At 69.5% G+C, this 56,125-nt stretch carries 54 protein-coding genes and 1 pseudogene (2 of these 55 cut by a window edge); 28 read left to right on the forward strand and 27 right to left on the reverse strand.

Annotated elements, in window-relative coordinates; translation table 11 throughout:
• The 6 genes in view from folB to ACIBL3_RS36160 are tightly spaced (at most 37 nt apart) and all read left to right on the forward strand, a layout consistent with a single transcriptional unit that may run on beyond the window.
• Positions 1–351: the 3' portion of a dihydroneopterin aldolase gene (gene folB, locus ACIBL3_RS36135; RefSeq protein WP_396358381.1), read on the forward strand. It extends 63 nt beyond the left edge of the window; 351 of the gene's 414 nt are visible here — the last part of the coding sequence; its start codon lies beyond the left edge, outside the window; it ends in the stop codon at positions 349–351.
• Positions 348–905, forward strand: coding sequence for a 2-amino-4-hydroxy-6-hydroxymethyldihydropteridine diphosphokinase (folK, locus tag ACIBL3_RS36140; RefSeq protein ID WP_396358382.1), 558 nt, complete (start codon positions 348–350; stop codon positions 903–905). The genes folB and folK overlap by 4 nt, the downstream gene beginning before the upstream one ends.
• 2 nt (positions 906–907) lie before the next feature.
• Positions 908–1,426: a DUF3180 domain-containing protein gene (locus ACIBL3_RS36145; protein ID WP_396358383.1), complete on the forward strand. Its 519-nt coding sequence runs from the start codon at positions 908–910 to the stop codon at positions 1,424–1,426.
• A gap of 11 nt (positions 1,427–1,437) precedes the next feature.
• Complete coding sequence (locus tag ACIBL3_RS36150; protein WP_396358384.1) at positions 1,438–1,878, forward strand: hypothetical protein; 441 nt, start codon at positions 1,438–1,440, stop codon at positions 1,876–1,878.
• A gap of 37 nt (positions 1,879–1,915) precedes the next feature.
• Complete coding sequence (locus ACIBL3_RS36155) at positions 1,916–2,314, forward strand: hypothetical protein (protein ID WP_396358385.1); 399 nt, start codon at positions 1,916–1,918, stop codon at positions 2,312–2,314.
• Between the two features lie 23 nt (positions 2,315–2,337).
• Positions 2,338–3,120 carry an inositol monophosphatase family protein gene (locus tag ACIBL3_RS36160; protein WP_396358386.1) on the forward strand — a complete coding sequence of 261 codons (783 nt, stop codon included), beginning with the start codon at positions 2,338–2,340 and terminating at the stop codon, positions 3,118–3,120.
• On the opposite strand, the gene ACIBL3_RS36165 is transcribed toward ACIBL3_RS36160, so the two are convergent.
• Complete coding sequence (locus ACIBL3_RS36165; protein ID WP_396358387.1) at positions 3,121–4,326, reverse strand: NADH-quinone oxidoreductase subunit D; 1,206 nt, start codon at positions 4,324–4,326, stop codon at positions 3,121–3,123.
• 190 nt (positions 4,327–4,516) lie between these two features.
• On the opposite strand from ACIBL3_RS36165, the gene ACIBL3_RS36170 reads away from it, so the two are divergent.
• Both ACIBL3_RS36170 and ACIBL3_RS36175 read left to right on the forward strand, forming a co-directional pair.
• Positions 4,517–5,005: a PH domain-containing protein gene (locus ACIBL3_RS36170; protein ID WP_396358388.1), complete on the forward strand. Its 489-nt coding sequence runs from the start codon at positions 4,517–4,519 to the stop codon at positions 5,003–5,005.
• On the forward strand, positions 5,002–6,429 hold the full coding sequence (locus ACIBL3_RS36175; RefSeq protein WP_396358389.1) for a PH domain-containing protein: 1,428 nt from the start codon (positions 5,002–5,004) through the stop codon (positions 6,427–6,429). Before ACIBL3_RS36170 ends, ACIBL3_RS36175 begins: the two co-directional genes overlap by 4 nt.
• A 107-nt stretch (positions 6,430–6,536) precedes the next feature.
• On the opposite strand, the pseudogene ACIBL3_RS36180 reads toward ACIBL3_RS36175, so the two are convergent.
• Positions 6,537–7,175: pseudogene (locus ACIBL3_RS36180) on the reverse strand (SAM-dependent methyltransferase); the annotation flags it as partial.
• Entirely contained in the window at positions 7,172–7,723 is a 552-nt protein-coding gene (locus ACIBL3_RS36185) for a 2'-5' RNA ligase family protein (protein WP_396358390.1), read from the reverse strand. The gene ACIBL3_RS36185 and the pseudogene ACIBL3_RS36180, both read right to left, overlap by 4 nt.
• 79 nt (positions 7,724–7,802) lie before the next feature.
• Here ACIBL3_RS36185 and ACIBL3_RS36190 point away from each other — a divergent pair, with 79 nt between their 5' ends.
• The 7 genes from ACIBL3_RS36190 to ACIBL3_RS36220 all read left to right on the forward strand — a co-directional run bounded on the left by ACIBL3_RS36190 (position 7,803) and on the right by ACIBL3_RS36220 (position 14,907).
• Positions 7,803–8,660 (forward strand): Rossmann-like and DUF2520 domain-containing protein, encoded by an 858-nt coding sequence (locus ACIBL3_RS36190; RefSeq protein WP_396358391.1) that lies wholly within the window; start codon positions 7,803–7,805, stop codon positions 8,658–8,660.
• On the forward strand, positions 8,657–9,484 hold the full coding sequence (gene panC, locus ACIBL3_RS36195) for a pantoate--beta-alanine ligase (protein ID WP_396358392.1): 828 nt from the start codon (positions 8,657–8,659) through the stop codon (positions 9,482–9,484). Before ACIBL3_RS36190 ends, panC begins: the two co-directional genes overlap by 4 nt.
• Positions 9,485–9,625: 141 nt before the next feature.
• Positions 9,626–11,290: an L-aspartate oxidase gene (locus ACIBL3_RS36200; protein WP_396358393.1), complete on the forward strand. Its 1,665-nt coding sequence runs from the start codon at positions 9,626–9,628 to the stop codon at positions 11,288–11,290.
• Positions 11,283–12,137: a carboxylating nicotinate-nucleotide diphosphorylase gene (gene nadC / locus ACIBL3_RS36205; protein ID WP_396358394.1), complete on the forward strand. Its 855-nt coding sequence runs from the start codon at positions 11,283–11,285 to the stop codon at positions 12,135–12,137. The genes ACIBL3_RS36200 and nadC overlap by 8 nt, the downstream gene beginning before the upstream one ends.
• Positions 12,137–12,901, forward strand: coding sequence for a type III pantothenate kinase (locus tag ACIBL3_RS36210; RefSeq protein ID WP_396358395.1), 765 nt, complete (start codon positions 12,137–12,139; stop codon positions 12,899–12,901). Before nadC ends, ACIBL3_RS36210 begins: the two co-directional genes overlap by 1 nt.
• An 84-nt stretch (positions 12,902–12,985) precedes the next feature.
• Positions 12,986–13,435 (forward strand): hypothetical protein, encoded by a 450-nt coding sequence (locus tag ACIBL3_RS36215; RefSeq protein WP_396358397.1) that lies wholly within the window; start codon positions 12,986–12,988, stop codon positions 13,433–13,435.
• A 38-nt stretch (positions 13,436–13,473) separates the two neighbouring features.
• The gene (locus ACIBL3_RS36220; RefSeq protein WP_396358398.1) at positions 13,474–14,907 is read left to right on the forward strand and encodes a multicopper oxidase family protein; all 1,434 of its coding nucleotides are present in this window, start codon (positions 13,474–13,476) and stop codon (positions 14,905–14,907) included.
• Here ACIBL3_RS36220 and ACIBL3_RS36225 read toward each other — a convergent pair.
• Positions 14,895–15,464, reverse strand: coding sequence for a carboxymuconolactone decarboxylase family protein (locus ACIBL3_RS36225; RefSeq protein ID WP_396358399.1), 570 nt, complete (start codon positions 15,462–15,464; stop codon positions 14,895–14,897). The genes ACIBL3_RS36220 and ACIBL3_RS36225 overlap by 13 nt on opposite strands.
• Positions 15,465–15,788: 324 nt before the next feature.
• On the opposite strand from ACIBL3_RS36225, the gene ACIBL3_RS36230 reads away from it, so the two are divergent.
• Positions 15,789–17,063 (forward strand): hypothetical protein, encoded by a 1,275-nt coding sequence (locus ACIBL3_RS36230; RefSeq protein WP_396358400.1) that lies wholly within the window; start codon positions 15,789–15,791, stop codon positions 17,061–17,063.
• On the opposite strand, the gene ACIBL3_RS36235 is transcribed toward ACIBL3_RS36230, so the two are convergent.
• The 4 genes from ACIBL3_RS36235 to ACIBL3_RS36250 all read right to left on the reverse strand — a co-directional run bounded on the left by ACIBL3_RS36235 (position 17,043) and on the right by ACIBL3_RS36250 (position 19,701).
• The gene (locus tag ACIBL3_RS36235) at positions 17,043–17,696 is read right to left on the reverse strand and encodes a DedA family protein (RefSeq protein WP_396358401.1); all 654 of its coding nucleotides are present in this window, start codon (positions 17,694–17,696) and stop codon (positions 17,043–17,045) included. The two genes, ACIBL3_RS36230 and ACIBL3_RS36235, sit on opposite strands and share 21 nt — an antisense overlap.
• A 63-nt stretch (positions 17,697–17,759) precedes the next feature.
• A complete protein-coding gene (locus ACIBL3_RS36240; protein WP_396358402.1) occupies positions 17,760–18,626 on the reverse strand; it encodes an SPFH domain-containing protein in 867 nt (288 codons plus the stop codon).
• Positions 18,602–19,060 carry an NfeD family protein gene (locus ACIBL3_RS36245; RefSeq protein WP_396358404.1) on the reverse strand — a complete coding sequence of 153 codons (459 nt, stop codon included), beginning with the start codon at positions 19,058–19,060 and terminating at the stop codon, positions 18,602–18,604. Before ACIBL3_RS36245 ends, ACIBL3_RS36240 begins: the two co-directional genes overlap by 25 nt.
• A gap of 74 nt (positions 19,061–19,134) precedes the next feature.
• Positions 19,135–19,701, reverse strand: a complete 567-nt coding sequence (locus ACIBL3_RS36250) for an ArsR/SmtB family transcription factor (protein ID WP_396358405.1) — start codon at positions 19,699–19,701, stop codon at positions 19,135–19,137.
• Between the two features lie 58 nt (positions 19,702–19,759).
• On the opposite strand from ACIBL3_RS36250, the gene ACIBL3_RS36255 reads away from it, so the two are divergent.
• The 4 genes from ACIBL3_RS36255 to ACIBL3_RS36270 all read left to right on the forward strand — a co-directional run bounded on the left by ACIBL3_RS36255 (position 19,760) and on the right by ACIBL3_RS36270 (position 26,111).
• Positions 19,760–20,986 carry an MFS transporter gene (locus tag ACIBL3_RS36255; protein ID WP_396358407.1) on the forward strand — a complete coding sequence of 409 codons (1,227 nt, stop codon included), beginning with the start codon at positions 19,760–19,762 and terminating at the stop codon, positions 20,984–20,986.
• Positions 20,987–20,995: 9 nt separating this feature from the next.
• Positions 20,996–22,516 (forward strand): lysine--tRNA ligase, encoded by a 1,521-nt coding sequence (gene lysS / locus ACIBL3_RS36260; RefSeq protein ID WP_396358408.1) that lies wholly within the window; start codon positions 20,996–20,998, stop codon positions 22,514–22,516.
• Positions 22,517–22,803: 287 nt separating this feature from the next.
• Positions 22,804–23,133, forward strand: a complete 330-nt coding sequence (locus ACIBL3_RS36265) for an Lsr2 family protein (RefSeq protein WP_396358410.1) — start codon at positions 22,804–22,806, stop codon at positions 23,131–23,133.
• 428 nt (positions 23,134–23,561) lie between these two features.
• Complete coding sequence (locus tag ACIBL3_RS36270; protein ID WP_396358411.1) at positions 23,562–26,111, forward strand: ATP-dependent Clp protease ATP-binding subunit; 2,550 nt, start codon at positions 23,562–23,564, stop codon at positions 26,109–26,111.
• Positions 26,112–26,168: 57 nt separating this feature from the next.
• Here ACIBL3_RS36270 and ACIBL3_RS36275 read toward each other — a convergent pair whose 3' ends face one another.
• The 3 genes from ACIBL3_RS36275 to ACIBL3_RS36285 all read right to left on the reverse strand — a co-directional run bounded on the left by ACIBL3_RS36275 (position 26,169) and on the right by ACIBL3_RS36285 (position 30,656).
• Entirely contained in the window at positions 26,169–27,341 is a 1,173-nt protein-coding gene (locus ACIBL3_RS36275; protein ID WP_396358413.1) for a hypothetical protein, read from the reverse strand.
• Positions 27,342–27,435: 94 nt separating this feature from the next.
• Positions 27,436–27,951, reverse strand: coding sequence for a hypothetical protein (locus ACIBL3_RS36280; protein ID WP_396358414.1), 516 nt, complete (start codon positions 27,949–27,951; stop codon positions 27,436–27,438).
• Positions 27,948–30,656, reverse strand: coding sequence for a hypothetical protein (locus tag ACIBL3_RS36285; RefSeq protein ID WP_396358415.1), 2,709 nt, complete (start codon positions 30,654–30,656; stop codon positions 27,948–27,950). Before ACIBL3_RS36285 ends, ACIBL3_RS36280 begins: the two co-directional genes overlap by 4 nt.
• Positions 30,657–30,870: 214 nt before the next feature.
• Here ACIBL3_RS36285 and ACIBL3_RS36290 point away from each other — a divergent pair, with 214 nt between their 5' ends.
• Entirely contained in the window at positions 30,871–32,853 is a 1,983-nt protein-coding gene (locus ACIBL3_RS36290; RefSeq protein ID WP_396358416.1) for a kinetoplast-associated-like protein, read from the forward strand.
• A 72-nt stretch (positions 32,854–32,925) separates the two neighbouring features.
• Positions 32,926–33,876 carry a DivIVA domain-containing protein gene (locus ACIBL3_RS36295; protein ID WP_396358417.1) on the forward strand — a complete coding sequence of 317 codons (951 nt, stop codon included), beginning with the start codon at positions 32,926–32,928 and terminating at the stop codon, positions 33,874–33,876.
• Positions 33,877–33,970: 94 nt separating this feature from the next.
• Here the strand turns inward: ACIBL3_RS36295 and ACIBL3_RS36300 are convergent, their stop codons facing one another.
• The gene (locus ACIBL3_RS36300) at positions 33,971–34,852 is read right to left on the reverse strand and encodes an A/G-specific adenine glycosylase (RefSeq protein ID WP_396358418.1); all 882 of its coding nucleotides are present in this window, start codon (positions 34,850–34,852) and stop codon (positions 33,971–33,973) included.
• A gap of 167 nt (positions 34,853–35,019) precedes the next feature.
• Between ACIBL3_RS36300 and ACIBL3_RS36305 the strand changes: the two genes are divergently transcribed.
• Positions 35,020–35,670 carry a hypothetical protein gene (locus ACIBL3_RS36305; protein WP_396358419.1) on the forward strand — a complete coding sequence of 217 codons (651 nt, stop codon included), beginning with the start codon at positions 35,020–35,022 and terminating at the stop codon, positions 35,668–35,670.
• Here the strand turns inward: ACIBL3_RS36305 and ACIBL3_RS36310 are convergent.
• From ACIBL3_RS36310 to ACIBL3_RS36360, 11 genes are all read right to left on the reverse strand, one after another.
• The gene (locus tag ACIBL3_RS36310) at positions 35,641–37,161 is read right to left on the reverse strand and encodes a DHA2 family efflux MFS transporter permease subunit (RefSeq protein WP_396358420.1); all 1,521 of its coding nucleotides are present in this window, start codon (positions 37,159–37,161) and stop codon (positions 35,641–35,643) included. The two genes, ACIBL3_RS36305 and ACIBL3_RS36310, sit on opposite strands and share 30 nt — an antisense overlap.
• On the reverse strand, positions 37,140–37,709 hold the full coding sequence (locus ACIBL3_RS36315) for a PadR family transcriptional regulator (RefSeq protein ID WP_396358421.1): 570 nt from the start codon (positions 37,707–37,709) through the stop codon (positions 37,140–37,142). Before ACIBL3_RS36315 ends, ACIBL3_RS36310 begins: the two co-directional genes overlap by 22 nt.
• Before the next feature lie 142 nt (positions 37,710–37,851).
• Positions 37,852–38,946, reverse strand: coding sequence for a DNA integrity scanning diadenylate cyclase DisA (gene disA, locus ACIBL3_RS36320; RefSeq protein WP_396358422.1), 1,095 nt, complete (start codon positions 38,944–38,946; stop codon positions 37,852–37,854).
• Between the two features lie 178 nt (positions 38,947–39,124).
• The gene (locus ACIBL3_RS36325; RefSeq protein ID WP_396358423.1) at positions 39,125–40,063 is read right to left on the reverse strand and encodes a beta-ketoacyl-ACP synthase III; all 939 of its coding nucleotides are present in this window, start codon (positions 40,061–40,063) and stop codon (positions 39,125–39,127) included.
• Between the two features lie 155 nt (positions 40,064–40,218).
• Positions 40,219–41,619 (reverse strand): DNA repair protein RadA, encoded by a 1,401-nt coding sequence (gene radA, locus ACIBL3_RS36330; RefSeq protein ID WP_396358424.1) that lies wholly within the window; start codon positions 41,617–41,619, stop codon positions 40,219–40,221.
• Between the two features lie 52 nt (positions 41,620–41,671).
• Positions 41,672–42,982 carry a hypothetical protein gene (locus tag ACIBL3_RS36335; protein WP_396358425.1) on the reverse strand — a complete coding sequence of 437 codons (1,311 nt, stop codon included), beginning with the start codon at positions 42,980–42,982 and terminating at the stop codon, positions 41,672–41,674.
• Complete coding sequence (locus tag ACIBL3_RS36340) at positions 42,979–44,751, reverse strand: sugar ABC transporter permease (protein WP_396358426.1); 1,773 nt, start codon at positions 44,749–44,751, stop codon at positions 42,979–42,981. The genes ACIBL3_RS36335 and ACIBL3_RS36340 overlap by 4 nt, the downstream gene beginning before the upstream one ends.
• Positions 44,751–45,998, reverse strand: a complete 1,248-nt coding sequence (locus ACIBL3_RS36345) for an ABC transporter substrate-binding protein (protein WP_396358427.1) — start codon at positions 45,996–45,998, stop codon at positions 44,751–44,753. The genes ACIBL3_RS36340 and ACIBL3_RS36345 overlap by 1 nt, the downstream gene beginning before the upstream one ends.
• The gene (locus ACIBL3_RS36350) at positions 45,988–46,539 is read right to left on the reverse strand and encodes a hypothetical protein (protein WP_396358428.1); all 552 of its coding nucleotides are present in this window, start codon (positions 46,537–46,539) and stop codon (positions 45,988–45,990) included. The genes ACIBL3_RS36345 and ACIBL3_RS36350 overlap by 11 nt, the downstream gene beginning before the upstream one ends.
• A gap of 104 nt (positions 46,540–46,643) precedes the next feature.
• On the reverse strand, positions 46,644–47,339 hold the full coding sequence (locus tag ACIBL3_RS36355) for a class I SAM-dependent methyltransferase (RefSeq protein WP_396358429.1): 696 nt from the start codon (positions 47,337–47,339) through the stop codon (positions 46,644–46,646).
• A 53-nt stretch (positions 47,340–47,392) separates the two neighbouring features.
• The gene (locus ACIBL3_RS36360) at positions 47,393–48,625 is read right to left on the reverse strand and encodes an MFS transporter (RefSeq protein ID WP_396358430.1); all 1,233 of its coding nucleotides are present in this window, start codon (positions 48,623–48,625) and stop codon (positions 47,393–47,395) included.
• A 157-nt stretch (positions 48,626–48,782) separates the two neighbouring features.
• On the opposite strand from ACIBL3_RS36360, the gene ACIBL3_RS36365 reads away from it, so the two are divergent.
• Both ACIBL3_RS36365 and ACIBL3_RS36370 read left to right on the forward strand, forming a co-directional pair.
• Positions 48,783–50,207 carry a beta-N-acetylhexosaminidase gene (locus tag ACIBL3_RS36365; RefSeq protein ID WP_396358431.1) on the forward strand — a complete coding sequence of 475 codons (1,425 nt, stop codon included), beginning with the start codon at positions 48,783–48,785 and terminating at the stop codon, positions 50,205–50,207.
• Positions 50,208–50,332: 125 nt separating this feature from the next.
• The gene (locus ACIBL3_RS36370; RefSeq protein ID WP_396358432.1) at positions 50,333–51,721 is read left to right on the forward strand and encodes a wax ester/triacylglycerol synthase family O-acyltransferase; all 1,389 of its coding nucleotides are present in this window, start codon (positions 50,333–50,335) and stop codon (positions 51,719–51,721) included.
• Here ACIBL3_RS36370 and ACIBL3_RS36375 read toward each other — a convergent pair.
• Genes ACIBL3_RS36375 through ACIBL3_RS36385 form a run of 3 tightly spaced genes read right to left on the reverse strand, consistent with a single transcriptional unit; the run spans position 51,718 to position 53,217 of the window.
• Complete coding sequence (locus tag ACIBL3_RS36375; RefSeq protein ID WP_396358433.1) at positions 51,718–52,194, reverse strand: SRPBCC domain-containing protein; 477 nt, start codon at positions 52,192–52,194, stop codon at positions 51,718–51,720. The genes ACIBL3_RS36370 and ACIBL3_RS36375 overlap by 4 nt on opposite strands.
• Positions 52,181–52,537, reverse strand: coding sequence for an ArsR/SmtB family transcription factor (locus ACIBL3_RS36380; protein WP_396358434.1), 357 nt, complete (start codon positions 52,535–52,537; stop codon positions 52,181–52,183). Before ACIBL3_RS36380 ends, ACIBL3_RS36375 begins: the two co-directional genes overlap by 14 nt.
• A 50-nt stretch (positions 52,538–52,587) precedes the next feature.
• Positions 52,588–53,217: a VOC family protein gene (locus tag ACIBL3_RS36385; protein WP_396358435.1), complete on the reverse strand. Its 630-nt coding sequence runs from the start codon at positions 53,215–53,217 to the stop codon at positions 52,588–52,590.
• Between the two features lie 76 nt (positions 53,218–53,293).
• Between ACIBL3_RS36385 and ACIBL3_RS36390 the strand changes: the two genes are divergently transcribed.
• Positions 53,294–54,247: an NAD-dependent epimerase/dehydratase family protein gene (locus ACIBL3_RS36390; RefSeq protein ID WP_396358436.1), complete on the forward strand. Its 954-nt coding sequence runs from the start codon at positions 53,294–53,296 to the stop codon at positions 54,245–54,247.
• Here the strand turns inward: ACIBL3_RS36390 and ACIBL3_RS36395 are convergent.
• Entirely contained in the window at positions 54,240–54,977 is a 738-nt protein-coding gene (locus ACIBL3_RS36395) for a hypothetical protein (protein WP_396358437.1), read from the reverse strand. The genes ACIBL3_RS36390 and ACIBL3_RS36395 overlap by 8 nt on opposite strands.
• Before the next feature lie 143 nt (positions 54,978–55,120).
• Here ACIBL3_RS36395 and ACIBL3_RS36400 point away from each other — a divergent pair, with 143 nt between their 5' ends.
• On the forward strand, positions 55,121–56,053 hold the full coding sequence (locus ACIBL3_RS36400; RefSeq protein WP_396358439.1) for a Ppx/GppA family phosphatase: 933 nt from the start codon (positions 55,121–55,123) through the stop codon (positions 56,051–56,053).
• Between the two features lie 36 nt (positions 56,054–56,089).
• On the forward strand, positions 56,090–56,125 hold the 5' portion of the coding sequence (locus tag ACIBL3_RS36405; RefSeq protein ID WP_396358440.1) for a sugar phosphate isomerase/epimerase family protein. Its footprint extends 816 nt past the window's final position; only the first 36 of its 852 coding nucleotides appear in the window; its start codon is at positions 56,090–56,092; the stop codon falls past the right edge of the window.

A 56,125-nucleotide genomic window follows, 5' to 3' on the forward strand; every position in this document is an offset into this window, starting at 1 on the left:
CGTGGCATCCGGGGTTTCGGGCGCCACGGTGTGTTCGAGCATGAACGGGCCGATGGGCAGGAGTTCGTCGTGGACGTCCGGCTGGAGCTGGACACCAGGCCCGCGGCGGCCTCCGACGACCTGGCCGACACCGTGAACTACGGGGTGGTGGCCGAGCAGGTGCACAAGGCGATCGAGAGTGACCCGGTGGACCTGATCGAGACCCTCGCCCAGCGCATCGCGGACCTGTGCCTCGCCGACCGGCGGGTGACGGCGACCGCGGTGACGATCCACAAACCTTCGGCGCCGATCACGGTGCCGTTCGACGACGTTGTCCTGACCGTGCAGCGCAGAGCCGGAGAATCCTCGTGACTGAGACCCCTAGTCCCCACGTCATCGACGCGGACACCCTGAGCGGTGGCCTGAAGCCGATCCGCCAGGTGATCCTGTCGCTCGGCAGCAACCTCGGCGACCGGGAAGCGAACCTGCAGGGCGCGGTCGACGCGCTGCGGGACACCCCGGACGTCGTCGTGGTCGAGGTCTCCCCGGTCTACGAGACCCAGCCGATCGGCGGGCCGGAGGAGTCCGGGCCGTACCTCAACATCGTGCTGCTCGCCGACTCCACGCTGCCGGTCGAGATGCTGCTGGACCGCGCGCACGCGATCGAGCAGGCGTTCGGCCGGGAGCGCAGCGTGCCGGGCGCGCCGCGGACGCTGGACGTCGACCTGATCACCTACGGCCAGAAGACGATCGAGTCCGAGGAGCTGACGGTGCCGCACCCGCGGGCGCACGAGCGCGCGTTCGTGCTCGCGCCGTGGCTGGACATCGAGCCGGACGCGGTGCTGCCCGGCCGGGGCCCGGTGGCCGAGCTGCTCGCCAAGGTCGGCTCCGAAGGCGTGACCAAGCTCGACATCGAGCTGCAGTAGTGGTGTCCGGCGGTCCCGAGTCCGACCGGGCGCCCGGGCCTGAGAAGGAGCCGCCGCGCCCGGGCTCGGTCCGGCCGACCTCGCGCCGGCTGCTGGTCGCGATCGCCGTCCTCGGGGCGGCGATCGGGCTGACCATGGTCAAGGCGATCGAGTCCGGCGGCGGGGTGGCGCCGTCGGTGTCCTGGCTGACCCTGGTGGCCTGGGCCTTCCTGGCCGCGCTGCTGTTCGCCGCGGCCCGCAACACCCACCAGCGGGTCCAGGTACGGCGGGAGCGGGTCGAGCCGTCCCGCGCGGTGTTCCTGCTCCTGATCGGCAAGGCGAGCGCATTCGTCGGCGCGTTGTGCACCGGTGTTTACGCAGGGTTCGCGTTATCCTTCCTGGAAGCGGTGGGCTCCTCAGGGCCTCGTAACCGTGTGATCATGGCCGGTGCCGCGGCCGTGGTCTCAGTGCTGGTCGTCACGGCCGGATTGTTGCTCGAACGCGCGTGTCGCATTCCCGAGGACCCCGACGACACCCCCTAACATGGCGACCCATGGGCTCAAGGGGTAACCGCCGTCGAACCAGGGCCACTGTTCTCGCCGTCGCCAACTCATTGCTGGTCATCGTCTGCGTGGGCGTCTCGATCGCCCTGTTCTCGCAGAACCAGTGGATCCTGCGCGCGGCCGCCGTCGTCGCCGTCCTGGTCGCGATCGGCGCCTCTGTGCTGGTCCGCCACCAGCTCCTGGTCGAACGTTTGGCCCATGCCGACGAACGGGCCCAGGTGGCCCAGGAGTACTCCCGGATCACCAGCGCCCGGGTGGTCGAGAACGCCGAGTTCGTCGACCTGATGCAGCGCCGGCTGGACAAGATCGACGAGCGCCTCGACAAGATCGACCAGGAGGTCGCCACGGTCGTTGCCGCCGGCGACAAACACTCCCAGGCCGACGCCCCGACCGTCGTGGACCTCAAGCTGCGAGGTCTGGCCGCGTCCTGACTCCGCGCCCATACTGCGGTGTGTGGGGGTGATGTCCATGGGGTTGGACGCGAACTATCCGGCCGTGACGATGAACGACCCGAACGGGCACGTCACGGTGTACGACCAGGACCATTTTCCGATCGGCCGGCTCGGGCCCACGCCGTACGAGTCACCGTCGGTGAATGTGATCTGCCGGCGGAAGGCGTGGAACGACGCGCACTGGTACCGGTTGCTCAATCCGGACGGGTGGGACTACCCGGCGTCGGCGGCCTATGTGTCAGCCGACGAGACCCACGAGCTGAACCCGGGTCAGCCGTACCCGATCCCGGGGTGCCGCAACGTCGGCTGCCGCCGGAAGGCCGGCCAGGCGGCGGCGGTCGGGGTGCTGGCGGCCGGTGCCGTCACGGCGGTGCGGTCGTGGCGCCGCAGATCGGACTCACCCGACCCGGCTTGAGGCGGTCGCGTAGGTTCTGACCTGTGGATATCTCCGAACTGCTGAAGGTCGCCGAGGCTGCCGTCGACCAGGGCCGGAAGGTGACCGACACCCGGCCGCCGGGAGAGCTGACCTCCAAGGGCGACCGAGACATGGCCTCCGAGGTGGACTTCGCCGTGGAACGGGCGGTCCGGGCGTTCCTGGAGCGGGAGACGCCCGGGATCGGTGTGCTCGGCGAGGAGGAGGGCGGCGCGACCGGCGGCACGAGGTGGGTGCTCGACCCGATCGACGGGACGGTGAACTTCGTCCACGGGGCGCCGCTGTGGGGAATCTCGCTCGGCCTGATCCACGAGGGCCGGGCGATCGCCGGCGTCATCGACCACCCGGCGCTCCGAACCAGGTACGCCGCCGCCGAAGGACTCGGCGCGACCTGCAACGGGGCGCCGATCCGGGGCAGTGAGTGCACCCGGCTGACCGACGCGTTGGTTGCCGTGGGCGACTTTGCGGTCGGCCCGGACGCCGCCGCCCAGAACGCCGAGCGGCTGGCGCTGACCCAGCTGCTCTACCCGCGGGTGCAGCGGATCCGGATGATCGGTACGGCGGCCACCGCGCTCACCTGGGTCGCGGCCGGCCACTTCGACGCGATGGTGATGTTCTCCAACAAGCCCTGGGACACGATGGCCGGAGTGGCGATCGCCCGCGAGGCCGGTGTCGTCGTCCTCGACCTGGACGGCTCGGAGCACACCCCGGAGTCGCGCGGCACCTTCGCCGTGTCGGCCGGCATCCGCGAGCCGATCCTGGAGCTGATCACCCAGGCGACCAGCTAGCTACTTGTCGATGTCCCCGACGACGAAGAACATGCTGCCGAGGATGGCGATCATGTCGGGGATGACGGTGCCGGGCAGCAGCGCGGGCAGGGCGGAGATGTTGTTGAAGCTCGCCGACCGCAGCTTCAGCCGCCAGGGTGTCTTGTCGCCGCGGGAGACCAGGTAGTAGCCGTTGATGCCGAGCGGGTTCTCGGTCCAGGCGTAGGTGTGGCCCTCCGGGACCTTGAGGATCTTCGGCAGCCGCACGTTCACCGGCCCGGTGGGCAGTGCCGACAGTTTGTCGATGCAGGCGTCGACCAGGTCCAGCGACACCTTGACCTGCTCGAGCAGCACCGAGAACCGGGAGAAGCAGTCACCGTCCGAGCGGGTCACGACCCGGAGTACGCCGTCGCGCAGCAACTCGTCGTACCCGAGGTAGGGCTCGTCGCGGCGGAGGTCGGCGTCGACGCCCGAGGCGCGGGCGATCGGGCCGGAGACGCCGTACTGGGCGACGAGCTCGGGGGAGAGCCTGCCGACGCCGACGGTCCGGGCCCGGAAGATCTCGTTGCCGATGACAATGTCCTCGATGTCCGGCAGCCGCTTGCGGACCGCGGCCGAGGCAGCTGCGGCGCGGCCGAGCCAGCCGTACGGCAGGTCCTCCTTGAGGCCGCCGACGCGGTTGAACATGTAGTGCATCCGGCCGCCGGACAGCTCCTCCATCACCGCCTGGAGGGTCTCGCGCTCGCGGAACGCGTAGAAGACCGGAGTGATCGCGCCCAGCTCGAGCGGGTAGGACCCGAGGAACATCAGGTGGTTGAGGATCCGGTTCAGCTCGGCCAGCAGGGTGCGCAGCCAGACCGCGCGGACCGGGACCTCCAGGCCCATCATCCGCTCGACCGCGAGCACCACCCCGAGCTCGTTGCTGAATGCGGACAGCCAGTCGTGCCGGTTCGCCAGCACGATGATCTGGCGGTAGTCGCGGACCTCGAACAGCTTCTCCGCGCCGCGGTGCATGTAGCCGACGATCGGCTCGCAGCCCACGATCCGCTCACCGTCCAGGGTCAGCCGCAGTCGCAGCACGCCGTGCGTCGCCGGGTGCTGCGGACCGATGTTGAGCACCATGTCCGTGGTCGCCAGCTCCGAGCCGGTCCCGGTGCCGCCCCGCTCGTACGCAGGGTCGAATCCGGCCGCCCCCGCGCCGATACCCACCACTCGTTCAGTGCTCATGACCCTAGTGTGCCGTGGGTGGTGCAGCTTGGCGCTGCTGACGCCCAGGCACGCACCTCGCTGCGTTGGAGGAGCATCCACGATGAAACCCGCATCGAGGACGCTCCTCCGCCTTGCGATGCACGCACCTGGACGCCAGCAGCACTCAACCTGCACCACCCACGGCACACTTTCGTGACAGGCTTGGTGTGTGGATGACCTCTTCGCACCCTCGGATGTCAGCTGGACGCCGGTCTCGCCGAAGCTGGCGTCGGTCCGCCGGCTGAACGCGGCGATCACGTTCGGCGTGCTCGGGCTGGTGGCTCTGCTGGTCCTGGGGATGACGGTGGGCTGGTTGTACGGCGTCCTGGCGCTGGTCGTGTGCGCGGCCGGATTCGCGTGGTCGTGGGTGCTGGTCGGCCGGAACCAGCGGTCCTGGAAGTACGCCGAGCGCGAGGACGAGCTGCTGGTCAGCCACGGGATCATGTTCCGGGAGCTGGTGGTGGTGCCGTACGGGCGGATGCAGTTCGTGGACGTGACGGCCGGGCCGCTGGAGCGGGCGTTCGGGATCGCCACGGTGGAGTTGCACACCGCGACCCCGGCGACCGACGCGAAGATCCCCGGGCTGCACCCGGACGAGGCGAGCCGCCTGCGTGACCGCCTCTCCGCCCTCGGCCAGGCCCAGGCGTGGGGCCTGTGACCGAGCAGCCGCAGCCTCTGCAGGCACCACCCGTCCAGCCGCCGCCGGAGCAGTCCGGAGCGCGGCTGCACCCGCTGACGCCGTTCGTCAAGGGCTGGGGGTACTTCGTCGTCGCGGCGATCGCGATGGTGAACAACGAGAGCCTGCGCAGCAACCTGACGCTGGCCGGTATCGGGCTGGCCGTCGTGCTGGTCGGCGGCATCCTGCTCGGCGCGCTGTCGTGGTGGTTCACCAAGTGGCAGCTGACCGACGAGGCGATCCGGGTGGACAGCGGGTTCCTGGTCCGCCGGACCCGGATCATCCGGTTCGACCGGATCCAGGCGATCGACGTCGCCCAGCCGTTCGTGGCCCGCCTGTTCGGGATGGCCGAGCTGCGGATGGACGTGGCCGGCGGCGGCAAGAGCGACGGCAAGCTCAGCTATTTCACGTACGACGAAGCCGTCAAGCTGCGCAGGATCCTGCTGGTCCGGGCCAAGGGCGAACGGGCCGTCGAGCACTCGGCCGAGCAGCCGAAGCCGGAACCGATCCTGACCGTCCCGACGAACCGCCTGCTCGGTGCGACCCTGCTGTCCTCGACAGTCATCGCCAGTGCCGGCGGTCTGGTCTGGCTGATCATCGCCACCACCGTGCTGGAGTTCCACATCGGTCTGTTCGCCGGTCTGCCGCTGCTGCTCGGTGTCGTGCAGCCGATCTGGAAGCAGGTCGTCGGCAACCACGGCTTCACGCTGTCGGAGAGCCACGACGGGCTGCGCACCAAGCGTGGCCTGTTCGATGTGCAGCGGCAGACCGTGCCGCCCGGTCGAGTGCAGGGCCTGCTGATCACCGAGCCGATCATCTGGCGACTGCTCGGCTGGTCCCGCGTGGAGCTGGACATCGCCGGCGTCGCCGGCAACCCCGCCGAGGGGGAGGACGACCGCGAAGGCGCGCAGCTGCTGCCGGTCGGGGACCGGGGCGAGGTGGCGTTCGTGCTCGCCCGCATCCTGCCCGGCCTGGACCTGGCCCGCATCCCGATGCACCAGGCGCCGGAGCGGGCCAAGTGGCTGCGCCCGATCGGCTGGCGCTACCTGTCGTACGGCTTCGACGGGCAGGTGCTCGTGACCACGCGCGGCTGGGTGAGCCGCCGTACGTCGATCGTCCTGCACCACAAGACCCAGTCGGTCCGGCTCGAGCAGGGACCACTGCAGCGGCGGCTGGGCCTGGCCAACGTCCACGTGGACACACCACTCGGCCCGACCGACGCCATCGCTCTGCACCGGGACCAGTACGAGGCAGCGCAGGTCCTGGAGGCTCAGGCGGACAGGGCTCGCGAGGCCCGTCGTACGGCGCCTTCACCGTTTGCTGTCCAAACCCAGCCGAACCCGCCGAGCCCTGAAGGATCCAGCAGTTCCGCAGCCTCACCAGCCGACGACAGCTCGGCCACGTAGCGCAGCGGTTCCGCCTGAGCCAGCTCGAGGCTCGGGCGGGCCGCACTCACGCCGAGCGCCCGCAACGCGTCCCTTTGCAGCACAAGCGATCCGCCGAGCGAGTCCAGTGCGACATGCGCCGTAACGTCGCAGGAGCCGTCCAGCACCGGGTCGCACTCGCGCCCGTCCCGGAAGCCCGTGACCGTCCCGTACGGCGGCCGGCCGGCCCGCACATGCCCGTAGTCGATCGCGACCGCCATCCCGCCGTCAGCAAGCCGCTCGACCACCGAGGCCCAGGCCAGATCGCGAGTCCTTCCGATCTCCGCCCGGTCGCCTGGCTCCTGCAGCGGCCACCACTCCTCGAGCCACTGCAGATCGTTGCCCGAGACAACCGCACCCAGCGACAGGTCGGCCAGCAGGTACCGCGGTACGCCGTCCTCGTCCAGCTCGGCGAGCTCACAAGGCACGTTGTCCAGCCACTCATTGGCGACCGCCAGCCCGGTGATGGAGTCAGGCAGTTGGTCGTCCAGCTCGACGTCGACGACCGTCAGGCCCTCGGACCGCAACACCTGGCCCAGCTCACCCGACCCCGAGCCGATGTCGACGACCTCTGACGCGCCCACCGCACGAGCCAGCCGGGCCAGCGCCTGGCCGAACAACGCCGACGCGTGCACCGAGGTCCGGAAGTGCGCCGACGGCCGCTCCCGTCGGTAGAACCCGTCGGGGCCGTACAGCGCGGTCTCCCAGCCCTCCCGGAAGCTGATCACAACGGGACCGCGCCGAACTGCCGCCAGACGCTGTCATCGCCTTCTCGCCACAGTCCGACCTCGGTCAGCCGGACCGTGGGCGCAGGTGCGGCAGCCAGCGCTTCCGTCGCCTCGGCGACCACGCCCGGCCCGCCCTGGGCGGCCGACGAGATGGTGAGGTGCGGATGCGGGTCCGGGATCTCACCGCCGTACGGCGGACACTCCGGGAACGCCTCGAACACCGCCAGCAGCAGGGCGCGGACGGTGTCGAAGGGCTCGGGCCGCAGCCAGGCTGTGCCGTTCTCGAACAGTCCCGCTGCCGGGAAGCTGAGGTCGAACGGCTCGAACGACGACAGCGCGTCCTCGAGCCGGCGGATGGCGAGGTCGCCCGGCTTGTCGACCCACGGCACCAGCACGGTGACATGTGGTGGGATCAGCTCGGTCAGTCGGACGTGCGGACGCGCCGTCGAGTGCGATACGGATCGCCACCGGTCGGTGTAGTCCGCCAACTCGGGCACTGTGACCAGAATCGCGGTCAATCCGGTCCGTGCAGCCCATGCCTCGCTCACCACGGCATGCTCTCATCACCTAGGCTAAAAGCAGGATCGTCTGGTACCCCGCCGTGGGACTGGAACGAAGAGAGTGAGTATGGAACGGATCGGCTTGATCGGAGCCGGCCGGGCCGGAACCGCCCTGGGAGCAGCCTTGGCGGCAGCCGGGCATCCCCTGGTCGGTGTCACCGCCCGGTCGGGCGCGTCACGTGAACGCGCCGCCCGGCTTCTTCCCCATGTACCGGTGCTGACCGCCGACGAGGTCGCGACCCGCGCCGACGTCGTGCTGGTCGCCGTACCCGACGACCGGATCGAGGACGTCGTCGAGCGGCTGCCACTGACCAGCAGCCAGTACGTCGTCCATCTGTCCGGGGCACACGGGTTGAAACCACTGCGAGGGTCCGACGCGATCCCAGTGGCATTGCACCCGGCGATGACGTTCCCCGGTGGCGCCGTACGGCTGGAGAACGTCATGTTCACCGCGACCGCACCGGACCAGGCCAGAGAGATGGTCGAGCGGCTGGTGAAGGTCCTCGGGGCGCAGGTGCAGTGGGTGGCCGACGAGCAACGCGCGCACTACCACGCCGGTCTCGTGCACGGCGCGAATCACCTGACAACGCTGGTCACGCAGGCTCTCGCCGTACTGCGGGAAGCCGGTGTGGCGGATCCGGCCGCGACACTCCGGCCGCTGGTGACCGCAACCCTCGACAACACGCTGCGATCCGGTCATCATGCGCTCACCGGGCCGATCGCCCGGGGCGATGTCGACACGGTGGCGGCGCATCTGGCCGGGCTGCGCGACCGGACGGCGAGCACGTACGCCGAGCTGGCTCGGGCGACGGTGGAGCTGGCCGCGGCGGACGGGCGGTTGGATCCGGACACGGCGGCACGGTTCCGAAAGGTGCTGAACGGGGAACCAGGCGAGCGGTATCGGACAGGGGAGGCACCGCGATGAGACTCACCCAGACGAAGGCCGAGCTGCGGGCGGCGGCCGCGATCCGGCCCCGGGCGGTCGTGATGACGATGGGCGCCCTGCACGAAGGTCATGCGGCCCTGCTCGCCGAGGCCCGGGAACGGGTCGGTCCGGACGGCAGCGTCGTCCTGACCATCTTCGTGAACCCGTTGCAGTTCGGGCCGTCCGAGGACTTCGACCGCTATCCGCGCACCCTGGCCAGCGACCTGGCGATCGCCAAGAACGAGGGCGTCGACCTGGTCTTCAACCCGTCCCGGGACGAGCTGTACCCGAACGAGCCGTCCATCACCGTGCATCCGGGGCCGCTGGCCGACGAGCTCGAGGGCGTGTTCCGGCCCGGCCACTTCTCTGGCGTGCTCACCGTGGTGGCGAAGTTGCTGCACCTGACCGCGCCCGACCTGGCGTTGTTCGGCGAGAAGGACTACCAGCAGCTGACGCTGATCCGCGAGATGGCGTGCGACCTGGACTGGGACGTCGACATCGTGCCGGTGCCGACCGTCCGCGAGGCCGACGGTCTCGCGATGTCCTCACGCAACCGGTACCTGGACGAGACCGAGCGTGACGAGGCGCTGGTGCTGTACCGGGCGCTCACCGCCGGCGCCAAGGCGGGGATGAACGGCCCGGACGCCGTGATGGCCGCGGCACAGGCTGAGCTGGAGGCGGTCCCGTCGGTGAAGATCGACTACCTCGCCCTCCGGGCACCGGATCTCGGCCCGGTGATCGGCCCCGGCGAGGCCCGGATGCTGATCGCCGCCCGCGTGGGGATGACCCGTCTCATTGACAACATTTCCATCACGCTGCGATGAATTCGATTGATACCGTCGCGGGATGACTCAACTGATGCCACGCCTCCGGCGCGGCGGGTCACGGGGCTGTAACTCCCGGCCTTCCCTCGTCCCTCCAGTCGCTTCGCTCCCTCCGCTCCTCAGTCCAGGCCGGGAGGCCCCGTGACCGGCCCCGCTGTCCCGCAACGGTTGGCCGCGCCCGAACCTGGCTGGACCGACACCGTCGATGTGGTGGTGATCGGATCCGGTATCGCCGGGCTGACCGCCGCTCTCAAGGCTCGTGAGCTCGGCTCGGTGCTGGTGGTGACGAAGGACGTCGTCGCCTCCGGCTCGACCCAGTGGGCCCAGGGCGGGATCGCCGCCGCCCTCAGCCCGGAGGACTCGCCGGAGGAGCATCTGCAGGACACCCTGGTCGCCGGCGCGGGGCTCTGCGACGCGGACGCCGTACGGACGCTGGTCACCGAAGGGCCGGACGCCGTACGGGACCTGATCGACCTGGGCGCGCGGTTCGACACCGTCGACGGGGACCTGTCGTTGACGCGGGAAGGCGGGCACCACCGCAACCGGATCGCGCACGCCGGCGGAGACGCGACCGGCGCCGAGATCGAGCGGGCGCTGGTCGCCGCGGTGAAGCGCGCCGACGACATCCGGCTGATCGAGCACGCGCTCGTCATCGACCTGCTGACCGCTGAGGACGGCGCCGTCGCCGGGGTCACCCTGCATGTGATGGGCGAGGGGCAACTGGACGGCGTCGGCGCGATCCGCAGCCGGGTCGTGATCCTCGCCTCCGGCGGGATCGGTCAGCTGTACGCCGCGACCACCAACCCGAGCGTGTCGACTGGTGACGGCATGGCGCTGGCGTTGCGAGCCGGGGCGAAGGCGCGCGACCTGGAGTTCGTGCAGTTCCACCCGACCGTGCTGTGGCTGGGCAAGAGCGCGAAAGGCCAGCAGCCGTTGGTGTCCGAGGCGGTCCGCGGCGAGGGCGCGTTCCTGGTCGACCACGAGGGCAACCGGTTCATGCAGGGTCAGCACGAGCTCGCCGACCTGGCGCCACGGGACATTGTGGCGAAGGCGATCATGCGGCAGATGCTTGCCACCGGCAATGACCACGTGTACCTGGACGCCCGGCACTTCGGCGACGAGAAATGGCGGGTCCGGTTCCCCACCATCCTGGCCTCCTGCCGTTCGCACGGTATCGACCCGGTCCGTGAGCTGATCCCGGTCGCGCCCGCCTGCCACTACTCGTCCGGCGGCGTGTGGACCGACCTCAACGGCGAGACGTCCGTACCGGGCTTGTTCGCTTGCGGCGAGGTCGCCTGCACCGGCGTGCATGGCGCCAACCGCCTCGCGTCGAACTCACTGCTCGAAGGTCTCGTGTTCGCCCGCCGCATCGCCGCCCACCTCGCGGACGGCCTGCCCGAGCTCCGAGAGGCGGCCGCGGACACCCGCGTCCCCGGTCTGGTCGACGCGGACGTCGTACCCGAGGTGCAGCGGGTGATGACGGTCGGCGCCGGCGTGATCCGTAGCGCATCAGGACTGGCCGAGGCAGGTGCTGCGCTCGGCAAGCTGATCGAGCAGCCGGCCGGTGAGCCGGGTACGCCGGGCTGGGAGGCGACGAACCTGGTCACGGTCGCGTCCGCGCTGATCGCCGCCGCCACCGAACGCGAGGAGAGCCGCGGCTCGCACTGGCGGGAGGACCACCCGGATCGCGACGACCGGAACTGGTCGGGCAATCTGGACCTGACTTTGCCCACCGAGAACGGCCAAGCAGTTCCGCGTACGACGTTTGTACCGCACGAAACCGAGGAGAATGACCGGCATGGATGAGACTGTCGACCGGCAATGGGTCGGTGACCTCGTGCGGGCCACGATCGAGGAGGACCTGGCCGGTGGGGTGGACGTCACCACCACGGCCACGGTCGATGCGGACCAGGTCTCGGTTGCCGAGCTGATCGCCCGGACCGACGGGGTGGTCGCGGGCCTGGAGATCGCCGAACTGGTGGTCCGGCTGGTCGCCGCGCCGGACGAGGTGGAGCTCGAGTACTCCGTGACCGACGGCGCGCGCGTCACCAAGGGCGATGTCCTGATGACGATCCGCGGCAAGACCCGGCAGCTGCTGACCGCCGAGCGGACCATGCTGAACCTGCTGTGCCACCTCTCCGGCGTGGCCACGCTGACCCGCCGTTGGGTGGACGCGGTCGAGGGCACGGGCGCGGTCATCCGCGACACCCGCAAGACGATGCCGCTGCTGCGGTCGCTGGAGAAGTACGCCGTCCGCTGCGGCGGCGGCAAGAACCACCGGATGGGTCTGTCGGACGCGGCGCTGATCAAGGACAACCACGTGATCGCGGCCGGCGGGGTGGCGGAGGCGTTCCGCCTGGTCCGGAAGGCGTACCCGGACCTCGCGGTCGAGGTCGAGGTGGACTCGGTCGAGGACGCGCTGATCGCGGTCGAGTCCGGCGCCGAGCTGATCCTGCTGGACAACATGGACGTCCCGTCGCTCCGGGAGGCTGTCGAGAAGGTGGCCGGCCGGGCGAAGCTCGAGGCCTCCGGCGGCCTGACGCTCGACAGCGCCCGGGCCGTGGCCGAGACCGGCGTCGACTACCTCGCGGTCGGCGCGCTGACGCACTCCGCGCCGGTGCTCGACATCGCGCTGGACTTGCAGGAGGCCTGATGTTGCTTGCCGTCGCCGTCGAGAACACCCGGACCCTGGTGGGCCTGGTGTTCGAGGGCACGGTCAAGCGGCACTGGTGGGTCGGCACCGATCCCCGTCGTACGGCGGACGAGTGGGCCGTGCTGCTGCAGGGGCTGCTGACCGGCGAGTCGCCGGTGTCCGGGATCGCGGTGTGCTCCGCCGTACCGCACGTGCTGCACGAGCTACGCGACGTGGTCGGGCGGTACTACCACGACGTACCGAGTGTGGTCGTCGAGCCCGGCGTGAAGACCGGTCTGCCGGTGCTGGTCGACAACCCGCGTGAGGTCGGCACCGACCGGATCGCCAACGCCCTCGCGGCGGTGCACCTGTACGGCGCTCCGTGCCTCGTCGTCGACGTCGGTACGGCGATCACCATCGACGTGGTCAGTGAGTCCGGCGCCTTCGTCGGCGGGGTGATTGCCCCCGGCATCGAAACCGCGACCGATGCGCTCGGCAACGCGGCGGCGCAGCTGCGCCGGGTCGAGTTGCTCCGGCCGCGGTCGGTGGTCGCGAAGAACACCGTCGAGGCCCTGCAGTCCGGGGCGATCCACGGCTTCGCGGCGCTGGTCGACGGCCTGGTCACCAGGATCCGCGCCGAGCAGTCGCTGGCCGTGGAGACGCCGGTGGTGCTGACCGGCGCGCTCGCTCCGCTGATCGCCGAGCAGTTGGTGACACCGGTTCGCAACGAACCGCTGTTGACTCTGCACGGTCTGTACCGGGCCTTTGCTCGCAACAACCAGTAGTTGCCCCATCGGGCAGAACCCCCTTGTGTGAAGGTGTGGCCAGGATCACTATGAGGTGAACGACTTCCGGGGTGGGGGGAAAGCATGAGGTCCGTTTATCGCGTCTTGGCCGGTCTGATCGCGATCGGTGTGGTAGTCCAGGCGATGTCGGTCGCGCTCGGGTGGTTCATGGTCCTCAAGGACATGGACAGCGGCGCGGTGCTCGACGAGAACACCGATTTCAACTTCGGCCAGGTGACACACGGCATCGTCGGGATGATGGTGATCCCGGCGCTCGCGCTGCTGTTGCTGATCGTCTCCTTCTTCGCGCGGGTGCCGGGCGGGATCAAGTGGGCGCTGTTCGTGTTCGGACTGGTCGTGTTGCAGATCGCGCTCGCCTTCGGCGCCTGGGGGCTGCCGGCAATCGGAGCGCTGCACGGCCTGAACGCCTTCGCGCTGCTCGCGGTCGCGAGCATCGCCGCCCGGAGGGCGGCCGGCCCACCGGCAGCAGCCGTGACGGAGGCGCCGGCAACACCGACCGAGGCGACCAGATAGATGCGGTTGGCAACTGACTTGCGCGTGGCCGCAGGCTGATGGCCTGGCGGCCACGTCGCCGTACTGCGATCGCGGTGCTGGCGACGATCGTCGTGCTGGCGCCGATCGCGTGGTTCTGGCAGCGCAGCCTGGTGCCTGGGGACCTGTCCCCGATGGAGATGGGGTTCGCCGACTACGGCGGTGGGCCGGCGACGCACGCCCATCACGGCCAGGACGTCGGCACGCTCACCGGGCCGTCCGGTCCGGCCGACGTGGTCGTGGACCTCGTTGCCCGCCAGGAGCGGTTCGACATTCCCGGCCGTGGCCCGATGGACGGGATCACCCTGAACCACACCTCACCGGGACCCGAGATCGTCGCGAAACAGGGCGATCTGGTCCAGGTGACGCTGCAGAACGAGTCCGTTCCCGACGGAATCACGCTGCACTGGCACGGCGTCGACGTACCGGCGGCCGAGGACGGCGTCGCCGGGGTCACGCAGGACGCGGTGCAGCGCGGGCAGTCGCACGTGTACCGGTTCGTCGCCAAGGACGTCGGCACGTACTGGTACCACTCCCACCAGGTGTCTCACGAGCAGGTGAAGAAGGGCCTGTGGGGTGTCCTGATCGTCGAACCGACCGCCAACGACGTGGTCGCCGCGGTGCACACCTACGACAAGGTCCGCACAGTCAACGGCGGGTACGGCGAACGCCGCGTGGCTGCTCCTGGATCGACGGTCCGGGTCCGGCTGATCAACACCGACAACGGACCCTGGGCCGCCTGGGTCGACGGAGCGCCGTACCGGGTGGTGGCGGTGGACGGGACCGAGGTGAACGCGCCGCCGGAGGTGAGCAACAAGTCCGTGCTCGTCACCGCGGGTGGACGGGTCGACCTGCAGGTGACGATGCCGCAGGGGTCGGCGATCCGGATCGGGCTAGGCGGCGGGCCGACCACGCTGGTGATCGGCGAGGGCAACGCCCCGGCCGGTGCCGAGCCGCGGGAACGAGTTGATCTGCTGTCCTACGGGAAACCGGCCCAACTCGGCTTCGACCCGGCCAAGGCGACCCGGGTGTTCCGGTACGACATCGGCCGGCGGCCCGGGTTCCTCGACGGCCGCCCGGGGCTGTGGTGGACGATCAACGGGCATCAGTACCCGGACGTGCCGATGTTCATGGTGACCGAGGGTGACGTGGTCCGGATGACGATCAAGAACACGTCCGGCCAGGTCCACCCGATGCACCTGCACGGCCACCACGTCGTCGTACTGAGCCGGGACGGAGTCGCCGCGACCGGCAGCCCGTGGTGGACCGACTCGCTGAACGTCGAGGACGACGAGTCCTTCGAGGTCGCGTTCGTCGCGGACAACCCGGGGATCTGGATGGACCACTGCCACAACCTGCCGCACGCGGCCCAGGGGCTGGTCACGCACCTGATGTACAGCGGCGTGACCACCAAGTTCCACCTCGGTGGCTCGGCGAGCAATCAGCCCGAATGAGCCTGCTCGATCGGCCGGCCGACGGTGAGCGCCTTGCGCAGCGCCTCCGGCAGGGTGTTGTAGGCGGCGTCCGGTGGGGTGCCGGTAGCCTCCAGGGTCTTGGAGAAGAAGCACCGGGCGGCCGCGGCGACCGTGACGTCGAGTACGTCGGCATCGTTCAGGCCGGCCGATTTCAGCTCGTCCACGTCGTCCTGGGTGACGCTGTCGGCGGCCAGGGCGACCTTGCGGGCGAACGCCATCACGGCGCGGTCGACCGGGTCGACGGCCGGCTCGTCGACGAGCGCTGCGACCTCCTCGGACGTGTAGAACTTGTCGGCCAGGATCTGGCCGTGTGCGAGGCTGCAGTAGCTCGACTTCAGCGCGGTGGCCACGGCCAGGGTGACCAGCTCGTAGCGGCGCTGGTCCATGGAGGCCTTGATCGCCTCGGCGAGCCGCTTCCAGGCGTCGTACACCGCGGGCCGCGCGGCGAAGGTCTTGACGAAGTTCGGTACGTGTCCCGCCGGCGCCCGGTTACTGTCGAAGAATCGCTGGTCGGACGGCGAGTCGATGTAGGCCATGCCGGTTCCCCCTCCGTGGCATTCTCACGGTAGAGGCGGCATACCGATCCGGCAACGGGCGTACGGGCTGGGTACCTGGTTCTGGGTATGGTTCACCCGGGTCGGTCGGTTGTGAGGCAGCTGAGACGAGGTGGTCGGGGTGCGGCGGACGTACGGGCGCGTCTCCCCGCCCCACGCCTACTGCGCGGCACTCGGCGGGCCCCTCGGCGCACTGGAGGGAAGGGCACGATGATCCGCATCGAACCCTCCCCTCCAGCACACCGAGGAACTCCGCCGAGCACCTGCTCGCGACGGCGTGGGGCGGGGAGACGCGCCCTCGCCGTGATGCTGCTGGTGCTTTTCGGCACCACGGCGTTGACTGCCTGTCAGTCGGACCCGATGCCGACCGATGTCGCGGTTGCCTGGGCCGGTGACGGCAAGACCGCGGTCCAGGTGAGCTGGAAGGACAGCAACGCGCCGAACCGGATCACGATCGAGGGTGTGCTCAGCAGCAGCCCGTCGTGGGTGAAGTACATCCCGGCCGGCGATCCGAACACCTTCGACATCCCGACCTCGGCCTTCCCGCCGGACGGCAACTACCGGGTGGCGGTGGCCACCGGGACGTCGCAGGGCGGTGTGACCAGCAAGCTCGCGCGCTCGGAGGTGTTCGACACCGACGGCCCGGTCGGCCCGGCGGGGGCCAGCGCGACCCCGATCGGCCGGGGTGTGCTGATGAAGTGGACGGTGCCCGCGGCGCCGCAGGACTTCACCCCGAACGACCCGCTGGACGTGAAGGGCCCGAAGACCCAGCGGTATGTGCCGATGGTCGGGCGGCCGGGCGAGATGATGCGGCCGATCGGTCCGGGGACGACCTCGACGCGGCAGCTGATCAAGAGCATCAAGCCGCCGTACCTGTTCCAGCTCAGCGCGCAGAACGAGTGGAGCACCCGGCTCGGCGGCGAGGTGCTCGGCCTGACCAGCTCGGTCAACGGAGCGGTGCCGGCGCTGGCGCAGTACAGCGTGCAGGTCCACGTCCGCGGTCGCGTCGTCCTGCAGGAGACTGTCTGCCCGGCCGAGAACCCATGCGTCCAGCGCCGGGCCACACCGGCGGGTGTGCCCGTGGTCGTGCTGACGCAGGTCACTCCGGGCGCCCGCTGGACCCCCGCGGCCCGCGGCTCGACGACCGCCGGCGGGCACTACGACATCCCGATGGTCAACGGGCCGAGCCGGCCCTACAAGATCACCGTGCCGGGCTACAGCCGCGCCGGCGTGCTGACGGCGCCGTCGACCGACCGGCCGGTGTACACCAAGAGCGTGGTCCGAGTGGCGACGGCCGGCTTCGTCGGCGGCCCGGCGAAACGCCGCGGCGACAACGTGCTGGTCTACACGACGGTCACGCCGGCGATGAACACGACCGTGGTCCTGCAGGCCTGGAACCGGCAGACCCGCCGGTGGGTGAACCTGAAGGCGGTGGCGATGCGCAAGGGCCAGGCCTCGCTGCTGTTCAAGGCGTCTCAGGCGGGCTCGTTCTCGTACCGGTTCGTGATCCCCGGAGCGATGATGTTCGGCCGGCCGATGGGCGGGACCATCACGCCGCCGCTACCCCTGTACGTCCGCTGACTCCGGCTCGAGCTCGAGCTCGGGCGCCGGCTGCCGGCGGCGGATCTTGTAGTAGGTGTACGCCGCGACACCGGCCAGCACCAGCACGACCAGCGCCCAGATCGAGAGCTGGCCGAAGATCTTGTCCGCGTTGTCGCCGATGTTGTACGCGACGATCCCGATCGTGGTCGCCCAGGCGATCCCGCCGCCGGCGTTCGCGGCCAGGAACTGCGGGTAGGGCATCCGCAGCATGCCGGCCATCGGACCGGCGAAGATCCGCAGCAGCGCGACGAAGCGGCCGAAGAAGACGGTCCAGACGCCGTACCGCTGGAAGTACTTCTCGGCGCGGACCATCCGGTCGGAGGAGAAGTGGTGGAACCGCCGGCCCAGCCGCTCGAACAGGCCGCGGCCGGCCTTGCGGCCGATGTAGTAGCCGATCGAGTCGCCGATGATCGCCCCGGCGGCGGCCGCGGCGATCACGAACTCCAGCCGCAGGTGCCCCTGCGAGGCCAGCAGCGCCGCCGCGATCAGCGTGGTCTCACCCGGTAACGGCACCCCCATGCTCTCGACCCCGATGACCAGCCCGACGACCAGATAGGCAACGATCGCCATCCCACCCGCCGGGACGGCGATCGCCAGCGCGAGTTCCCCCATGTCTCCATGGTGGCACCCGCGAACAACCCATTTAGGTGCTCAGGGCACTAATCGGGGGAAATCTCAGGGTTCTTGCTTGCCGTTGCTGACCTCCGGCGTCGTGCCGTTGAACGCCTTGGTCACGTTCTGCAGGGCCGCGGTGACCTCGGACGGGATCACCCAGAAGGTGTTGCCGGGACCCTTGGCGAGCTCGGGCAGCATCTGCAGGTACTGGTAGGCGAGCAGCTTCGGGTCCGGGTCGTTGCGGTGGATCGCCTCGAACACGGTGTCGATCGCCTTCGCCTGGCCCTCGGCCCGCAGGATCGCCGCCTGCCGGTCGCCTTCCGCGGTCAGGATCCGGGCCTGCCGCTGGCCCTCGGCGGCCAGGATCGCGGCCCGCTTCTCCCGCTCGGCCCGCATCTGCTTCTCCATCGACTCCTTGATCGACGGCGGCGGCTCGATGCCCTTCAGCTCGACCCGGTTCACCCGGATCCCCCACTTGCCGGACGCCTCGTCCAGCACCCCGCGCAGGGTGGAGTTGATGTGCTCGCGCGAGGTCAGCACCTTCTCCAGGTCCAGGCTGCCGATCACGTTCCGCAGCGTGGTCACGGTCAGCTGCTCGATCGCCTGGATGTAGTTGGCGATCTCGTACGCCGCCGCCCGCGGGTCGGTGACCTGGAAGTACAGCACCGTGTCGATGTGGACGACCAGGTTGTCCTCGGTGATCACCGAGCGCGGCTCGAACGAGACCACCTGCTCGCGCAGGTCGATCAAATGCCGGGGCCGGTCGATGAACGGGATGACGATGTTCAGGCCGGGCTCGAGGGTGCGCAGGTACCGGCCGAGGCGCTCGACGTTGCTGGCTCGCGCCTGCGGCACGATCCGGATCGTCCGGAGTACCAGTACGACGGCGAGCAACGCGACGATCAGCCCGACGATGAGTTCGGCCATGGATCCTCCCGGGGATGGACGAGGGCGGTGGCACCCTCGATGGCGAAGACGTCCACCGTGGTGCCCTCGGGAATGACGACATCAGGGTCGTAGGACCGCGCGCTCCACTCCTCGCCGCCGATCCGGACCCGGCCCGGCTCCCGGCCGACCTCGCTCAGCACCACGGCTTCGCGCCCGACCAGCGCGGCCACCCCGGACCGCAGCTGGGGGTACGACATCAGGTGCCGGCGAGCCACCGGCCGGACCAGCGTGATCATCGCGGCGGCGGTGACGGCGAAGGCGAGCAGCTGCAACCCGATCCCGAGCCCCAGGCCGGCCACCCCGGCCGCGGCCAGCGCGGCGACGGCGAGCAGGAGCAGATCGAGGGTCGCCGTCATCAACTCGGCCGTGCCGAGGACGGCGGCGAGGATCAACCACAGGAACCAGGACTGCATGGCGACCACCCGGCGGCGGAAATGTACTTCTCTTTCGAAGGTACCTCCCGATCCGCAGATGTGTAGCTAACGGTTCAGGTATCTTGTGGCGGCTTTCCCATCGGCACGACGGCCAGCAACGTGCTGAGCTGGCGGGCGCCGGCCGGGTGCGTGGTCGCCGTACGGCCCTTCTTGTAGCGGTCGACCAGGTCGCTCAGCTCCTGGCCGAACCGCCTGGCCTCCTCGTGGGTGAGCCACAGCCGGGACCGCCGCAGCGAGCTGACGTCGTCCCAGGGGTCGTCGCCGGCCATCTCCTCGAACTGCTCGATCAGCCGGTCCACCGCCGACCGCACGATCGTCTGGCTGGCCACCCGGCCGGCTTCGGTCGACTGCGACTCGATCGACAGGCTGCCGGCCGCGGCCCGCCACGGCCGCTCCCGGCCGTCGGCCGACTCCTCGGCCCGCTCGACGATGCCCCACCGCTCCAGCGCGCGCAGGTGGTAGCTCATCGCGGACGGCGTCAGCCCGGCCAGCTCCGCGCACTCGGTCGCGGTCATCACCCGGCCGTTGAAGAGCTCGTCGATGACCCGCTGCCGGGCCGGGTGCGCCAGGGCGCGGATCGCCCGCGGGTCGGAGATCACCACGCGCTTCTTCTTGGCCACGGCGTCAGCGTAGCGAATCCCTTGACGGCCGGATATATGAAGCATTAACTTCACAGTTGTGAAGCAACCACTTCAGACTTCGATCTGGTCGTACCCCGACATCCGGCTGGTGCTGCCGGCTCGCGCGCTCTCCTACGCGGGCGACTCGGTCGCCCTCATCGCCCTGATGCTGCGGGTTTCCGAGTACGGCGGCCCGGGGGTGATGACCGCGTTGCTGCTGGCGTTCGCCGTACCGACGGTCGTGATGATCCCGTTCGCCGGGCGGATCGTGGACAGCTACGACTCCCGCACGGTCCTGGTCGCGGCCTCCTCGCTCCAGGCGGTCGCCGGGGTCGGGCTGGCCTTCAGTCACGGCCTGGCCGAGACCCTCGCGCTGGTCTGTGTCCTGCAGTTGGGTACGGCGGTCGCCGGGCCGGCCTGGGGCGCGCTGATCCCGCGGATCGTCGGCGAGGAGCTCGTCGGCCGCACGACCGGGACGAGCCAGGCCCTGATCGGGGTCGCGACGCTGGCGGGGTCAGCGGTGGGCGGCGTACTCGTGGCGTGGTCCGGCGATCGGGGCGCCCTGCTGGTGGACGCCATGACCTTCCTGGTGCTGGCAGTGGTCGCTCGTCTGGTCTCGACACGTCGCCGGCCCGAGCGGGGCGCCGTACCCGAGTCCGGTGCCCTGTCGGCCGGTCTCCGCAGCATCTTCGGGGACTCACTGCTGCGGATCCTGGTGCCGTGCCTGTGGGTGTTCATCCTCGCGGGCGAGGCAGTCAACGTGGTCGAGGTCTTCCTGGTGACCGACGAGCTGGAGCTGGACGCGGCCGGCTACGGCTGGGTGGTGGCTGTGCAGGGCGCCGGGGCGATCGCAGGTGCCTGGCTCACCGGACGGCTGGTCAGCACGGCGGCCAGATCCCGGGCGGTGCTGGGCGGAATGGCTGCCATCGGGCTCGGCTGCGCGCTGATGGGTTTGGCCGCCGGAGTGGTCACGCTGCTGATCGGATCGGTCACTGTCGGCTTCGGCAGCGGTGTGCTCAACGCTGCTGTCAGCACGCTCATGGTGACTCGCTCCGCGGAGCGAGTCCGGGGCCGTGTGGTCGCGGCGCTCAACGGGACGGTCCGGGCCTGCAGCCTGTTCGCGCTGCTGCTGGGCGGCTTCTTGGGCGCTTTGCTCGGCACCCGGATGACCTTCGTGGTCTGTGGCGCCGCGTGCGCGGTCACTGCGGTGCTGGCCGCCGTACTGGTGCTGCGTGTCAAGTCCCCGGAAACAATCGATTCGGCTGAAAAGGTGCTCACTCACTAGCCTTGAGCCATGACTGACGCACACGTGAACCCGGCGAACCCCGACAGCGGGCAGGACGACCTGCCCGAGCAGATGCGGGTCCGCCGGGAGAAGCGTGACCGCCTGCTGGCGGAGGGAGTGTCGCCGTACCCGATCTCGGTGCCGCGCACGCACCTGCTGAAGGACCTCCGGGCCAAGTACGACGCCCAGGAGCTGGAGCCGGACACCCGGACCGGGGAGCAGGTGTCCGTGGCCGGCCGGGTGATCTTCCTGCGCAACACCGGCAAGCTCTGCTTCGTCCGGCTCCGCGAGGGCGACGGGACCGAGCTCCAGGTGATGCTGTCGCTGGCCGACCTCGGCGAGGAGGAGCTGGCCCGGTTCAAGGCGCTGGTCGACATCGGCGACCTGCTCGCCGTCCAGGGTGAGGTGATCACCAGCCGGCGCGGCGAGCTGTCCGTGCAGGCGACCGGCTGGCAGATGGCCGCCAAGACGCTGCGCCCGCTCCCGAACGAGCACAAGCCGCTGAACGAGGAGGCCCGGGTCCGGCTCCGGTACGTCGACCTGATCGTCCGCGCCGAGGCCCGCGAGATGGTCCGGGCCAAGGCCGCCGTGCTGAAGTCGCTGCGGCAGACCTTCGACTCGCACGAGTTCCTCGAGGTCGAGACGCCGGTGCTGCAGCTGACCAACGGCGGCGCCGCGGCGCGGCCGTTCAGCACCCACCTGAACGCCTTCGACCAGGAGATGAAGCTCCGGATCGCGCTCGAGCTGGACCTGAAGCGGGCGATGATCGGCGGGGTCGACCGGGTCTTCGAGATCGGCCGCACGTTCCGCAACGAGGGCCTGGACTCGACGCACGCCGCGGAATTCTCGATGATCGAGGCCTATCAGGCGTACGGCGATTACGACTCGATGGCCGAACTCATCCAGGAGCTGATCCGGAACGCGGGTCGCGCGATCGGCCGGACCACGATCACTGCGCGCGACGGCTCGACCATCGATCTGGAGCAGCCGTTCCGGCGCGCGACGCTTTTCGGGCTGGTCTCCGAAGCGGTCGGCGAGACGGTCGAAGCGAGCACCGACGTGGCCACGCTGACCAAGCTGGCCGAGCAGCACGACGTCGAGCTGCAGCCGGGCTTGAATGCCGGTGAGATCGCCGTGGACTTGTTCGAGAAGCTGGTCGAGCACACGCTGATCGAGCCGACGTTTGTGTGCGACTATCCGGAGTCGGCCCGGCCGCTGGCGAAGCCACACCGGGAAATTCCGGGGCTGGTCGAGGCCTGGGACCTGATCGTCAACGGGGTCGAGCTCGGGGTGGCCTACTCCGAGCTGAACGACCCGGTGATCCAGCGGGAACGCCTGGTGGCACAGTCATTGCTGGCCGCCGCCGGCGACCCCGAGGCGATGGAGCTGGACGAGGACTTCCTCCGGGCGATGGAGTTCGGGATGCCGCCGGCCGGCGGGATGGGGATGGGCCTGGACCGGCTGGTGATGCTGTTCACCGGGGCCGGTATCCGGGAGACCATTCTGTTCCCGTTGCTGCGTCCGGAGTGATTCCACGATTCGGTCGCAGGATCGTTGCATAGCACAACGGACTGTCACTTTGAATCCTGGGGTGGATTTATTCTGGTCCAGCCGGTTTCGGACCCTGTGAATACTCAAGGTCACCACGGCTGCACAGCGTCGCTCGACCCCTCGAGATCCGGACGGTTTAGTCACATCTTTCCCGCATATTGTGGGAGGTGAATGACACGCACCCGGTTTGTGCGGTACAAATCAGGAGCATACAAAACGGCAGGGGGATTGCGGCCCGGTGACGGGCGCGGAAAGGACTGTCATCGATGGCGCAAAGGGTGCAGGTAGTTCTCGAGGACGATCTCGACGGCGGTAAGGCCGACGAGACCGTGACCTTTGGGCTCGACGGGACGACGTATGAGATCGACCTGTCCAAGAAGAACGCCGCCAAACTGCGTGACGCCCTCTCCGGCTACGTCGGCTCGGCCCGCCGGGTGTCCGGCCGCCGCGGCGGCGCGGGCCGGGGGCGCGGCCGTGGCCGGTCGGCGTCGGACTCCGCCGACATCCGGGCCTGGGCCAAGGAGAACGGCTACGACGTGAGCGAGCGGGGCCGGATCTCCGCCGAGGTGCGCGCGGCGTACAACGAAGCCAAGTAATTCCGCTCGGACTGCCGGTCCCGGCCCCGTCAGGGTGCCGGACGCGAGAGGCGGGGTGGTGTCCGCAGAAAGCGCGGACCCACCTCGCCTCCTCTGTGTCATGAGGAGCTTCGCTCCGTGGGACCGTCCGCATTCCGGTTGTTTCACAGTGTGGACAGTCCGGTGTGTGCGACTCGGCCGTGGGTGACTGACTCGGCAGGCAGCTCGAGGAATTCGCTGGTGGCGAACATGCTCGCCGATCCGGGCCGGGCGGGAACACCCTGGAGGTCTGTGCGGTTGTTCCCTTGTGATGCCTCCCCGACTGCCGGTCGAGCCGTGAGCATTTGTTCGCCGAGAGCGAGCCTGTCGGCACCGGGGACTAGCATGCATGTACGGGGGTCGGCCTACACGGCACGTCCGACTCCTCTGAGGCAAGGAGCGCTTTGGCGATGTTTGAACGATTTACGGACCGCGCCCGTCGGGTAGTCGTCCTGGCACAGGAAGAGGCCAGGATGCTCAGCCACAACTACATCGGGACCGAGCACATCCTGCTCGGCCTGATCCACGAGGGTGAGGGTGTCGCCGCCAAGGCTCTCGAGAGCCTGGGTATCTCGCTCGAGGCCGTCCGCTCCCAGGTCGAGGAGATCATCGGCCAGGGGCAGCAGGCACCGAGCGGGCACATCCCGTTCACCCCACGCGCCAAGAAGGTGCTGGAGCTCTCCCTGCGCGAGGCCCTGCAGTTGGGCCACAACTACATCGGCACCGAGCACATCCTGCTCGGCCTCATCCGCGAGGGTGAGGGTGTCGCCGCGCAGGTCCTGGTCAAGCTCGGCGCGGACCTGAACAAGGTCCGGCAGCAGGTCATCCAGCTGCTGAGCGGGTACCAGGGCAAGGAGACGGCGTCGGCCGGTGCCGGGGCCACCGAAGGTGCTCCCAGCAGCTCCCTGGTGCTCGACCAGTTCGGCCGGAACTACACCCAGTCCGCCCGCGAATCGAAGCTCGACCCGGTGATCGGGCGCGAGACCGAGATCGAGCGGGTCATGCAGGTGCTGTCCCGGCGTACCAAGAACAACCCTGTCCTGATCGGTGAGCCGGGCGTCGGCAAGACGGCGATCGTGGAGGGTCTGGCCCAGCAGATCGTCCGCGGTGACGTCCCGGAGACGCTGAAGGACAAGCAGATCTACTCCCTCGACCTGGGCGCCCTGGTGGCCGGCTCGCGCTACCGCGGTGACTTCGAGGAACGTCTGAAGAAGGTGCTCAAGGAGATCCGCACCCGCGGTGACATCGTGCTGTTCATCGACGAGATCCACACCCTCGTCGGGGCCGGCGCGGCCGAGGGCGCGATCGACGCCGCGAGCATCCTGAAGCCGATGCTGGCCCGCGGTGAGCTGCAGACCATCGGCGCGACCACCCTCGACGAGTACCGCAAGTACGTCGAGAAGGATGCCGCGCTGGAGCGCCGGTTCCAGCCGATCCAGGTGGCCGAGCCCTCGATCGCGCACACGATCGAGATCCTCAAGGGCCTCCGCGACCGGTACGAGGCGCATCACCGGGTCACGATCACCGACCCGGCCCTGGTGCAGGCCGCGCAGCTGGCCGACCGCTACATCTCCGACCGGTTCCTGCCGGACAAGGCGATCGACCTGATCGACGAGGCCGGCGCCCGGTTGCGGATCCGCCGGATGACGGCTCCGCCGGACCTGCGCGAGTTCGACGAGAAGATCGCGAACGTGCGCCGGGAGAAGGAGTCGGCGATCGACGCGCAGGACTTCGAGCGCGCCGCCAGCCTGCGTGACGACGAGAAGAAGCTGATCAACGCCAAGTCGGAGCGTGAGAAGCAGTGGAAGGCCGGCGACATGGACGTCGTCGCCGAGGTGGACGAGGAGCTGATCGCCGAGGTGCTGAGCACCGCCACCGGCATCCCCGTCTTCAAGCTGACCGAGGAGGAGTCGTCCCGGCTGCTCGACATGGAGAAGGAGCTGGCCAAGCGGTACATCGGCCAGGAGGACGCGGTCAAGGCGCTGTCCCGCTCGATCCGGCGCACCCGCGCCGGTCTGAAGGACCCGCGCCGCCCGAGCGGCTCGTTCATCTTCGCCGGCCCGTCCGGCGTCGGTAAGACCGAGCTGTCGAAGGCGCTGACCGAGTTCCTGTTCGGCGACGAGAGCGCGCTGATCAGCCTCGACATGTCGGAGTACTCCGAGAAGCACACCGCGTCCCGGCTGTTCGGTTCGCCGCCTGGTTACGTCGGCTACGAAGAGGGTGGCCAGCTGACCGAGAAGGTGCGCCGCAAGCCGTTCAGCGTGGTGCTGTTCGACGAGGTCGAGAAGGCCCACGCGGACATCTTCAACTCGCTGCTGCAGATCCTGGACGAGGGTCGTCTGACCGACGCCCAGGGCCGCGTGGTCGACTTCAAGAACACCGTGATCATCATGACCACGAACCTGGGCACCAAGGACATCGCCAAGGCGGTGACCCTGGGCTTCTCCCAGGCCAGCGACGTCGGCGGCTCGTACGAGAAGATGAAGGGGAAGGTCACCGAGGAGCTCAAGCAGCACTTCCGGCCGGAGTTCCTGAACCGCGTCGACGAGATCGTGGTCTTCCACCAGCACGGCATGGAGGAGATCGTCAAGATCGTCGACCTGATGGTCGCGCAGATCGAGGAGCGGCTGAAGGACAAGGACATGGGCATCGAGCTCACTCCGGCGGCGAAGAAGCTGGCCGCCGAGCGTGGCTTCGACCCGATCCTGGGTGCCCGCCCGCTGCGCCGCGCACTGCAGCGCGACGTGGAGGACGTGCTGGCCGAGAAGATCCTGTTCGGGGAGCTGCGGCCCGGCCAGATCGTCGTGGTCGACGTCGCACCCGAGGGCACGGTAAGCGAGGACGGCGTACCGGAGTACTTCACCTTCACCGGCAACCAGAAGTCCACCACGCCCGACCTGGAGCTGACCGACCTGACGGCCGGCGGCGCCTCCGGTTCCACGGGCCTGCAGGACACGTAACCCGCACCAACCCACAGAAGGCCCCCGCGCGACCGCGCGGGGGCCTTCTGGCGTTCGTCAGCCTTGGTGGCAGGTCGAGCAGGGGGTGCGGCGGCGGTAGTGGTAGGCGGCCGTGGCGACGGCCAGCGAGGCACCCCAGAGTGGGAACGGGAGGATGAGCAGGTAGAGCACGTTCTCGGCCGTCGAGGCGTCCGGGGTCCAGAGCAGGCCGATCAGCGAGGCGCTGGCGACCAGCAGCAAGGTGGCCGCCACCGCGCCCGGGACGACCGCCGCCTTGGGCGGCACCGGCCGGCCGGCGACGATCGGGATCCACCGCGGCCAGACCTCGCCCCACGGCCGGATCAGCCCGAGCGTGACGATCCCGGACGTCAGCGCGATCAGCCCGAGTCCCAGGCCGAACAGCTTGATCCCGGGCTCGGCGTTCAGCTCGTCGGCGTCGAAACCGATCGGGTTCGGCAGCAGCCAGGTCATCCGCAGCAGCGCGTACGGCATCGGGCAGAGCACCGCCACGATCGTCGCCCAGAACCCCCACCGCCGAGCCGCCTCAGGTCGTGTCCAGCTCGCGCCCGGCCGTCCACACCGCAGGCACCGACCCCGCGCACCCCGCAGCCCGCGCACGCCGAGCACGGCCCAGCCGCACCCCAGCAGGAAGGCGCCGGACACGAACAGCGGCGTGGTCCCGACCTTCGCCGGTACGCCGGCCACTCCCGCGCCCAGCTCGCGGAAGGCGGACCAGTCGAACAGCCCGGTGGTCAGCTCCACCATGACCACGGCCGCCGCCACCCCGAGAAGCAGCGGACGCGTCGCCGGCTGCTTCCACGCCCCGACGATCAACCAGACGATCCCCGCCGGCAGGCCGAGCAGCACGAGCAGGTACCCGGCCAGAATCACGACGGTGACACTCGGCGCCAGCAGCCCGAACACCACCACCTGCACCGCCGTGAAGACCAGCAGCGGCCGGTACGCCGACGCACTCCACTCGGTCCGAGCATGCGCGACCGCCGCCGGAATCCCGAGCACACCCAGTACGGCGATCAGCCCCGCGCCGACCTGGTCCGGCAAGTACGCCAGCAACGACAGCCGGTCATCCTCCGGAGGCACCGGCCCGAACGCGTACCCGCCGGCCTCCAGCAACCAGGCCACACCGGCGACCCCGTAGGCCAACGACAACACCGCCACCAGGACCGGGAGCACATTCTCGGTCCGGTCCCGCGTCTCCACCACACTCATCGCTTCCTCCAGCCGTCAGTGCACTCACTGTCCGGCCGGAGCGCCCGCAGCCGCCTCAGCCGCGAGAGGGTTCGCGCTCCCTCCCGCGGGTGAATCAGCGCGTCCGGCGCAGTCGGCTGATCGCCTCGGACACCGCCGCCTGGGCGGGCTGATCAGGATTGTTGTGCTGGGCAACCAGGTCGGCAGTGGCGGCGAGCAGCCACAGCAGCGAGGTGGTGAGGGTGAACGCGGGACCTGGTCCGGGCCAGCTGTCGGTCAGCGTGTCGAGGGTGGCTGCCTGCCAGGCCGTGGCGAGACCGACGATCGCGATGACGGCGGTGATGGCGGTGGCGGTCTGGGGCCAGATGCCTGGCTTCAGAGCCATCGCAACAGCTGACGTGACGAGGCCGGCGAGGCAGGTGAAGGCGAGGGTGGGCTGGACTTCGATGCCCAGCTGCCAGACCGAGAGCCCGTAGCGCCTGCTGTAGGTCCAGGGCAGGAACAGCGTCACGCCGGTGGCGATCGCGGCGAGCAGAGTCGCCCGAGCGAACCAGCGATGCTCGGACCGGGCCAACTCGGCTTCGGCCGCATCGAGCCGACGCGGAAGCTCCTCGTCAGGGAAGTCGCTCACCGGGCCGCCTCCAGGCGAATGAGGTCGTTGCCCAGTTGGAAGTAGAGCGCCTGGCCGATCACAGTCACCTGGTCCGCGGCCTGCGGCACACCCTGTCGAGGTCCTGCGACCACGGTGACCCGTTCTGGCGCGTCCACGCGCACCAGGTGGCATCCGTCGTACCCCCAGAGCTTGCCGTCCGGGCCGGTGAACCACGTGCCGTCCGCGGTCAACTGTGTGGCTGGTACGCCGGTCGCCGTGATCGGCCAGCCGGATGTCGACCCGCCGAGCAGGACGGTCGGCCGGCTGTCGACCAGGACGAGCTGTTCGCCCAGGACCATCGCTACCTCGCCGGATGCGAGCTGCACCAACCCGTTCGGACGGAGCTCTCCCTTGACCTGCACCCGACGCACCGCGTCGCCGGGTCCGTAGCGGTTGTAGAGACTCCCGCCGATCGCAGACACCACGCGATCCCCGGCGGCTGCGGCGTACTCGCCCTTCTGGCTGCCCGGCACCGGCTGCGGATCCCGCACCACGGTCGTGCGACCACGCACCAGGTGTACGGCGCTCTCCATAGAGCGCCGGTCGACAACAGTCCACCAGACGCCGCCCTGTCCGTCAGGAGCGAACGAGCGGGCCGCCAGTGGCACTCGCACTCGCACCAGGCGTCCAGTGGCGTCCAGCGCCAGCTGAGTACTCACACCGGCAGCACCCACCACCGGCACAGTCGGCACCGTGGTGGCCTTGAACGTGGTCGTGCCGTCCGCCGGCTTCCGGCGGTCGCAGCGCGGGTCCGGCGGCGGTGCGGCCGGGTACGAGGCGGCAGCGCCGGCCGCATCAGGGATCTCCAACACCTGGTCGCCGCCACCCGGGGACGTCCCCAGCAGGACTGACCCGTCCGGTCGAGCCTCGATGCTGTCCACCCCCTCGGCTCCACCCGGCAGCTTCCGCAGTACGCCGTCCAGCGTGATCACCGAGGTTGGAGCACCGCCACCCAGCCACAGGTTGCCTCGTACGTCGACAGCGAAGGCGTCGACCGTCATGGACGAGCTGGCGGTGTCACTGCTCAGCACACAACCGGCCGGCGCCACTCCGGTGAGCTGCTGCGGCACACCGCCCGGCCGGACCATCGCCAACCCGGTCTCGCTTGTCCGCCAGGCCGTCGTACCGTCCGGGCCGCTGGAGACTGCGTTGCCTGATGCGCCTGGTCCGGGGTCGACCACGAAGTCCGCGAGGCGGATGCCCTTGCGTAGTTGGTTCGCTGGGAACTGCCAGGTGGTCGTGGATCCCCACACGACGATCGATCGGTCGGCGTTGCGGTGGCTGAGTGCAGGGCCGACGCCGGTGGCGAGGGCGTCCACGCCGGGCGTCACGTAGTAGCTGCCGTCCTTGTTCTTGTGGCTCAGGCTGATGTCCGCGGTCGCCAGGTCGAGGGGCACCGAGAGGATCGCCCACGGCTGACCACGTGCCCCACCAGCGAGGACGACCAGGTGGTTGTCGGCCACGCCCCAGAGCGCGGGCGGCGTGGGGCCGTGGTTCAGCGTGACCTGGGGGAGCGCGACGTCATCGTCGTACGCGAAGACGGTCGAGCTCTCCGAACCAGTCCGACCCAGCAGCCACTGGCCCGGCGAACCGTCGAGGGTCCAGGCCAGCGAGTCCAGCGGGTCCGACGTACCGATGGAGACGCGCATGCCGAGGCGGTCGACCAGTTGGCCGCCGTGCAGATCCAGCGAGCGGTGGGGGACTCCGGCAACGGCTGAGGGCTGGTACGGCGCTTCAGTCGCCGACGGCACCAGTACACCGACCAGGACGCCGACCGCGGCCGCGCCAGCGAGCACAGGTAGCCGACGTGCACGCAGCAGCGCCGCCGCGCAGAGGCACAACCCCAAGCCGAGCGCGATCCAGGCACCGACAGCGGTGCGGTAGCCGACACCGTTCGGCAGCGACGGCGGCTGCCACAGCAGCTGCGTGAGCAGACCCACGACTACCACTGACCCGGTGCCGACGGCGGCTGCTCGTCGTACCAGTCCGGTGGACACCAGCGTTGCCACTGCCAGCCCGCAGACGATGAAGGCCCAGGGGCGGGCGGATGGGATCTCCCAGAGTTGAGAGCGGGCTAGACCGGCTTCGGCCGCGGTCGGCCCGAGGGCGACCGGGTCCACTAATTCGCGCCAGGGGAGCACGGTCGAGATCAGCAGGAGTACGGCGAGGGCGCCGGTGGCGAAGGGGAACAGTTGGAAGCGAAGAGACGTCCACGAGTCGACCTGATCGCCCAGCCGGACGAAGACTGCCCGCAATTCGGACTGGTTGAGCGGCTCAGCTGAGGCGGGCTCGGAGCTGTCGTCGGGCACTGTCCAGGGGGCCCTCGAACGGGTCGCCCAGTGCGCGGCGACGGCTGTGGCGAGCGTTCCGCAGACGATCGTGCCGATCACAGCCGGTGAGGTCGAACAGCTCGGCCGGCTCTGGGCGGCGAATCCGGTCCAGGCCGTCACGGTGACCAGTCCGATGGCCGCCGTACCGATGGAACGGACCTGCCTGCGGAGCCGGAATCTGTCGGCAGACAAGCGATCCACGAGCACCAGCAGCACAATGGCGACCGGCAGTGCGAGGGCCGCGCCACGGCCGCTGACCGGCTGGGTGGAGGGCCGCCAGAGGTAACAGCCTGTGCCTGCCGGGCCCGGAACGAGGACCGCGAACGCCACCCCGGCGGCAAGACACGCCAGCATGACACCGTGCGGTCCGGAACGTCGTATGGTCCTGCGATGGGTGATCACTTCGGTACGCAGAAGCGCCGCCGCGGCCTTCGATTCGGTGGGAAGATCGCGCAGCGGCATGAAAAAGAAGTTACCTGGCACCCAGGTACCGCGTTGTAACGCTGTGACCACGCTGATGGGACCCGGACTGTCGGAAAGGGGGCCGGGGATGGAATCATCTCGTCGCATGGACGCGCCGCGTCTGCCGCTGACCCAGGAACCGGTCGCCGACACCGGTTCCTTTGGCGTGCGGCAAGCCGGCGGCGTGCTGGAGCGCGCCCAGCGGATCGCCGACACGCTGCGGGAACAGGCGGAGTACGAGAACGACCTCGCTCACGAGGAGGCGGACCGGGTCCGCGCCGAGAGCGAGCGGCTGAAGGCGGAGGCCGAGGCGGCGGCGCGGAAGATGCGCGCCGACGCGACATCCGCCGCGCAACGACTGCTCAACGACGCCGAGCGCGCCGCCGAGCAGCTGCGCACCGAGGCCGAGACCGAAGCCGAGCAGGTCCGCACCGAGGCCGAGGCGACGGCCGAGCGACTCCGCTCCGAGTCGACCGCCGAAGCCGACCGGGTACGGCGTGATGCTGCCGCCGCAGCCGAGAAGCTGCAGCGCGAGTCGACCGCCGAGGCTGAGCGGGTCCGTTCCGAGGCGAGCGCGATCGCCGACCGCCTGCAGGCCGAGTCGGAGTCCGCGGCCGAGCAGCTCCGGGCCGCGGTCGCGGAGGAGGTGTCGAGGCGTCGGGCGGAATCCGAGGCCGCGGCGGAGAAGCTGCGGGACGAGACCCAAACGGCCGCCGACCGGCTGCGGGCCGAGTCGCACGCCGCGGCCGACCGGCGGATCGCGGCCGCCGAGGCCGAGGCAATCCGGCTGAAGGAAGAGTCCGAGGAGCTGCTCGAGGAAGCCCGGATGGCCCGGGAGTCCGCGCAGCACACCGTCGACCGGGCCGGTCGCGAGGCTCAGCAGTTGGTCAAGGACGCCGGCGAGCAGGCGGCGCTGGTCTCGCAGGCCGCGGTGCGCAACGAGGCCGACCTGATCGCCCGGGCCGAGACCGAGGCCAGTGAGCTGCGGGCCGCGGTGGAGCGCGAGGTCGAGGTGGCCCGGGAGAAGGCCCGCGTCGAGATCGGCGAGGCGCACGCCGAGATCGAGCGGCTGCGCGGCGAGAACCGGGCCGAGCTGGAGCGCCGCACCGCCGAGCTGGAGGAGACCGAGCGGGCCAAGCTGGCCGCCATCTCGCTCGAGATCGACAAGCTGCGGGCCGAGGCGGTCGCCGAGATCGCCGAGCGCAAGGCCGAGACCGAGACCGGCAACGAGCGGCTGATGGCCGATGCCCGGGCCCAGGCCAAACTGGTTGTCGACAGCATCGAAGCGGACCGCCGTACGGCGACCGCCGAAGCGCACCGGATCGTCGAGGACGCGAACCGGGCCGCCGAAGCCGCGCTCGCGGAGGCCGAGAAGCAGACCATCTGGAGCAAAAGGACGGTCGACGACCTGATCGGTGCGGCCGAGTCGGAAGCACATTCGATCCGGCAGCAGGCCGCCGCCGAAGCAGCCGAGCTGATGCGGCAGAAGCGGGCCCACCTGCGCCGGGTCGTCGGCCGGACGACCAGCCGGCTGAAGCTCACCAAGGACGCGATCGCCCGGGAGAACGCCGAGCTGACCACGCTCGCCGAGACCACGTTGACGACTGCGACCGAGCAGGCCGAGTCGACGCTGGCCGCGGCGAAGCAGGAAGCCGAGAAGGTGACTGCTCAGGCGCAGACCCGGGCCGGCCGGCTGACGACCTCGGCGCAGACCGAGGCCCGCGAGATCGTCGAGCGGGCGCGCCGCCGCGAGGCGGAGGCCGAGGCCAGCACCCAGGTGCTGCGCGAGCGCGCCGCCAACGACCTGGCCGACGCCCAGCGGCAGTCGCACGAGCTGATCCGCAAGTCCCGCGCCGAGGCCCAGCAGATCGAGGCGCAGGCCCGCGAGCACGCCGAGGACATGCGTGCCCAGTCCCGAAAACTTCTCGCCGACGCCGAGGCGAGGGTCGCGGCGCTGAACCAGCGCCGTGATGAGATCACCAAGGAGCTCACTCAGCTTTCGGGTGTGATCGAGGCACTCGCTGTACCGGGCTTCCTGTCAGGTGATGGAATGTCCCGCAGTGAGGGTTCCACGGGGGAATCAGGATGAGGACGTGACAGTCAGATCCTTGTCAGTGACAATGTGTGATCCACCCACCCACCGAAGTGAGCATCAGAAGACATGAGCAGTGAAAGCCCAACCCCGTTCCGCACCGTTCTGCGTGGCTACGAGCCTGCCCAGGTGGACCAGCACATCCGTGAGCTGACCACCTCGCTGACCGCACTGCAGCAGCAGTCCGAGCAGCTGCAGCGCCACGTCCAGGAGCTGCAGACCCGGACGGACGCCGCGGAGTCGGCCGTCATCTCCGCCCAGGAGGAGAACAAGGACCGCACCCCCACCTTCACCGAGTTCGGCGAGCGGGTCGCCAAGATCCTGTCGCTGGCCGACGACGAGGCCCGTGACCTGGTCACCCGGGCCCGCACCGACGCCGAGGCGATCGTCGCCGACGCCGAGGCGCACGCCAAGAAGGTCCGCAAGGAGGCCGAGCAGTACTCCCTGGACTGGAAGAGCGAGGTCGACGCCGAGGCCGCCCGCATCCTGGAGGAGGCGCGCACCCAGGCCGACGACATGCGCGACGAGGCCGAGCGGGACGCCACCGCCCGGCGCAGCGAGGCTCAGGCGCTGTACGAGCAGGAGCGAGCCAAGTCCGCCCAGGCCGCGGCCGCCTTCGAGACCACCCTGGCCGAGCGCCGGGGCAAGGTCGAGCAGGAGTTCGCCGCCCGGACCGCGCTGGCCGAGCAGCAGCTGGCCGCCGTCACCGACCGCGCCGCCCAGGTGCAGCGCGAGGCCGACCGCTCCCGCTCCGAGGCGGAGCGGCTGGCGCAGCAGCAGCTGGCCGACGCGAACCGGCAGGCTCAGGAGATCGTCGCCGCCGCGAAGGACAAGGCGGAGCGGATCCGGGCCGAGTCCGAGCGTGAGCTCGCCGCCGCGACCCAGCGTCGCGACAGCATCAACGCGCAGCTGACCAACGTCCGCCAGATGCTGGCGACGCTGTCCGGCAGCCCGGCGATGCCGCTCGACCTGCTGGCCGACGACGACCAACAAGCCACCACGGGCAGCAAGAAGAACTGAAGCACCAGATCCGGCCCGATCCCTGGCTCGGCCGTCTCTGAGCACCACCACGCACCGCCGACGTGCGCCTTCCGGGCGCACGTCAGCGGTGCGTTCACCTTGGCAAGCGGTAGCGGGCGCGGGGGAGTGGCTCGACCAGACCGTCGGCTACTAGACCGTCCAGGGCGCGTTCGCGTTGGGGCTGGTCCGGCCAGCAGGCGTCCAGGGTCTTCTTGGGTACGGCGTCCGTCGCGGCACGTAGTACGGCGAGCAGTCGGCCACGGACCTGTCGGTCGGTGCCTTCATACGTCTGCCCCCGCCGAGGCGGTCCGTCGTACGGCGGACTGCCGGCCAGCACCCATGCACACCGCGCACGGATCGGGCAGGCGCCGCACCTCGGCGTACGCGCGGTGCAGACCAGTGCCCCCAACTCCATCGACGCGACTGCCCAGCGCGCCGCGGTCGCCTCTTCAGCGGGCAATGCGCTCGCCGCAAGCCGCTGGTCAGCCGCAGTGGGGGAGATCGTCGGCTGCGCGACTCCAGTGAGAGCTCTCGCGAGCACCCGACGCACGTTGGTGTCCACGACCGCGTGCCGCTGTCCGAACGCAAACGACGCGATCGCGGCCGCCGTGTAGGTCCCCACCCCGGGCAGGGCGAGCAGTGCGTCGTGGTCGTCCGGTACTTCGCCACCGTGCCGCTCCACAATCGCCTGAGCGGCCGCATGCAGCCGCAAGGCACGCCTGGGGTACCCCAGCCGGTCCCAAGCCCGCACAGCCTCACCTGGCGGCTCTGCAGCCAGGTCCACCGGCTTCGGCCACCGCTCCAGCCAGCTCTGGTACGCCGGTAGCACCCGGCTGACCGGTGTCTGCTGCAGCATGAATTCGCTCACCATCACCGCCCACGCGCCGGCCCCCGGCTCGCGCCAGGGCAGCACCCGGGCGTTGGCGTCGTACCACCGCAGCACGGGCTCGTGCAAGGCGGCAGCTACAGCGGTCATGGGGCCTCCCGGCCTGGACTGAGGAGCGGAGGGAGCGAAGCGACTGGAGGGACGAGGGAAGGCCGGGAGTTCCAGCCCCATGACCCGCCGTGCCGGAGGCACGGCATGTGCACAGCGAGCGGCGAGCCTGACTGGTCCAGCACACAGCCGATCCTAAGATGCAGGCCATGAGCAGCCTGCTCCGTCCGGTCGGGCACCTGCCCGCCAGCGTGTACTGGTTCCGCCGGGGACTGGTGCTTGCTGTCCTGGCGCTGCTGCTCTTCCTGGTCCTCAGGCTGTTCGGAGGCGGTGGCGAGGAGCCACAGAACACGGCCGCGTCCGGCCCGCAGCAGGACCCGGCGACCGCCCCCGTGGTGACACCGTCCAGCACACCGGTCACGAAGAACACCGAGCAACCGGCCAAGACCACTACCGGTACGACGCCGCCGCGGGACACCAAGTGCGACGGCTCCGAAGTACGGATCGAGGCGGTGCCGGCGAACCGGAAGATCGTGTCCGGCTCCGTGCTGAACTTCGTGGTCCGCCTCCAGGCCGTCTCGGACGAGTGCAAGGCGTCGATCGACTCCGGTGCGCTGACCGTGACCGTTACCTCGGGCAACGACCTGATCTGGACCACGACGCACTGTGGACAAGTGATCCAGCGCACGACGCTGGTGGTTGCTGAGGGCAAACAGTCGGCCGTCACGGTGCCGTGGAACGGCCGTCGGTCCGGGCCTGGCTGTCTGCCTGGCCAGCCGGTCGCCAAGCCCGGAACCTATGTCGTCAAGGCCGTCTTCGACGACCGCGAGTCAGCTGCGCAGGCCTTCCAGGTCATCTGATTCGGTGGCCGGCGCCTGCTGCAGATGAGTCGGCTTGGCGAACATCAGTGCTGCTACCAGCCCGATCAGCAGCACCACGGCGGGCAGGATCAATGACTGCGCCATCGAGTCGCTGAAGCCCTGATGCATCATCTCCGGCAACGTGCCACCGGCCGCCATGCCCTCGCCGGCTGGTGCACCGCCAGGAGCCGCAGGAAGGTTGTGCGCCAGCCGCGACTCCATCAGTACGGCGATGCCAGCACTACCGAGGACGGCGCCGACCTGCCGGGTCGTGTTGTAGACGCCCGCGCCCGCTCCGGCCTGATGCAGGGGCAGGTTCCTGGTCGCCGTACTGCCGATCGGGGCCCACATGAAGCCGTTGGCCACGCCGAGCAGGGCGATCGGGAGCAGCAGTTGCCAGATCGGCACGTCGGGTTCGATGACCTGGCTGAGCCAGAACAGCGCGACCGAGCAGCACAGCAGTCCGAAGCTCGCCAGGTACCGCGGGTGCGCTCGGTCGGTGAGCTTGCCGACGAACGGCGACAGGGCGCCGGTGATGACGGCCATCGGGACCAGCAGCAGCGCGGACTTGGTCGGGCTCAGGCCGCGCACCGACTGCGCGTAGAGCATCAGCGGGAACGTCATCGCGGTGATCGCGAAGCCGACCGTGGTGATCGCGGTGTTCGCCAGCGAGAAGTTCCGGTCCTTGAACAGGCCGAGTGGCAGCAACGGCTCGCCGCGGTTGCGGGACTGCCAGATCACGAACGCCGCGAGCACCACCAGGCCGGCGATGATCAGCGACCAGACCGAGATCGGGCCCTTGATCGTGCCCCAGTCGTACTTCTGACCCTCCTGGATGCCGAACACCAGGAAGAACAGGCCGATCGAGCTCAGCGCGACGCCGATCAGGTCGAACTTGTGCGCGTGCGTCGGCAGGTCCGGCACCAGCCGCAGCGCCAGCACGAAGGCGATCACGCCGACCGGCGCATTCAGGAAGAAGATCCACTCCCAGCCGAGCCCGTCGACCAGCACGCCGCCGAGGATCGGGCCGACCAGGGTCGCCACTCCGGCGGTCGCGCCCCACAGGCTCATCGCGCGACCGCGCTGGTCCGGCGGGAAGATCCGGGTGATCACCGCCATCGTCTGCGGCGTCATCATCGAGGCGCCGAGACCCTGGAAGACCCGGGCCACGATCAGCATCTCGACCGACGTCGTCAGACCGCACCACACCGACGCGGCGGTGAACAGCGCCAGGCCGGTCAGGTAGACCTTCTTCGGTCCGATCCGGTCACCGAGTCGCCCGGTCACCAGCAGCGGTACGGCGTACGCCAGCAGGTAGGCACTGGTCACCCAGATCACGTTGCCGACGTCGGTCCGCAGCTCGGTCATGATCGCCGGGGTCGCGACCGACACGATGGTCGAGTCGACCAGGATCATGAAGAAGCCGATCACCAGCGCCCAGAGCGCCGGCCACGGCCGCACCTCCGGCCTCACGTGTTGCGGGGTACCCATGGCAAGTCCTTGCTCTCGATCCGTTCGATGGTGGTGGCCAGCCAGTCGCGCTCGGCGGCGAGCTGCGCCTGGAGGTAGGCGCCGCCCAACCAGTACGGCTCGCGCACCCCTTCGGCGCGGGCGGTCGCGATCGCCTCGTCCAGCTCGGCCAGCCAGTTGTCCAGGTCGGCGACCCGCCGGCGGAACCGCAGCAGCGCGTCCTCGACGTCGAGGTTGTGCGCTTCACTCAGTACCACCGGGAACAGCGGATATTCGTAGACGTACTTCTCCAGCCCGGTCTCGACCCGGCGTCTCAGCGCCTCGTCGCCGTCCGGGGTGATCTCGTACGTCGTTCGTTCGGGGCGGTTGCCGGCTCGTTCGGTGCCGGTCGCGCGGACGTAGCTCTGGCCGGCCAGCCGCTCGACCGTGTGGTAGAGCGAGCCCGGTCTGACCTTCACGATCCGGTCGTTCTGCCGGGCGATCAGCAGTTGGTACATCTCGTAGGCGTGCATCGGCCGCTCGTTGAGCAGCGCCAGCACCGAGATCGCCAGTGGGGTCAGCTCGGCCATGATCCTCCGTCTGGATTGTTCCGTGCGAAATGTTCCACTTGGAGTATTACTCGCGCCGGCCCCGGAACACAAGTCACCCCCGGCTCGGCGCTGCGAACCGGGGGTGCGAGGTGTTGGTGGAGGCCGGGCCAGGCTTCAGGGGTCAGACGTAGCGTTCGAGGATGCTCGACTCGGCCAGCCGGGACAGGCCCTCGCGGACCGTGCGGGCGCGGTTCTCGCCGACGCCCTCGACCGTCTGCAGGTCGTCGATGCTTGCCGCGAGCAACTTCTGCAGGTGGCCGAAGTGGTCGATCAGGCGATCGATCACGGCGCCCGGCAGCCGGGGCACCTTGGCCAGCAGGCGGTAACCGCGCGGTGTTACGGCCGCGTCCAGCTGCTCGGCTCCACCGAGCTGCAACGCCCGCGCGACCTGGCCGATGTCCAGCAGGTCGGTCGGGCTGACCGCGTCGAGCTCGAGCAGCACGTCGTCGGCCGTCTTCGGCTTGCGGCCGGTGGCCGGCGGCAGGTAGTCGCGGACCACCAGCTCGCGTTCGCCGGCGACGCCGGCGACGAGCTCGTTCAGCTGCAGGGTGAGCAGCCGGCCGTCGGTGCCGAGCTCGACGACGTACCCGTCGATCTCGGTGGCGATCCGCCGGACCATCTCCAGCCGCTGGGCGACCGCGGCGACGTCCCGGACGGTGACCAGGTCCTCGATCTCCAGCGCGGACAGCGTGCCGGACACCTCGTCGAGACGCAGCTTGTACCGCTCCAGGGTTGCGAGAGCCTGGTTGGCGCGGGACAGGATCGCGCCGGAGTCCTCCAGCACGTAGCGCTGGTCGTCGACGTACAGCGCGATGATGTGCATCGACTGCGACACCGAGATCACCGGGAACCCGGTCTGCCGGGCGACCCGGTCGGCGGTGCGGTGCCGGGTGCCGGTCTCCTCGGTGAAGATCGACGGGTCCGGCATCAGGTGCACGGCGGCCCGGATCATCCGCGCGGCGTCGCGGTCGACGATGATCGCGCCGTCCATCTTGCTCAGCTCGCGCAGCCCGGTCGCGGAGAACTCGACGTCGATCTCGAACCCGCCGGTGGAGATCGACTCGACGGTCTTGTCGTGGCCGAGCACGATCAGCGCGCCGGTACGCCCGCGCAGGATACGTTCCAGGCCTTCGCGCAGTTCGGTCCCGGGTGCGACTGCCGCGAGGGTCGCGCGCATCCGGGCGTCGGTGCTGTTCTTGTCGGAATTGGGGGCCACGAAAACTGAGTCTATGCGGTTCAGCGCACGTGGTGGGGCGGAAGTCCCCGGCTACCGGTCAGTCGCCGGACCACGAATCCGGCGCGTTTGCACGTGCGCGTGCAAACGCCCGTGCACCTGATCCGTGCACTCGGGTCTCCCGCGTGAATCGTCCGCCGGAGGTACGACGGTTACCCGGTCAGGGACAGCGGATGACCTGGCCGGCGTACGACAACCCGCCGCCGAATCCGAACAGCAACACCGGCGCGCCGCTCGGAATCTCGCGGCGTTCCACCAGTTTCGACAGCGCGATCGGGATGCTCGCGGCCGAGGTGTTGCCGGACTCGACCACGTCCTTGGCGACCACCGCGTTGACCGCGCCGAGCCGCTTCGCGAGCGGCTCGATGATCCGCAGGTTGGCCTGGTGCAGGACGACGCCGCCGAGGTCCTCGGGCGCGATCCCGCTCTTCTCGCAGACCTGCTTGGCGATCACCGGGAGCTGGGTCGTGGTCCACCGGAAGACGGCCTGGCCCTCCTGGGCGAACTTCGCGTCCTGGCCCTCGATCCGGACCGCGTCGGACATCTCCGGCACCGATCCCCAGACCACCGGGCCGATCTCCGGCTCCTCGCTCGCGACCAGTACCGCCGCGCCGGCGCCGTCGCCGATCAGCACGCAGGTGGTGCGGTCGGTCCAGTCGGTGAAGTCGCTCAGCTTCTCCACGCCGATGACGAGCGCCTTGGCGGCGGCGCCGGCCCGGATCGCGTGGTCCGCGGTCGCGATCGCGTGCGCGAAGCCGGAGCACGCGGTGTTCAGGTCGATGGCGGCCGGGGTGCCGAGGCCGAGCCGGGCGGCGACCCGGGCGGCGATGTTCGGTGACCGGTCGATCGCCGTACAGGTGGCGACCACGACGTAGTCGATCTCGGCCTTGTCGATGCCGGCGTTCGCGACGGCCTTCTCGGCGGCCCGCCAGGCCATCTCGTCGACCTGCTCGTCCGGCGCCGCGATCCGGCGCTCACGGATGCCCACCCGGCTCTGGATCCACTCGTCGTTGGTCTCCACCATGGTGGCCAGTTCGGCGTTGGTGAGCACTCGCTCCGGTTGGTAGTGGCCGAGCGCGACAACTCTGGATCCGGTCATCTGAGGGCTCCTGCGGTCATCCGGGCAGGCCGGCGGCTTCCCAGGTTCCACGCTGAACCCGGCGGGGGGGCCACCCCAGCGTACGTTCCCCGCTGCACCCCCGTGGATCCCGCATCTCACCGGCCGCCGTGGCGTGTGGCCGGGAACACAACCGATCAGGTGAGGCCGGCGGCCAGCAGGGCGGACGGAAGGTCGGGCGCCGCGAACACCCGCAGGCCGTACTTGGCCTGCATGTCCATGGGCTTGAGGTCTTTGCTGCGGTTGGGGATGTCGGCGGGCACGATCGCCTTGGTGAAGCCCAGCCGGGCGGCTTCGGCGAGGCGTTTCTCCAGGCCGCCGACGCGCCGGACCTCGCCGGCCAGGCCGACCTCGCCGATCGCGATCAGGCCGGGATGGATCGGCCGGTCCATCACCGAGGAGGCGACCGCGATCGCGACCGCGAGGTCCACGACCGGTTCGGCGATCTTCACGCCGCCGACGGTGGCGACGTACACCTCCTGGTCGGTCAGCTTCAGGCCGACCCGATTCCCTAGTACGGCGAGGACCATCGACACTCGGGACGACTCCAGGCCCGACGTGGTGCGGCGTGGCTGTGGGTTCGCCGAGGGCCCGACCAGCGCCTGCACCTCGGCCAGCAGCGGTCGTCGTCCTTCCATCATCACCGTCACGCACGTCCCGGCGACGGGCTCGGCGTGCTCGGAGACGAACAGGCCGGTCGGGTCCGTCACTTCGACGATCCCGGTGTCGACCATGTCGAAGCACCCGACCTCGTCCGACGGGCCGAACCGGTTCTTGGTCGCCCGCACCATCCGGAACCCGGAGTGCCGGTCGCCGTCGAACGCCAGCACCACGTCGACCAGGTGCTCGAGCATCCGCGGACCGGCGATCGCGCCATCCTTCGTCACGTGCCCGACCAGCACGACCGCGATGTGCCGCTCCTTCGCCAGCCGCACGAGCGCACCCGTGACCTCGCGAACCTGCGTCACCCCACCAGGCGCGCCGTCCACCTCGGGATGCGCCATCGTCTGCACCGAGTCGATCACCAGGAACGCCGGCTCGACCGCCTCCACCTGGCCGACCACCGCGGACAGGTCCGTCTCGGCCGCGAGGTAGAGCTCGTCGACCAACGCGTCCGTCCGCCCGGCCCGCAACCGCACCTGCGCAGCTGACTCCTCACCCGACACGTACAACGTCCGCTGCCCCTGCCGAGCCGACTGCGCGGCGACCTCCAGCAACAGCGTCGACTTCCCGACACCGGGCTCACCGGCGAGCAGGATCACCGCACCTGGTACGACGCCGCCGCCGAGCACCCGGTCGAGCTCGCCGATCCCGGTCGGGCGGGACTCGGCCTCGATCGCGGATACCTTGGCGATCGGCATCGCGGGTGACGACACCGGGCCGGCGGTGATCCGGGCGGCCTTGGGCGCACCGACCTCGGCGACCGTGCCCCACGCCTGGCACTCGCCACACCGGCCGATCCAGCGCGCCGAAGTCCACCCGCACTCCGAGCACGCGAATGCCGGCTTCCCCTTCGTGCTCCCCGCTGCCTTCGCCATGCCGACAACCTAGGCGACGCTGCCGACAAATCCCGAACGACTGTCCACAGGCTCAGCCGAAGTGCTCGCGCAGCCTCTCGATGCGGCGCCGGATCCACCCGCCGGTGAAGCGTGGAACGGGATCGGGTTCGACCTCCGGCAGCTTCCTGGTCTCCCGCGCGGCCTCGAGGTAGGTCGTGAGCAGCTCACTCTCGGACTGGCGCAGTAGCGCACTCTGCTCGAGCAACGTCCGCCCTTCCTCGAGCTGACCTTCTACGACGGCCGCTGACCCCAGATGCTGCAGGCAGCGTGCCTGCCCGTCGGGTTCGTCGATCTCCGCGTACAGGTGCTCGGCGTGCTTCCACCACCGCTTGGCCTCGTGCGGACTGCGCTGCATCCAGGCCGCGACGCCATGCAGTTCAAGCGCATGTGCATGCCCGCTGATGTCTCCGGCAGCAGTGGCACGCGCAGCCGCAGTGCCGAGATGGTCGAGCGCGTTCTCCGGGTCCTGCTGGTACAGGTGCACGATCGCGAGGTTGATGGAGATCGCCACCTCCGCAGCGAGGTCAGGTCCCGGTCGGTTCATCCGCGCGTCGTCCAAGCGGTCTCGTGCGTTCAGCACGGCCTCGTCCCTGTCGTTCCCTGCCGGTGACTGCTCGGCTCGTTCCAGATGCAGCAGCGCCCGCTCTACCTGGCGGCGAGTAGTCAGCGCAGCCGCCGTACGGCTGTGGGTCGCCACGTTGTCCGAGATGCCGAGCCGGGTCGTCGCACTGTCCAGGTCACCCATCAGCCGGTACGCCGTCGCCGCACGAGCGGCAGCGAGCTCCGCCAGGTCACGGCGCCCAACTGCGTCCGCAACGGCTGCCAGGAACTCACTGAGCAGCAACAGTTGACCAGGCTCGCACCGGCGCAGGTACCAGACCTCCAATGCGTCGCAGATCCGGGCGAGGTCGTCGGCGGTCTCGTCTCGTGCCTTCTCCGTGTCCAGCAGGTCGCGCAGCCGCGGCTCGTTCAGGTCGAACCACTCAGCCGCCGCCATCCCGGCAGCACCCGAGCCGAGCTGGAACATCCACGATTCTGCCTGCTCCGCGGCCGCGTGAAGCTCCGGAGCTTGTACGGCGACCACACCGCCGCGGCGCCAGTTCCGGTAAGCACGCAAGGCGATAGGGATGTCGTAGTACGCCCAGATCACCGCGCAGGCGATGGCCACGGTGTATCCCACGACCCGGATCCAGCCGCCACTGTTCAGGCTCTCCGACAGCCTGTCGCCGAGCAGGCCGGTGAGCAGTCCCGACGCGAGGGCACTGCGGCTGAAGAACCCGCCCCGGCGCCGGCTCTGCTGTTCCTCGACCTTGGGCGGAGCACTCGGCGCCTCTGTCGTCACGGTCGACCCCCAACCGTCAGTCCACGCACGACCCGCTGCCAGTTCGACAGCATCAACACCACCGGCACGACGGAAGCCACCACTCCGGCGGCGGCCACAGTCCCTGCGGACGCGGAGAACTGCCGAGCCTCACCCCACAACACCAGCGACAACGGCGTAGTGCCCGGCCCACTGATCAGGAAGCCCACGATGAAGTCGTTCCACACCAGTGCGAACTCCAGCACCGCCACAGCGACCAGTGCGGGTCGATACGTCCGCTGCACAGTCGCCAGTACAGAGCTCTGCCGCGCAGGCCCTTGCAACGCCTCGGACACCAGCGCTGGTGGAGCCGATGCGAAAGCAGACCGCAGCAGCAGTACGGCGAACGGCAGACCAGCAGCCGCATGCACCAAGGCCAACGCGACTCGCGAGCCGGCCAACCCCGCAGTACCGATCGCGTCGCGCAATGGAGCGGCGTACATCTGCACCGGCGTGACCGCAAGTACGACGAACATCGACGTCACCACTCGCCCCAACCACTGCGGCAGCCCACCCCACGCGACCAGATAGGCAGTCGGCACGGCGATCACCAGCAGTACGGCGGTTGCCGCGCCGGCGATCAGCAACGTTGACAGCAACGCCCGGAACAGCCCGATGTTCGCAGCAGCCGCGAACGACGACAACCCGAGCCCCGACGGCGACCACCAGCCCCGCAGACCTGCCTCGCGTGGCGAGTGCAGCGCAGTGGCAACCAGCACCACCGCCGGCAGGATCCACACCAGGCTCACTGCGAAGCCGGCTGTCCACCCGATCCGCCGTACTCGCTTGCTGGGCTTCGGTCGACCCACTGTGGGATCGGGCGGCACCACCTGCACCGGCATGGCCCATCTGCGCCGCCGCAGCCCACGTACGCCGACCACACCGACCGCGGCCACGATCGCGAACAACACCACGCCGAGCGCCGCCGTACGACCGGGGTCGTCGCCGGTGGTCGTCGCACGCCACCAGTTGAGGCCGAGCACGTCGGCAGACCGCTGCATCGGCCCGGGTACGACGATCAGCACCAGGTCGAACACGCGCACAGCCGCAATGACCAGAGTCAGCGTGACCACACCGGTGATAGGCCGAAGCAGCGGGATCTCCAACGCGAACAGCCGCCGCCAACCGGTGACACCTTCGGCGGCGATCGTCCGGCTGACGTCGTCCGGGATGGCGTCCAGACCGGCGCGGAACAACGAGACGACGTACCCGAGCCATGTCCAGCCGAAGGCGGAGATCAGGACGAGCCAGACCAGGCCCGGGCCGAGCCAGACCGGGCTCGGCCCGAACAGTCGCGTCCAGACCGCGGTCACCGTGCCTCGCTCGGGCGCCGGATCGAAGATCAGCCGGAACGTCGCTCCCGACACCAGCACCGACACCGCGAAGGGGATCACCAGCGCGGGTTGCAGGAACGACGTCAGCCCGGGCAGCCGGTAGCTCACCAGCGCGAGGAGGAACCCGACCACCACCAGCCCGAGCGCGACCAGGACCCAGGCAAGACTGTTGCCCACGGCACGCAAAGCGTCCGGATCACCCATCACCGCGAAGTTGCCGAACCCGAAACCGCTCGGTGTCCGGAAGGCTGCGACCACCGTGACCCCGATCGGGATCAGCAGCAGACAGCTCAGCAGCAAGGCAGGTAGGCCCAGCAAGTACGGCGCGGCCGGACGCCGCGGCTTGCCAGGCACCGGACGCCCGCTCACCTCGCGGCCGACCACTTCGAGCGACAGGCCGTTGCTCTGCAAGGCCATCAGCCCTCCACCTTCCGCAGTTCCGCCATCGCCGCGTCCACTGCGGCCGGCACTGCCTCACCGTCGCTGTCGCCGACCCGCACGAGGAAGTCGGTGAGAACTCGCCACAGCCCGTTGATGTCGCCGAGTCGTCCCAGCCGGTCGGACAGGTCGAACTGCAGTTGCCCACCGGACTCCGACAGCTGCTCTGCCAACCGGGTGAGCTCTGGCGAGTAGCCGGAGGCCCGACCGTCGACCAGGAACCCGCCCTCCTTGATCCACGGGTCCGCAGCGGTCGGTGCGGCCAGTCGCCGTACCAGATCGAGGGCGGCGTCGGACGTGGGCTTCGGCAGCACCATCACGTCACCGCCGACGACGACAGGTGGCGCGCTGCCGGGTGACAGGGCCGGGAAGGTGAAGATGCCGACGTCGTCGGGGTCTGCGGCGAAGGAGCGTACGACGGGCTCGGCGAAGTCGGATGCGAGCACCATGGCGGCCCGGCGGTGCCCGAACACCTCGACCACTGCGTCCGGGAACTGCTGCACGAGTGACCGCTCCACACCACCGGCCAAGGTGCCGCGCGCCGACCACATCGTGCCCAGCAGCCGAAGCGCGGCAGCGATCTGCGGCTCGTGTGACGGCTGTGGACGCTCGGCGGTCGCGAGTGCTGCGTAGACGCTGGGCGCTATGCCTAGCAGGACGTTTTCGAAGAAGTCGGTGAGCACCCAGCCGTCACCGGCAGCCAACGACAGTGGGCGCACTCCGGCAAGCGACAGTGACCTGTTGACGGCCAGCCAGTCGGACCAGAGTCGCGGCGGCTCCAGACCGAACCTCCGGAAGACCGACGGGCGGTACCAAATCGCCGACTTGTGCGCTGTCTTGAACGGCACGCCGTACGTCGTCCCGTCGTGCACCAGCAACTCGGCCCACAGCCGGGCCCGTCCGCGGTCGGCGACGTCATCCGGGATCGGCTCTAGGTCGCGTAGGTGACGCGGGACCAGTCCGGGCTGCGGCAGCATCACGATGTCCGGTCGACGAGTCGAGCGGGCACCGAAGGCGGTCGAGATGTCGTCGCCCAGCGGTACGACCTCCACCGGGTAGTCCAGCTTGCCGAGGCCGTCGAGGACGTCATGGAACGCTCGCAGTTCCTGTCCGCTCCAGCTCACCGCGACCCGCACACTGCGACGCAGTCCGAGGACGTCACTGGAGCACCCCGCGACCAACAGCGTCGCCGCCGTACCCAGAAACGCCCGACGACTACGCTGCATCGCCGAATCCCGTCGCACGCTCGGGGTCGGTCGTGATCAGCAGCATGGCGGCGCGGCCGAGTTCGGGGTTCGGTCTGAGCCCCAGCAGCGATCCCCAGGTCGGGAGACCGCCGGCGTCCTCCAGCACGATCACCCGCGGCTCTGCCCGGAGCGCTCGGGCTACGCCGGCCAATCGACGACGGCCAGGGGTGATCTCGTGCGGGTAGCGGTCCAGTACGTCTTCCAGGCCGCACCACTCAGCTGTGAGTCGACTGTGTTCCTCGGCAGCCTGACGGGTCACCCGGTGCGTGACGGTGTGGCCGTGGACGACGTTGCCGAGCACAGTCAGGTGGGGGAGCAGCCCGCCTTCGGCAGGCACCAGCCGGACCGCACCGCCGGTCTTGACGACCGCGCCGTCGGGCAGGTCCTCCAAGCCGATCACCAGGTCGGCCAGACGACGGGCAGCGGCAGCAGTGGGCATCACCAGGGCTCGCTGCTCACCGACCTCGATCAGGACTCGTTCCGGCAGATCGGGTAGTTGTTCGAGCAGCAGTCCGTCCATCCGTGGCTGGCGCCTCCCCAGAAGACCCCGTCGATTGGTCCGTCAACCCTATTGGGGGTCAGGGTTCCTCCGCAGCGGTCGCCGCGCGCCGTTTCAGAAGAATTTCAGAAGGTCCGGGTCCACAGGTTGATCGCGTAGTCGACCTCGGCGCCGGTGTGCTCGGCGATGATCTTGTCCGCGTCGGCGGGGGTGAACTCGATCCGGACCACCGCCTCGAAGTCGGCCCGGCTCTCGAACCGCCAGCCCATGTCCAGCTGCATCCGCTGCCAGCCACGCGCGGCCCAGAACCGTTCCACCACAGGCGGTTTGATCATCGGGTACGCGGCGCTGAACCAGCGCCCGAACGTCGAGCGGCTACCGTCGTTGTCGATCACGAACGCGGTCCCGCCGCGCCGCATCACCCGGTCCAGCTCCGCCAGACCCGGCTCGCAGCCCGGTCCGAAGAAGTACGCCCAACGCGCGTGCACGACGTCGATCGACGAGTCCGGGACCGGCAGGCGCTGCGCCGTACCCTGCCTGACCTCGACGTTGGTCAGCGCCCGCGTCCGGCGCCGGGCTGCCTTTACCAGCGCGCCGTGTGGCTCCACGCCGATCACCCGGGTCGCGGTCGCGGCGAACATCGGCAGGTGGAACCCGGTCCCACACCCGATGTCGAGCACGGTCGCGCCGGCCCAGTCCCGGATCGCCCGCATCGCCGGCTCGATCACCCCGTCCGGGTCGACCGCGTGGTTCTCGACCTCGTACACCTTCGGGTGGTGCCAGATGTTCGGGCTGGGGATCCCGCCGTCCGCGATGCTCACACCACAAGACCATAGCCGCGTGCCGTCAGCACCCGGTACGGCGACCCGAGGCGTCAGGAGCTGATTGTTGCTGTGGGCATCGGCTTGGTAGTGGCGGCCATTACGGCGGCGGGGATGAGTAGGAGGCCGCAGAGTATGGCGAGCCAGTGGAAGCCGAAGTAGGCGAGGATCGGTCCGGAGGCGGTGCCGGCGATCGAGGCGAGGACGCCCATGGTGAGGTCGGACATGCCTTGTGCCGAGGTGCGGATGTCCTCGGGGACCGAGCGGGACAGCAGCGTGGAGCCGGCCACCAGACAGGCCGACCACCCGAGACCGAGCAGGAACAGGGCCACTCCGGTCAGACCGTGCGCGTCGTCCGGCGCCAAGGCCGCGAGCGTCATCGCAATCGCCAGAACGCCCAGTCCGATACCGATAGTCGGGATCCGGCCCAGCCGGTCGGCCAGCCAGCCCGTCAGCGGGGACAGGGCGAACATTCCGGCCACATGGCCGCTCAGCACGAAGCCGACGATGGTCAGGGAAGCGCCGTGATGCGTGAGGTGGACCGACGTCATCGACATCACCCCGACCATCACCGCGTGCGCAGTCGCAATGGACAGCAGGCCGAGGCGTGCATGCGGGATCGCGACGACCTGACGGAAGGTGCTCACGAGTGGCTGGCGTTCGAGCTTCTGCCGCGGTGTGAGTTGCTGCAGTCGGCGCATGCCGAACCACACCGTCAGCGTGCTGGTGCCGAACGCGATCACCGAGAAGACGTACGGACCGGCCAGCGCCAGCAGCCCGAGTGACGTGCCGACCGAGCCGCCGACGCCAGTCAGGTTGGGCCCGATGACCACACCGATCGTGGTGGCCCAGACGACCAGAGCCAGCGAACGTGCGATGTGATCCGGGTCCGCTGAGTCCGTGGCGGCGTACCGGGACTGCAGGTTGGAGGCCGTGCCGCTGCCGAACATGCACCCGGCGAAAAGGAGCAGAGCCAGCGAGTCCAGCTGGGCGGCGACGATGGTGAGTGCGGCGCCGGAGAAGGCGATGAAGTAGCCGGTCGTCAGTGACACCCGCCGCCCGCGCGACCGAGCCAACCGAGCCAGCGGTACGGCGAGGAGCGCAGCACCCAGTGTGGTCGACGTGGCGACCAGTCCGGCCAGCGAGGTGGAGCCGGAGACGTTCTCCGCCAGCAGACCGGCTACGGCGAAGCCACTGGCCGTCGCCACCCCGCCGAGTGCGTTGCTGGCCACCAGCACCCGCAGAGTCGTTCGCTGGAGTTCGGCGGGCCGCTGGTCGGTGGTCACGAGGTCACCTTCTCATCAACCTGACCCGGAAGGCAGCCGGATTCTGACTGTTCGCCAGCGTTCTCAGTATCTGAGTTGCACGCACTTCCGAACATAGACTGGGACGGAAGCCCGACTATAGGATCCTCTTGACGTAATTCCACCCCTTGGAGTCCGGATGCCCGACATCGCGATCGTCCCTGCCCCGCGCGAGCTCACCGTCACCGAAGGCCAGTGGGTCTCCGACGACCCGGTCGCCGAGGCTGTGCGGACGGTGGTGGAGAACCTTGGTGAGACCGAGTACCGGATCGACGTGACCGCGGAGGGCGCGCGGTTGTCGGCGGGTTCGGAGGACGCGCTGCGGCATGCGGAGACGACGTACCTGCAGTTGCTGGAGGCCGCCGTACCGGTCGAGGACGGGAAGGTCGCGGTGCCGGCGGTGCGGGTCGCGGATGCGCCGCGGTTCGGCTGGCGGGGCACGATGCTGGACGTAGCGCGGCACTTCATGCCGAAGGAGTTCGTGCTGAAGGTCATCGACGTGCTGGCGCTGCACCGGCTGAACGTGCTGCACCTGCACCTGACCGACGACCAGGGCTGGCGGGTCGAGATCGAGGCGTACCCGAAGCTGACCGAGGTCGGTGCGTGGCGTTCGGAGACGATGGTCGGGAAGATGTCGCACGGCCAGACCGAGTTCAGCTACGACGGGACGCGGCACGGCGGCTTCTACACCAAGGACGAGTTGCGCGAGATCGTCGCGTACGCCGCCGACCGTGGGATCACGGTGGTGCCGGAGATCGATCTGCCGGGACACATGCAGGCCGCGATCGCGGCGTACCCGGAGCTCGGGAACTTCCCGGAGAACCAGATCGGCGTGCGGCAGGTCTGGGGGATCAGCGACGACGTGCTGAACGTGAACGACGAGACGGTCGACTTCGTCCGGACCGTGTTGCGGGAGGTGCTGGACATCTTCCCGGGGCCGTTCATCCACCTGGGTGGCGACGAGTGCCCGGCGGTGCAGTGGCGGGAGTCGGAGGCGGCGCAGAAGCGTCAGGCCGAGCTCGGGCTGTCCGAGGCGAGCCAGTTGCAGGGCTGGTTCACCGCGCAGGTCGCGTCGGTGCTGGCCGAGGAGGGGCGGCGGCTGGTCGGCTGGGACGAGATGGTCGAGACCGACTGCCCGCAGGACGCGGTGATCATGGCGTGGCGCAGCGCCGAGCGTGGCGAGGTCGCGGCGAAGGCGGGTCACGACGTGGTGATGACGCCGTGCGAGTCGGTGTACTTCGACTACTACCAGGGCGACGCGGCGTCGGAGCCGTTGGCGATCGGTGGATTCATCCCGCTGGAGAAGGTGTATGACTTCGAGGTCATCCCCACGGGGCTGAGCGCCGAGGAGCAGGCCCGGATCGTGGGCGCGCAGTGCAACGTGTGGACCGAGTACATGGAAGGCCCTGACCAGGTCGGCTACATGCTGCTGCCGCGGCTGTCCGCCTTCGCCGAACGCGCCTGGGGCTCCCCGAAGACGTCGTACGACGACTTCCTCACGCGCCTGCGCCCGCACCTTGCTCGCATCGAGGGCCTTGGGGTGAACTACCGCCCGCTGGATTGAAACCTGCTGCTTCAGTAGCTGAGGGGATCACCAAATCTCCGTAAGCGCTGTGAGCACGGGTAGACGACCTGGGGACTTCCTGACAACGATGAGTTGTCAGGAACCAGGTTGGGAGCGGAGGGTCAATGACCGCGGTGGGGCCGCTGGATGCGATGTTCCTGCTTGGGGAGAGTCGCGAGCAGCCCATGCATGTCGGCGGGCTGATGCTGTTCGAGCTGCCGGAGGGCGCCGGGCGGGACCACGTGTTCCCGGAGGGGTCGCGGGACTACGTGTCGCGGCTGTACCACGAGATGGTCGCGGCGCAGGCGGTCAACCCGTTGTTCGCCCGCCGGGTGCGGAACCGGCCGCTCGACCTCGGCTACTGGTCGTGGCAGCAGGACGACGAGATCGATCTCGAGTACCACGTGCGGTTGTCGGCGTTGCCGCGTCCAGGCCGGTACCGGGAGTTGTTCGAGCTCACCAGCCGGCTGCACGGCACGCTCCTCGACCGGCACCGCCCGCTGTGGGAGATGCACCTGATCGATAACGTCGAGGGCCGCCGCTTCGCCCTCTACAGCAAGATCCACCACTCGATGATCGACGGCGTCACCGCGCTCCGCTGGATGCAGAACACCCTCACCACCGACCCAACCCGCACCAACATGCCCGCCACCTACGCGCTCCCCGAGTCGACCGAGCCGGCCAAGAGCACACCTGGCTTGGTGACGACGGTCGGACGAGTCCCGGGCAATGCGGGCAGATTCTTGCTCGATCTCGCCGGCCTCACCCCGGTCGGCCTCAAGAGCTTGGTGCAGGCGACCCTGCCGTTCCAGGCGCCGCGGACGGTGTTCAACCAGGGGATTACCGGGGCTCGGCGGTTTGCGGCGCAGTCTTGGGCGGTCGAGCGGTTGGAGAAGGTGCGGGCGATCACCGGGGCGACGCTCAACGACGTGATGCTCGCGATGTGTTCAGGTGCCTTGCGCAACTATCTGCTCGAGCTGAACGCGCTGCCGGACAAGGCGCTGACCGCGATGGTCCCGGTCTCGCTGCGGGGCAGTTCCGACGCGCCCGGTGGCGGCAACTCGCTGAGCACGCTGATCGCCGACCTCGCCACCGACGAGGCGGACCCGGAGGCCCGGATCCGCCGCATCATGGCGTCGACCAGCTACGGCAAGGGCGTGCTGTCCGGCCTCACCCCGTTGCAGAACCTGATGATCGGCGCCCTCGGTTTCAGCGTCGCGGGTCCGGCCGCCGTGCTCCCGGGAGTGGCCGGCCGTACGACGCCGCCGTACAACCTGGTCATCTCCAACGTGCCCGGTCCGGCCGAGAGTCCGCTGTACTGGAACCGGTCGCGCCTGCTCGGCATGTATCCGGCCTCGATCGTGCTGAACGGCCAGGCGCTCAACATCAGTGTCACCAGCTACGACCACCACCTGCACTTCGGCCTGATCGGCTGCCGCCGGACCGTTCCGCACCTCCAGCGGCTGCTCGTCCACCTCGAGACCGCACTGACCGAGCTGGAGAACATCCACTAAGCGAGCAGCGCGTCGATCTGGCTGACGGACTGCTCCAGGCCTTCGGCCATACCCATGCCGATCAGCTGATCCATCTGCTCGCGGGAGTCGAACACCGACTGCAGTTCCATCCGGGTGCCACCGCCGTACGGGCTGAGCCGCATCCGGACCGTGTTGACCGGCATGTTCTCGACCGGTTTGCCTTCGTCGTCCGCGAAACCGTCGACGAACTCCAGCGACTCCTTCGGGTTCACCGCCGTGAACCGCCACCAGCCGCGGTACTTCTCGCCCTCGGGGCTGGTCATGTAGTAGGCGACCTCGCCGCCCGCGGTCAGGTCGTGGTCGATCACGGTCGCCGGGTGCGACGGCGGTCCCCACCAGCGTTCCAGCAACCGCGGGTCCGCCCACAGCTCCCAGACCCGCTCGGCCGGCGCGTCGAAGTCCGCGACCACGGTCAGGGTCAGGGCGTCGAAGTCCTTGTCAACGCTCGTCACGCTCATCTTGCTGGTTCCCCTCTGTCTCGGTGAGCAGCTCGGACATCCGGTCCACCCGGCCGCGCCAGGTCGCCTCGAGCTGGTCGAGTGCCTCGCGAGCTCGCCGTACGGCGTCCCTGTCGGTGCGCACCAGTTGCTCCCGGCCACTGCGTTGCTTGGTGACGAGCCCGGCGCGCTCCAGCACGGCGACGTGTTTCTGCACGGCCGCGAAGCTCATCGGGTACGCCTCGGCCAGCCGCGACACCGACGCCTCGCCGGTCAGGCAGCGCCGCACGATGTCGCGTCGGGTCGTGTCGGCCAGCGCGTGCAGCAACCGGTCCACGACTGCCTCATCTACAACCATTTGGTTGTACGTTATGCAGCCAATGACACCAGGTCAAGGGGTACGGCGATTTACAGCCGGACGGTCCCGCTCGGAGTCTCGAACACCGCGGAGACGAGACCGGGCTGCCCGTTCGGACGCCAGTCCACCTCGAGGTCGTCGAGCAGGTGGTCGGCCGGGTGGCCGATCCAGTCGGTGACCCGGACCGGGTCGCCGGCGATCTCCAGCGCGGTCAGCTTGATGCCCTTGCCGCCGACCGACGGATGCTGGGTCAGGTCGTCCCAGTGCACGAAGAAGGGCAGCTGCGGGTCGGCGATCAGGCCCTTCACCCCGATCTGCCGCCAGGTCAGGTTCACCCCGTCCGGACGGTGCCGGTTGCCGGGCACCGCGTGCCGGCCGAGGCGCTGCTCCATCCGCTGCATGTCGCGGACCGCCACCACCCAGCCGAGCCAGCCGCCACCCAGCTGCTTGCGGGCGCGCACCGCCTGGCCGAACGGCGCCTTGTCCGACGCCGGGTGGTCCAAAACGTCGACCACCTCGATGTAGCGGTCGTTCTCCAGGGCCAGGACGTGGTTCACGGTGCCGAACCGCGGGTGCACCCCGCCGTCGACGAACTCGGCGCCGAGTTGTGCGGACAGCCGCTCGAGCGTCGCCTCGCACCCGTCGGGCCCGCAGGCGTACGAAAGATGATCAAGACGCATGCCAGTCATTCTGGCCCCGATCACCGACAGTCGCGGACCTGGGGGTGTGTCGCGACACCTGGATAGGGTCTACGTCATGCGCACAGTCGTCATCGGTGGGACCGGGCACATCGGCACCTATCTCGTGCCGGAGTTGGTGCGGCTCGGGCACGAGGTCGTCGTACTCAGTCGTGGTGAGCGATCGCCGTACCAGTCGGACGGCGCGTGGAACCGGGTGGAGCAGATCGCGGTGGACCGCTCGGCGGAGGATGCGGCGGGCACCTTCGGTGCGCACGTCGCCGAGTTGCGCCCGGATGTCGTCATCGACCTGATCTGTTTCACCGAGGACAGCGCCCGGCAGTTGGCCGAGGCTGTGCGTGGCAAGGTCCAGCACCTGCTGCACTGCGGCACCATCTGGGTGCATGGGCCGAGCGAGCTGGTGCCGACTCGGGAGGACGCGCCGCGGTGGCCCTTTGGCGACTATGGCATCCAGAAGGCGGCGATCGAGCGCTACCTGCTGGACTGCGCTCGGCGCGACGGACTCCCCGTCACGCTGATTCACCCCGGTCACATCAGCGGTCCCGGCTGGACGCCGATCAACCCGGCGGCCAACCTCGACCTCGGCGTGTTCGAGAAGCTTGCCCACGGCGACGAGCTCGCGCTGCCGAACTTCGGCCTGGAGACGGTCCAGCACGTGCACGCCGCTGACGTCGCAGGCATGTTCCTCGCCGCGCTACGAAACCGCTCGGTCGCGATCGGCGAGAGCTTCCATGCGGTCGCCGATGGCGCGATGACACTGCGTGCGTACGCCGCGGGCGTCGCGACCTGGTTCGGTCAGGAGGCGCGACTGGCGTTCCTGCCCTGGGACGAGTGGCGACAGACCGTGTCCGAGAACGACGCCGCGGCCACCTACGACCACATCGCGCACAGCCCGCACTGCTCGATGGAGAAGGCTGCGAGACTACTCGGTTTCCGGCCGCGCTACAGCGCGCTCGACGCTGCGTTGTCCGGAGTCAACTGGCTGGTGGAGAACGGCAAGATCTCTACTTAGACGCCGGATGCGGCAGCAGTCGCCCGGCTTCCAGGTATTCACGGCAGTAGGCAGCCAGCACGTCGTACGCCTTGTGGCCCATCAGTGTCTGCAGCTCGACCTTGCTGGACTCGAAGACAGCCTCGACGCCGATGTGGGCCTCGGTGTTTCCGGTGCAGTACCAGTCCAGGTCGTGCCCGCCCGGACCCCAGCCGCGCCGGTCGTACTCACCGATGCCGACCTCCGTGTACGACGTGCCGTCCGGGCGCTCGACCTCGCGGAAGGTCCGGCGGATCGGGAGCTGCCAGCAGACGTCCGGCTTGGTCTCGACGAAGTGCACGCCCTTCTTCAGTGCCAACCCGTGCAGCGCGCACCCGCCGCCACCGGGGAAGTCCGGCCGGTTCAGGAAGATACAGGCGCCGTCCCAGACCCGGGTCTTGCGGTCGCCCTCGTCGTCGGTCTCGACCCAGCCGTTCTTGCGGCCCTCCTTGCGGAACTGCCAGTCGTCCTTGGTCAGCTCCTTGACGTACCCCTTGACACGCTTCTCGTCGTCATCGTCGGAGAAGTGTGCGCCGAGCGTGCAGCAGCCGTCGTTCGGCCGGCCCTTGTAGATGCCGCGGCAGCCACCACCGAAGATGCAGGTCCAGTTGGACGTCAGCCAGGTCAGGTCGCAACGGAAGACCTGGTCGGGGTCCTCGGGGTCGACGAACTCGACCCAGGCGCGGGGAAAATCAAGCGAAACCTCAGGCACCTGGAAAGCGTACGCGCCTTCACCGCCCAAGCGTGAACGCCGACTCCGAATAGGGCCCAAAGCGTGCCGGGTCGGGCATCCTTCGGCGCTTGAAGCCTGCCCGACCCGGCACGCTACGTACGGCTGTCCAGTAGCGTGAGGGTATGCGGCTCGGCGTACTCGACGTGGGATCCAACACCGTCCACCTGCTCGTGGTGGACGCTCATCGCGGTGCGGCGCCACTGCCGGCGTACTCGCACAAGACCGAGCTGCGGCTGGCCGAGTACCTCGAGAAGGACGGCAAGATCGCCGACTCCGGCTCCGACGGTTTGGTGTCGTTCGTCAAGGAGGCGGCCGAGCTCGCCGAGGACAAGGGGTGCGAGTCGGTGCTCGCGTTCGCCACCTCCGCGCTACGGGAGGCGCCGAACGGCGAGAAGGTGCTCGACCGGGTCCGCAAGGAGACCGAGATCGACCTGCAGGTGCTGACCGGGGAGGACGAGGCGCGGCTGACGTTCCTCGCCGTACGGCGCTGGTTCGGCTGGTCGTCGGGTCGCTTGGCGGTCTTCGACATAGGAGGCGGCTCGCTGGAGATCGCCGCCGGGTCCGACGAGGAGCCGACCGTCGCGGTGTCGGCTCCGCTCGGCGCCGGCCGGCTGACCCGCGAAGGGCTGACGAACGACCCGCCGGACAAGGACGAGGTCCGGGCGCTGCGGAAGCGGATCCGGATGGAGATGGCCGCGGTGGCCGGCGACGTGCTGCGAGCCGGCAAGCCGCAGCGTTCGGTCGCCACCAGCAAGACCTTCCGGTCGCTGGCCCGGATCTGTGGCGCCGCGCCGTCGGACGAGGGGCAGTACGTGCCGCGGACGCTGAACCGGGACGACCTGGCCGAGTGGATGCCGAAGCTGACCAAGATGTCCGCGGACGAGCGGGCCGAGCTGCCCGGGGTGTCGGTGGGCCGCTCGGCGCAGTTGCTCGCCGGAGCCCTGGTCGCGGACGCGGTGATGGATCTGTTCGACCTGCCCGCGCTCGAAGTCTGTCCGTGGGCGCTGCGGGAAGGTGTCATCCTGTCCCGGCTCGACCAGCTGCAACCCCGATGAAGCACTACCCCTGACGAACCACCGCGAAGGCACCAGATGACCACCAGCAAGACCGCCCGGATCGGCCTGTCG

This window comes from Kribbella sp. NPDC050124 (genome assembly GCF_044460355.1).
In the GTDB taxonomy this organism is placed as follows: Bacteria; Actinomycetota; Actinomycetes; order Propionibacteriales; family Kribbellaceae; genus Kribbella.

Excerpts from the sequence above, each read along its gene's own strand:
- ACIBL3_RS36305 (WP_396358419.1), top strand. The coding sequence starts at position 35,020 with ATGAGCAGCCTGCTCCGTCCGGTCGGGCACCTGCCCGCCAGCGTGTAC.
- ACIBL3_RS36370 (WP_396358432.1), top strand. The coding sequence starts at position 50,333 with ATGACCGCGGTGGGGCCGCTGGATGCGATGTTCCTGCTTGGGGAGAGT.
- ACIBL3_RS36300 (WP_396358418.1), bottom strand. The coding sequence starts at position 34,852 with ATGACCGCTGTAGCTGCCGCCTTGCACGAGCCCGTGCTGCGGTGGTAC.
- ACIBL3_RS36345 (WP_396358427.1), bottom strand. The coding sequence starts at position 45,998 with ATGCAGCGTAGTCGTCGGGCGTTTCTGGGTACGGCGGCGACGCTGTTG.
- ACIBL3_RS36285 (WP_396358415.1), bottom strand. The coding sequence starts at position 30,656 with ATGCTGGCGTGTCTTGCCGCCGGGGTGGCGTTCGCGGTCCTCGTTCCG.
- ACIBL3_RS36220 (WP_396358398.1), top strand. The coding sequence starts at position 13,474 with ATGGCCTGGCGGCCACGTCGCCGTACTGCGATCGCGGTGCTGGCGACG.
- ACIBL3_RS36310 (WP_396358420.1), bottom strand. The coding sequence starts at position 37,161 with ATGGGTACCCCGCAACACGTGAGGCCGGAGGTGCGGCCGTGGCCGGCG.
- ACIBL3_RS36295 (WP_396358417.1), top strand. The coding sequence starts at position 32,926 with ATGAGCAGTGAAAGCCCAACCCCGTTCCGCACCGTTCTGCGTGGCTAC.
- ACIBL3_RS36240 (WP_396358402.1), bottom strand. The coding sequence starts at position 18,626 with ATGGCCGAACTCATCGTCGGGCTGATCGTCGCGTTGCTCGCCGTCGTA.
- ACIBL3_RS36245 (WP_396358404.1), bottom strand. The coding sequence starts at position 19,060 with ATGCAGTCCTGGTTCCTGTGGTTGATCCTCGCCGCCGTCCTCGGCACG.
- ACIBL3_RS36165 (WP_396358387.1), bottom strand. The coding sequence starts at position 4,326 with ATGAGCACTGAACGAGTGGTGGGTATCGGCGCGGGGGCGGCCGGATTC.
- ACIBL3_RS36225 (WP_396358399.1), bottom strand. The coding sequence starts at position 15,464 with ATGGCCTACATCGACTCGCCGTCCGACCAGCGATTCTTCGACAGTAAC.
- ACIBL3_RS36215 (WP_396358397.1), top strand. The coding sequence starts at position 12,986 with ATGAGGTCCGTTTATCGCGTCTTGGCCGGTCTGATCGCGATCGGTGTG.
- ACIBL3_RS36350 (WP_396358428.1), bottom strand. The coding sequence starts at position 46,539 with ATGGACGGACTGCTGCTCGAACAACTACCCGATCTGCCGGAACGAGTC.
- panC (WP_396358392.1), top strand. The coding sequence starts at position 8,657 with ATGAGACTCACCCAGACGAAGGCCGAGCTGCGGGCGGCGGCCGCGATC.
- ACIBL3_RS36150 (WP_396358384.1), top strand. The coding sequence starts at position 1,438 with ATGGGCTCAAGGGGTAACCGCCGTCGAACCAGGGCCACTGTTCTCGCC.
- ACIBL3_RS36290 (WP_396358416.1), top strand. The coding sequence starts at position 30,871 with ATGGACGCGCCGCGTCTGCCGCTGACCCAGGAACCGGTCGCCGACACC.
- ACIBL3_RS36265 (WP_396358410.1), top strand. The coding sequence starts at position 22,804 with ATGGCGCAAAGGGTGCAGGTAGTTCTCGAGGACGATCTCGACGGCGGT.
- ACIBL3_RS36270 (WP_396358411.1), top strand. The coding sequence starts at position 23,562 with ATGTTTGAACGATTTACGGACCGCGCCCGTCGGGTAGTCGTCCTGGCA.
- ACIBL3_RS36365 (WP_396358431.1), top strand. The coding sequence starts at position 48,783 with ATGCCCGACATCGCGATCGTCCCTGCCCCGCGCGAGCTCACCGTCACC.
- lysS (WP_396358408.1), top strand. The coding sequence starts at position 20,996 with ATGACTGACGCACACGTGAACCCGGCGAACCCCGACAGCGGGCAGGAC.
- ACIBL3_RS36315 (WP_396358421.1), bottom strand. The coding sequence starts at position 37,709 with ATGGCCGAGCTGACCCCACTGGCGATCTCGGTGCTGGCGCTGCTCAAC.
- ACIBL3_RS36340 (WP_396358426.1), bottom strand. The coding sequence starts at position 44,751 with ATGGCCTTGCAGAGCAACGGCCTGTCGCTCGAAGTGGTCGGCCGCGAG.
- ACIBL3_RS36155 (WP_396358385.1), top strand. The coding sequence starts at position 1,916 with ATGGGGTTGGACGCGAACTATCCGGCCGTGACGATGAACGACCCGAAC.
- nadC (WP_396358394.1), top strand. The coding sequence starts at position 11,283 with ATGGATGAGACTGTCGACCGGCAATGGGTCGGTGACCTCGTGCGGGCC.
- ACIBL3_RS36210 (WP_396358395.1), top strand. The coding sequence starts at position 12,137 with ATGTTGCTTGCCGTCGCCGTCGAGAACACCCGGACCCTGGTGGGCCTG.
- ACIBL3_RS36190 (WP_396358391.1), top strand. The coding sequence starts at position 7,803 with ATGGAACGGATCGGCTTGATCGGAGCCGGCCGGGCCGGAACCGCCCTG.
- ACIBL3_RS36230 (WP_396358400.1), top strand. The coding sequence starts at position 15,789 with ATGCTGCTGGTGCTTTTCGGCACCACGGCGTTGACTGCCTGTCAGTCG.
- ACIBL3_RS36390 (WP_396358436.1), top strand. The coding sequence starts at position 53,294 with ATGCGCACAGTCGTCATCGGTGGGACCGGGCACATCGGCACCTATCTC.
- ACIBL3_RS36235 (WP_396358401.1), bottom strand. The coding sequence starts at position 17,696 with ATGGGGGAACTCGCGCTGGCGATCGCCGTCCCGGCGGGTGGGATGGCG.
- ACIBL3_RS36325 (WP_396358423.1), bottom strand. The coding sequence starts at position 40,063 with ATGACCGGATCCAGAGTTGTCGCGCTCGGCCACTACCAACCGGAGCGA.
- ACIBL3_RS36275 (WP_396358413.1), bottom strand. The coding sequence starts at position 27,341 with ATGAGTGTGGTGGAGACGCGGGACCGGACCGAGAATGTGCTCCCGGTC.
- ACIBL3_RS36380 (WP_396358434.1), bottom strand. The coding sequence starts at position 52,537 with ATGGTTGTAGATGAGGCAGTCGTGGACCGGTTGCTGCACGCGCTGGCC.
- ACIBL3_RS36385 (WP_396358435.1), bottom strand. The coding sequence starts at position 53,217 with ATGCGTCTTGATCATCTTTCGTACGCCTGCGGGCCCGACGGGTGCGAG.
- radA (WP_396358424.1), bottom strand. The coding sequence starts at position 41,619 with ATGGCGAAGGCAGCGGGGAGCACGAAGGGGAAGCCGGCATTCGCGTGC.
- ACIBL3_RS36400 (WP_396358439.1), top strand. The coding sequence starts at position 55,121 with ATGCGGCTCGGCGTACTCGACGTGGGATCCAACACCGTCCACCTGCTC.